Below are 57,671 nucleotides of genomic sequence, written 5' to 3'. Positions count from 1 at the left end.
ATATAGCGCACGAGCCCGCTGCTCAACTGGTCGCGCACTTCGCCGACGGTTTTGCCGGCGGCCTTGATGCGGCCCACGAACGGGAAATAGATGGTGCCGTCGTGAGCGATGGTCTGGCCGTAGGGATCGGCCTGGCCCGGCAGCGCGGCCGTGTACGGCTGCTGCAAGGCGCCGCCGACCGACTGCGTGGTGTTGCCGCCCGACGACAGCGTGCTGCCCTGCGGCGTGGTCAGTTCAGGGTGATCCCACACCGTGATGCCGAGAATGTCCTGCGGCGCCAGCTTGTACACGTACTGCGACGGGTCGCTCACGGCCGAGGTCGGCAGCACCTGGGTCTGCGCGGCGGCGGCTTGCGCCGGCGCGGTCACGACGCTCGCGTCGATCAGATGGACCGGATAGGTTTCAACCGGCTGATTCTGGTGCTGGCCGTCGTCTTTCAGACGGGATGTGTCGAGATAGTTGCCAGGTGCTGTGGCGCAGGCCGACAAAAAGGACGTCAGCATAAGCGTAGCGGCGAATTTCGTTTTGAAGTTCGCGAACGAAGTTGCGGTGATTTGTTTCATCAGCATATTTTCTTCAGCCATCCCATGACCAGATGTTCGATGAGCACGAGACTCTCCCTGTAAGCGGTTTCCGTGCAGCCGTGTGGATCGGCGACGTCGGAATCGGCCTCCCACTTGCCGAGCGGATAGACCTTGCCGCGCGAGGCCGGATCGAGCGCCTCGACGCCGCTCACCTGCGCGCGTTCGGTGACCAGCACCAGATCGGCTGCGCGTATGAGCCGCTTGTCGAGGCGCCGCGAGTGATGGGCGTCGGAGGCGACGCCCCGCTCGTCGAGCAGGCGCCGCATGACCGGATCCATCGCGTGGCCGTTGACGGCACGCAGGCCCGCCGAATGGAACGCAATCGGTGCGGCGGACGCGCGCGACGCTACACGGTGCCGCGCCTTGAACAGCATCTCGGCGGCAGGCGAACGGCATACGTTGGCATGGCAGACGATCAGAACGTTGGCGAACATGGCGGGCTCCGTGTGTCGAGGCGTGGGGCGGACTCAGGCGAGCTGGCGGCCGGTTTCGGCTTCAGACTCGTCCGCGGTGTCATGCGGTTGCGCGAGACCGTGCGCGCCGACTTTCGCCGGCGCATTGCGCAGCGCGTGCTGACGGCCGATCGCGTGATACTCGATACCGAGTTCGAGCAACGCGTCCGGCTCGTACAGGTTGCGGCCGTCGAAAATCAGCGGCGTCTTGAGAAGCTTTTTGAGCGAATCGAAGTCCGGGCTCTTGAAGACCTTCCACTCGGTGAGGATCACCAGCGCGTCGGCGTCTTCGGCCGCCTGCATCTCTTCCTTCACGAACGAGAGGCGCGCGTGCTGCTGCGGCACGTCCTGCAGATCCAGCGCGAAGACGCGCTTCGATTCGTCGATCGCGACCGGGTCGTAGGCTTTCACCCGCGCGCCGCGGCGCAGCAGTTCGGCGATCAGCGGCCGGCTCGGCGCTTCGCGCATGTCGTCGGTGTTCGGCTTGAAGGCGAGGCCCCACACGGCGAACGTGCGGTCCGACAGGTCTTCGCCAAGGCGCGCGACGATCTTGTTCGCGAGCACTTTCTTCTGCGTATCGTTGACGGCTTCCACCGCTTCGAGAATGCGCAGGTTCGCCTTGTGATCGGCGGCCGTGCGGATCAGCGCCTGCACGTCCTTCGGGAAGCACGAGCCGCCATAGCCGCAGCCGGCGTACAGGAAGTCGTAGCCGATGCGCGGATCGGAGCCGATGCCGCGGCGCACGGCTTCGATGTCGGCGCCCACGCGGTCGGCCAGATTCGCGAGCTCGTTCATGTACGAAATACGGGTGGCCAGCATCGCGTTGGCCGCGTACTTGGTGAACTCGGCCGAGCGCACGTCCATGTACAGCGTGCGTTCGCGATTGCGGTTGAACGGCGCGTAGAGGCGCTTCATCAGTTCGCGCGCTTTCTCGCCAGGCACGTCCTCGTCGCAACCGAGCACGATGCGGTCGGGGCGCGTGAAGTCTTCCACGGCGGCGCCCTCTTTCAGGAACTCCGGATTCGACACCACCGAGAACATATGCGCGGCGTTGCGCGCGGCCAGTTCCTCCGCGATCACTTCGCGCACGCGCGCGGCCGTGCCGACCGGCACCGTCGATTTGTCGACGATCACCTTGAAGCCCGTCATATGGCGGCCGATATTGCGCGCCGCGGCCAGCACGTATTGCAGGTCGGCGGAACCGTCTTCGTCGGACGGCGTGCCGACCGCGATGAACTGGATGTCGCCGTGTGCGACCGCGGCTTCCACGTCGGTCGAAAACGTCAGGCGGCCGGCCTTGCGATTGCGCGCGATGATTTCCTGCAGACCCGGTTCATGGATCGGCACGCCGCCGTTGTTGAGCACGTCGATCTTGCGCTGATCGACGTCGAGACAGAACACGTCGTGACCGATGTCGGCCAGACATGCGCCCGTCACGAGGCCTACGTAGCCACTACCGATGATCGTCAGGTTCATGTATTACACCTCGGGAAATGGAGTTGATTCAGGAGTGCGGTTGCGCGGCACGCCGCGTGACCGGAGCTCAGTAGGCGTTGCTGCCTACGAAGCCCTTCCACAGCGTCAGCCCGACGATCTTGATGTCGAGCCAGAAGGTCCAGTGCTGCATGTAGTACAGATCGAGCTTGACGCGGCCCATCATCTTTTCGATGCGATCCGTTTCGCCGCGATAGCCGTTGATCTGCGCCCACCCGGTGATGCCCGGCTTGATCCGGTAGCGGTGCATATAGCCCTTCACCAGATCCTTGTAGATGTCGTCGTGTTCGAGCGCATGCGGACGCGGACCGACCACCGACATCTCGCCGCGCAGCACGTTGATGAACTGCGGCAGCTCGTCGAGGCTGGTGCGCCGCAGGAACGCGCCGACCGCGGTAATGCGCGGATCGCGCCGCGTGGCCTGGGTGATCCGGCCGGCCTCTTCCTTGTGCAGCTTCATCGAGCGGAACTTGTAGATCTCGAACTGATTGCCGTCGATCCCCTTGCGCTTCTGGCGGAAGAACACCGGGCCGGGCGAGTTCAGCTTCACCGCCGCCGCGATCACCAGCATCACCGGCGCGAGCGCGGTCAGCGCGGCGAGCGCGAACAGGCGATCGAACACGCGCTTGGGCAGCACGCGCAGATCGGTGATCGGCGAAGCGGCCAGGTTGATCGCCGGCACGCCCAGCAGATCGACCATCGGCTGATTGAAGAGCGTCAGGCTGCGCACATCCGGAATGAAGCGGATGTTCACGAAGTCGTTGCGCAGATCCGTGACGAAGCGATTGATCGCCTTCTCCTTGGAAATCGGCAGCGCCAGCCACAGCTCGCGGATCGCGCGCTGGCGCACGAGGCGCAGCATGTGCTGGTAGTCGCGCTCGACCGGCACGCCCTCGATCGCCTCGCCCGCGTCCGGGTCTTCATACGGATTGATCGTGCCGTCTTCATCGAACACCACGACCGGATTGAAGCCCGCTTCCGGACGGCTGCGCATCTGCTCGATCAGGAAGCGCCCATACGGCGCGCCGCCGACGATCGCCACCGCGCGCTGGTTAAAGCCTTCGCGGCGCAATCCCCGCAAGATCGAATAAACGATCACCTTGGTGACGATCAGCAGCACGATCGTGGCAACGGCCCAATAGACCAGCCACAGCCGCGACAGGCTGTCCGAGCGGTGCAGGCTGAAACTGATCAGCACGCCGGTGATTTCCACCATCAGCCAGCCGCCCGCCACACGCGAGAGCAGGTCGTACAGCGGCTTGCCGCGCCACGACTGATAAATGCCCAGCGCCGGAAAGAACACCACCACCAGCAGACAATCGAACGCGAGCGTGACGCTCTGCACATCGTCCAGCCACACGAATTTCCCGCTGTGCACGGCCGACGCGATGGCAGCGCCGAGCGCGACCATGGCTATGTCGATGATTCTCGATAGAACGCTCAGCATGCGCTGCCCCTCAGTTCGTCAGTCAAGTGCCATCCGTTGGTTGATTTAAATCCACGCCGGCGCCGCAATGCGCAACGCCGGCAAGCGCGTCGGGCAAATCAATGCGCAACGCGAAACTGATTGAAGCCGTGCTAATTGCATTTCTGCTTTCCACTCTCAAACCGCCTGAACAACCGGAATGGAAATCGTGAGCCAGAATGAGTGAATACCCTTGTACAGGTATAGATAAAGCGATATTAAAATTCGCGCTGCAACACCACAAAAATCTCAAATTGTATCGGTCAAACTTTCATCATTTTTTCCGACTTTTTCTCGGTAACAGTTACCGGATTGAGCGTTTGAATGATGCTCCATGAGCCTTTCTGCAGAACGCCCTGACGCTTTGTCAGTGTTTCCCTACGAAGCTTTCGGCGGGCCCTGCGTCAGCATTCTGCGGCATGATCAGACGAAAAAAAATGGTTCGCGAATTTTTCCGGTAATTTTTATTTTTTTAAAAAAATAGACGGACATTTTTTCTTCATGAAATGGGGAATTTTATTATTCGTTTTATATAGTTTCTATTTAACGCGCTTTTATTGATTTCTGGGTTCGTGATAAAACTCGATGCATTCACCCAGCCTCGAGGAGTTCCATCATGACAGCTCCGGTTACGGCCACCCCCGCCGACACCCGGTCCACGCAAGTCAAGTCCCTGAACGTGAAGCTCAAGGTTCATCCCGTGATTCTGGCGGGCGGCTCCGGCACGCGGCTGTGGCCGATGTCGCGAGAGCAGCATCCGAAACAGCTGATCGGCCTGCTCGGCGAAGATTCGCTGCTGCAATCCACCACGCGCCGTCTCGACGGACTCGAAGCCGGCTATCCGCTCACCGGCCAACTCGTCGTGGTCGCCAACGAAGAACAGCGCTTTACCACCGCCGAGCAATTACGCACGAGCGGCAAACCGACCCGGCTGATTCTCGAACCGGTCGGCCGCGACACCGCACCGGCACTCACGGTGGCCGCCCTCTCGGTCGCCGCGCAGGACGAAGACGGCATCATGGTCGTGATGCCCGCCGATCACGCGGTCACGGACATCGACGGATTTCACGCGGCAGTGGCTGCCGGCGTGCAGCATGCCGTGGCCGGGCATATTGTCACGATGGGTATCGTGCCGACCCGCGCGGAAACCGGCTACGGCTACATTCGCATTGGCGAGGCGCTTGGTACGCCTAACGACACACACGGCGCCGGTTCTGAAACCGACGCGGAGTCCGCCGGCAAGATCGGCGCGCACAAACTCGACCGCTTCGTCGAGAAACCGCATCTGGAACTCGCGCAGCGCTATATCGAATCACAGGAGTACTGGTGGAATAGCGGCATCTTCATCATGCGCGCGTCGACCTGGCTGAAGGCGATCCGCCACTTCCAGCCGGCTATCTACGAAGCCTGCCAGGCGGCCTTCGCGGGCGGCAAGGCGGACGGCGACTTCTTCCGTCTGCAGCGCGACGCATTCAGCGCATCGCCATCGAACTCGATCGACTACGCGGTGATGGAGCAGCTCGGCAACGATCAGAGCCCCGCCTCCGGCGTGGTCGTGCCCTTGCAGGCAGGCTGGTCGGACGTAGGTTCGTGGGACGCGATCTGGGACATTTCGGACAAGGACGCCGATCAGAACGTGGGCCGCGGCCGCGTGATGTTCGAAGGCGCGGCCTCGACCTTCGCCCATTCAGAAGGACGCCTGATTGCCTGCGTGGGCACGCAGGATCTGGTGGTGGTCGAAACCGCCGACGCCATTCTGGTCGCCGACAAGTCGCGTGTGCAGGACGTCAAGAAGATCGTGGGCCGGATTCGCAACGACGGCGGGCTCGAAGCGGCCAACCACCGAAAGGTGCATCGGCCGTGGGGCAACTACGATTCCGTCGATACGGGTGAGCGCTTCCAGGTCAAACGCATTGTGGTGAAACCGGGTGCGCGGCTCTCGCTGCAAATGCATCATCACCGCGCGGAACACTGGATCGTTGTGCGCGGCACGGCGCTCGTCACGCGCGGTGAAGAGCGCTTTATCGTCTCTGAAAACGAATCGGCCTATATTCCGCTGGGCGTCACCCACCGCCTCGAGAATCCGGGCAAGATGCCGCTCGAAATGATCGAGGTGCAGTCCGGTTCGTATCTCGGCGAAGACGATATCGTGCGCTTCGACGACACCTACGGACGCCAGTAACGCGCGTCGATGGGGGGCGTCGTCGAACGACGTCCTTCAGTCAACTTCAGGCAACACCAGTGAATCACCACGAACCACGAATGAAGCGGGAACCTGCGGCGGTTGCTCCTGACCGGCCGCGGGGAACTGCTGCGCTAGCCGCCCCGCTCACCCCGCATGGGAGATGAGTTCTGTGTACGACGGAAAGCGCTCTGATGCACTGCTTTCGGAGCTGGCCGCGGGTGCTGGCGGCTCGCCCGGATAACGGCGCAACGGACCACGGAAACCATTGAGCGGTCCATGTATCGGCGCGCCGTGATGCGCCGAGGCCGGCTCAGGCACATGGCGCAAGGCGGGCAACGGACGCGCCACGGCAGGCGCAGGCACCGCAACTGCGCGGTTCACGGTGGCGTGAGTGGACGCATGAACCGCCACCTGCGCTGCCGCCTGCGCCGCCACGGAATCGGCAGCCGCCTGCGTCGCGCATTCGCGGTCGATCCACTGCCGCGCCCATTCGAGCGCGTAGTGCTCCGCCGCGTCCGCTTCCGCGAAGCGCGGGCCAACGAGGCCGGAACGCTCGACGCGTTTGCCGTCTTTCATGATCTCCGCCCATGCGCGATACATGGCGTTGGGCACCCGCTCGGCCGCGACATAGATCAGATAGCCACGACGGTCGGCGATCTCCGTGCCGCGCGGAGCGAGACTCATCGACAGCGGACTGCGCTGTTCCGGGTGGCGCCGTTCAGGCACGGGTGTGCCGCGCGCCGACGCGATGGCGGATTCCAGATCATGCATGGCCGCGCCGACCGCGCGTGCTTCGTCCGCGCGAGGCAAACCCGCACGCACGACGGTCCGCGCCACGGGCGCCGCCTGCGCGGCCGCCGGTTGAGAACGCACACCCGGCACGCCCGGCATGGCCGGCTGCGCATGCGTCATGCCCGACAGCTGACGTGTAATGTCGGCGATCGGATCGGCGGGATGCCAGCGGCTCAGGCTGCTGGACGCACCTGGCGCCTGCCACGACTCGGGGCTCTTCCAGGACACGCCACGCAGACTTTCGTCACGCACGCTGGGCGTTTCGGCAACCGGTGCCACGGGTTTGGCCGCGACGGGCGGCGCCGGTTCGGGGACGTACGCGAAGGTGCGCCCGGTTTGCGACAACAGCCGAACCATCTCGAGGAGGGTGCCGTTCAATTGCCATTCTTCAAACCGGCGCCGGCATGTCGGACCCGACGGATAGCGGCCTGGCAGTTTCGACCAGGGCTCGCCGGTTGTCAGAATCCACAGGACGGCATTCGCCACGATACGTGGTTCGGCGCGGGGCCGGCCGCGTCGGTTCAGACGGACGGCCGGCTCGTCAGAGACAAGCGCTGCCAGCAGCGCCCATTCGTCATTGCTTAGCTCATCGAAAAACATTGGATTTTTCTCCACGCGGCCTGGCCGGGCCGCGGCGTTGGGCCTGCCACGGATTCATTTTTTCGACCCGTGTGCGACCCTCGGTTGCACAAATATGTTTTGTACGTTCTGTTGCCTGGTCAATACCGCCCTGAGATAGTGCGGTTTGTCCCTATTGCGAAGCACAAAACGTGGTCTCACTCGTGCATGGGAGAATTTGTGCACGAAGCATACCATCCCCAGGGTTTGCGTGAATATCGTTGAGACAAGTGTTACGGAAAGAAACAATCTTGTCCTTTTTGCTGCGTCTTTTCACGCATTGCTGTAACAGAGATCGTGCCGGTTCCAACGCCGGAATGTGGTATTGCAAAGCACAACATGCTGGCATGACAGGCAAATGGCATTTATTAATCCTGCATGCCCGCGACGCGATATTTTTATGCATTTTTTATAGCGTCACGCGGGTCGCCTCCGGAGTGACGGACGGCGTCGGTCTCAGCGCACCGGCTTCGCCGCGCCGTCGCCCACCACGGTCATCCATTCGCGCACGCGCCAGCGCGTGACGAGCCCGGCGAGCGCATACGGGTCGGCTTTGGCAAAAGCCTCGGCGGCGGCCGGCGAGACGCCCTCGAAAAGCAGCATGGCGGCGTCGGTCGGCTCGGTCAAGGCGCCGGCCAGCAGCAGCTCGCCGCGCTCCGCGGCCGCCCAGGCCAGCTTCAGATGGTCGTCGCGATACGCGCCGCGACGCTCGAGGTAGTCGGATACGAGGTCATACATCAACAGGTAGTGCATGGCGAGCCTCCTATGGCCTGCTTGCGGCAACGGACTGGCGGCGCAGCGGCACGCCATGCATTTCCGCCGATATTGCGCATACGATCTCCAGTATGCTTTTCCTTGCTATTTATTATTCATTTGCGTGTGCAGCAATGCGAAATGGGTGTTTGCAATTTTTCGCCAATTTCGTCGAATGGCGGGAAGCTAAAGTCGTTTGAATTTACTTCATCCATTTGATCGGGATTGCATAACATTGCATAACAATACCCGGCATCGGCGCGACTCGGTATTTCATACCGCCCACGCACCTTCAGACCGCTCTCCATAAGGGAAAACCTGCGTGAGCATGTGTCAACCGGAACGCCCTTCTGTCCGTTCTGGCAGACAGCAGTTGCCACAATGGACGTGCCCGAGGGTCCCGGATGCCGTTGACACCCGCGCGCATGAACAATCAAAAACGTTTTCACCCACCGATGGAGTGTCACATGAAAATCCAATCCGCAATCGCTACGCTGGTTCTGAGCTCGGTCTTCGTTTCCCCGGTGTTCGCACAAACCGCGGCTAGCGCGCCGGCCATGGCGAACAGCCAGCAATCGAAAATGACCGACTGTAACAAGCAGGCCGGCGACAAGAAGGGCGACGACCGCAAGGCATTCATGAAGACCTGCCTGTCGAACAAACCGGCCGCTGCTGCGCCGATGAGCCAGCAGGACAAGATGAAGGCCTGCAACACGCAAGCCGCCGACAAGAAGGGTGATGACCGCAAGGCGTTCATGAAGACCTGCCTGTCGAACAAACCGGCGAACTAAACAGTCGGGATCCGCGCCGCGCGGCAAGCGCGGCGCCCGGCGGCTTCCGCTTCATGCCAGAACAGAGCGGCGCGTCGATTTTCCGCGCCGTCACCCTCCTCGCCGCTCGCCTCTCCTCGCTGCGCTCGTCACACTGCCCGACCTTCGCAGGCCAGCCGCGCGAACGCGCCGTTTTTCTTCTATGATGGCTGCGGAGACGGCCCACCCCACACACAACATTAGACGGGCCGCCATCTTGTCGTTGGTGCTGCAGAGCACCCATCGGAGGCAAGGATGGTATCGAAGCATAAAAACCGCTGGTTGAGGCGGTGGCTGGTCGTCATCGTATTCTGGGCCGTGCCCGTGGCGATCGTTGCGGTCAACGAGATTCGCGAGGAAATGGCCTACAACAAGGTCGACCTCGAGCGCGCGCTGACCACGTGGACCTTCACCGACGCCCAACGCGCCGCGGGCGCACCCGCGCGCTGCCACGGCAACCCCGATGAAGCGCAAGCCGCCGGCTGCCCGGCCGACGTGCTGGCCGCCAATGCGCCGCGTCAGCAGGAGGCCCGCAATGAATACAGCGTGCGCCGCGCCACGCTAATGGGCTATCTCTGGCATGCGTTCGTCGGTTACTGGGTCGTGCCGGCCGTGACCCTGTTCCTGATCGGCGTGTTGATCGGCATGGTGCGCCGCGCGCTGCGGCGCCCGCCTCCGGTCAAAAGTCCGGCGAATCACGGATGATGCTGCGCCACGCGCCGCGGTCGCCTGCACACCGCCGCAAAAGCCCAGGACCCGCACCGCAACGCTCCCGGTTCACTCGCGTCAAACCGACTTCGACAGAAAAACCCGATTTGCGGCGTCAAGGCAACACTTTCAGTTTGTTTTCATGAGCCGGCACCGAGCTCTCGAACCGGTTACAACGCGCGTCCGGGACCGTAGCCTCCAAGCGTCCGTCCAGGGTTTCGCCGAACCCCGGACACGCGTGCCGGCGTCCCTTCGAACACGCTGCGCGCGTCGCCGCCGGACCTCCTGCACCACCGCCAAAAATGTCGGCGCGATGCGCTACGAATTGCCGGAAACGCCCGCCACACAAGGCTTTTCGCGTAACCAGGAAGCGCGCCTTTTGCGCTTGCGTGTGATATAACGCAAAGGCAACCCGAAAACATCAAACGAGGTTGCGCCCCGGAACCATCACGGAGAAAAACGATGCAAAGACGCAACTTCATGTTGAAGACTACCGCTGCGCTCGCTTTCGGAGGCCTTACGCTGGCTGGTTGCACGACCAACGGCCCCAGCAAAGACACCCCTTCCACCGATGCATCCAAACGCCAGTCGATCGACGCCAGCGTCGACGGCACCATGTCGCGGCTCTTCACCACGGTGAAGGGTTCGCGCGAACTGGTCTCGAAGGCGCGCGGCGTCCTCGTGTTCCCGTCAGTCCTGCAAGTGGGCTTCATCGTCGGCGGCCAGTATGGCGAAGGCGCGCTGCGCGTGGGCGGCTCGTCGGTCGGCTACTACAGCACGATTTCCGGTTCGGTCGGCCTGCAGGCAGGCGCGCAGTCGAAGGCAATCATCTTCCTGTTCATGACGCAGGACTCGCTGGACTCGTTCCGCAATGCCGACGGCTGGTCGGTCGGCGGCGACGCCTCCGTCGCGCTGGTGAAAGTCGGCGCCAATGGCGCAATCGACACGAACACGGCGACCGCGCCGGTCGAAGTCTTCGTGCTGACGAACACCGGCCTGATGGGCGATCTGTCGCTCCAGGGCACCAAGGTCTCGCGCCTGAAAATCTAGTTGCGCGATTCACCTGCCGGTTTGCGGGGAGGCGCCTGATCCGCCGGTTTCCGTCAGCAGCGGTGTCCGGGTCGGGTGCTGTGCCGTGCAGTCGGCTTTTTGCATCGTGGCAGGCGCCACATGCGAGAGCTTTTGTGGGCCGCAAACTCTCCTGTGCGGCCTTTGCCTGATGCAACTACCTCAGCCACCGCGAGCCATGCGGCCCCCCCAAAAAAACGGCGATGAGCTTGAAGCGCATCGCCGTTTTTTTATCCTACCCGGTCAGCCGGTTGTTTCCTGCTCAACTCGCCGCTCAGCTTCCCGAGCTGTCGATGACCTTGAAGCGCGAGCGCTTCTGCGCGCGAATCACCGACTGATACGCGTCCACATACTGCTGCGCCATGCGGTGCGACGTGAAACGCTCCTCGAAGCGTTGCCGCACGCCCGCGCGCGGCACCTTGTGCAGACGGTTGACCGCCGCCACCGCGCCGATCTCGTCCTCGACGATAAAGCCCGTCACGCCGTCGTCCAGCACTTCCGGCACCGAGCCGCGGTTGAACGCGATCACCGGTGTGCCACACGCCATGGCTTCGATCATCACGAGGCCGAACGGCTCCGGCCAGTCGATCGGAAACAGCAGCGCGTGCGCGCCGGAGAGAAATTCGGCCTTCTGATGATCCGCGATTTCACCGATGAACTCGACATGGGGCAAATCGAGCAACGGCCGGATCTCGCGCTCGAAGTACTCGTGGTCCGCGGCGTCCACTTTCGCGGCGATGCGTATCGGCATCCCGCAGCGGCCGGCGATCCGGATGGCGGTATCCACTCGCTTTTCCGGCGAGATGCGGCCGAGGAACGCAAGGTACTTCTGCTCGACCGGCTGCGGCGTATAGAGCTGCTCAGGCAAGCCGTGATAGACGGTGGTGAGCCACTTGGCCTGCGGCAGCGGATGACGCTGCGAGTTCGAAATCGACACCACCGGCACGTTGCCGAAAGTGTCGAACACCGGCTGCTGTTCGGGCAAGTCGAGGCGGCCGTGCATGGTCGTGATGAACGGCGTCTCCTGGCGCTTGAAGACCGAAAACGAGTAGTAGTCGAGATGGAAATGCAGGACGTCGAAATTCTCGGCCTGGCGGCGCACCAGTTCCATCAGCAGCATATGGGGCGCCACGCGGTCGCGAATGCCGGGATCGAGCCGCAACGCGCTCGGCCAGACGGGTTCGAGCTTCGCACTGGTGACGGAGTCACCACTCGCGAACAGCGTCACGTCATGGCCGAGTTCAACCAGCGCCTCGGTGATATACGACACGACGCGCTCCGTGCCGCCATACAGCTTCGGCGGCACCGATTCGGTCAAGGGGGCGATCTGCGCAATCTTCATCTTGTGTCTCCGTGAACTGACGGCTTGCGCCTGCGGCGGTACGCGTCAGCGGCGCCAGGCATCCTGACGCCAGTACGTGCGATCCATGCGATGGCCGCGCGCTCACGCGTGCACCACCGGCATCGGATCATTATTCACCACCGTGCCGCAAAAAACCCTTCGTCTTGCATTTAATCGGCGCTGTTACAGTCATCTTACATCCACCGTCATAAGCGGCCGGCCTCGCCGCTAGCGCGCGGGCCATTTCCAGGCCGGCAGATCGCGCTCGTCGGCATCGGCAATGCGCGTCGCGCCGAAGTGCTTCTCCAGCACGATCGACTCGCTCGCCTCCTCGCGCTCGAGCGACGCAATCAGGCGCGCCGCGTGCGACACCACCAGCACCTGCGAATGCATCGCCGCTCGCGCAATCAGGCGTGCGAGAGCCGGCAGCAAGTCGGGATGGAGGCTCGTCTCCGGCTCGTTCAGCACGAGCAGCGCTGGCGGGCGCGGCGTCAGCAGCGCGGCAACCAGCAGCAGATAGCGCAAGGTGCCGTCCGACAGCTCGGCACCCTTGAGCGGGCGCAACAGGCCGTGCTGATGCATCACGACTTCGAAGCGGCCATCCTGCGTCGTCACGTCGAGGCGCGAACCAGGGAAGGCATCGTCGATGGCGGCGTCGAGCGCGGCCGGGTCGCCGATCTCGCGGATGGTCTGCAACGCCGCGGCGAGATCGGCGCCGTCGTTTGCCAGCACCGGCGTGTGCGTGCCGATCTGCGGCAGACGCGCGGCCGCTTCGGCGTCGGTGCGGAAATGGTCGTAGAAGCGCCACGAGCGGATCTGCTCGCGCACGGTGATCATCTCCGGTGCGGTGCGCGGGTCGGAGAACTCCGTCATCATGCTGTCGAAGCTGGCGATGGGCTGCGCAATCGTCTGCCAGTCGCCGCGCTCGTCCCGTGTGCGCAAGGCCGGGCCGTGCCGGTCGACCAGCAACGCGGACGGCCGCAGCACCGGCCCGCTCCAGATGCACTCGCGCTTGATGGTGGGATCGAGCGGAAACCGCGTGGCTTCATTGACGACCGGCAGCCCCAGATCGATCGCATAGCCGAACTGATCGCCGGAAAACCCGAGCCGCAGACTCACGGGCTCGTTGCGGCGCGTGCCCTCGACAGGCGACTCCCCGGCCAGCATGGCCCGCGAAAAACGTTCGGGGCCGGCCCATAAGGTCGACGGCAAGCCGCCCTCGCGCGCGAGCGAGGTAATCACGCCGCCGCGCGCGGTCTCGGCCAGCAGCCGCAGCGAGCGATACACGCTCGACTTGCCGCTGCCATTCGCCCCCGTGATCACGTTCAGGCGGCCAAGCGGCACGATCAGCTCGCGCAGCGACCGATAACCGGCGACGGCCAGGGTGGTCAGCATGCGGCCACCGTCCGCGGCGTGGCGCGCCGCAATACGCGTCGCAATAAGCGCGGCAATGCAATTCCGTCCACACGCCTCATCACTAGCGACCGCCGCCTGTGCCAGTTTGCTGAACCGGCACGCTGCGCAAATCGCTCAGGAAGCTGTCACGCCATACGCCAAGATCGTTCTTACGCAGCGCCGCCATGTTGATCTCATGACGCCGCTGCCGCGCATCGAGCGGCATCTGCAACGCGCGCTGCAACGCGTCACACATGCCGATCGCATCATGCGGATTGACCAGCAGCGCGCCGGACAGCTCGGCCGCCGCGCCAGCGAAAATCGACAGCACCAGCACGCCGGGGTCGTCGGGATTCTGCGCGGCGACGTACTCCTTGGCGACCAGATTCATGCCGTCGTGCAGCGGCGTCACAAAGCCGATCTGAGATTCACGAAACAGCGACATTAGTTTCCAGCGGTCGTACTGCTGATTCAGATAACGGATCGGCGTGTAGTCGAGGCCCGAGTAGCGGCCGTTGATCCGCCCTGCTTCGTACTCCAGATCCTGGCGAATCTTCTGATAGGTGGCGACGTCCGAGCGGGTCGGCGGCGCGATCTGCACCAGCGTGACATTGCCGCGCCATTCCGGGGAGCGCTCCAGCAGTTGCTCGAAGGCCCGGAATCGCTCGACGAGGCCCTTCGAATAATCGAGCCGGTCGACGCTCATGATGAGCTTGCGGCCTTCCAGGCTCTGCTTCAGTTCGAGCACGTGCTGGCGGCTTTCGTAACGCTTGGCCTGCTCGGCGATTTCATCGGGAAACACGCCGATCCGGTAGACGCCGGTGCGCAGCTTGCGGCCGAACGCTTCGACGAGCCCGTCCGCGCTCACCGTGCCGCGTGCGTGGCGGGTCACGTAGTCGTGAAAAGCCAGCTGGTCGGTGGCGGTCTGGAAGCCCAGCAGGTCGTAGCACGAGAGCGACTTCACCAACTCTTCGTGCGGCGGAATGTTAAGCAGAATCTGCGGCGCAGGAAACGGAATGTGCAGGAAAAAGCCGATGCGATTCGTGATCCCTTCGTTGCGCAGCGCTTCGGCAAACGGGATCAGATGGTAGTCGTGAATCCAGATCACGTCGTCGGGCTCGAGCAGCCTGATCAGCTTATGCGCGAGCCACGCGTTGACGCGCCGGTAGCCCGCGTACTCCTCGCGCTCGTAGCGTGCGAGGTCATTGCGATAGTGGAACACCGGCCACAGTGTCGCGTTCGAAAAGCCGCGATAGTACTGGTCGTAATCCTTACGCGTCAGCCCGACCGTCGCGAACGTCACGGCGCCGTCCTGCTCCAGCGTCGGACCCGCGTTGGCGACAGTCTCGCTGACCACGTCGCCGCTCCAGCCGAACCATACGCCGCCCGCATCCTTCAGCGCGCCGAATACGCCGACTGCGAGTCCGCCGGCAGATCCTTTGGTTTCCGTCGGCGTCGCGACGCGATTCGACACGACGATCAGTCGGCCCATCTTGCATGTCCTCCCGGGTGGGTCAGCGCGCTTCGGACACTTTACCGGCATCTGCCAGCAAGGTCCCGTGCCGGGAAACGGCTGCGCGCATCGCCTCAAGTCACGCAATATGCGGGCCCGCCAGATCCGGGCCGCGCCAGGCGGCGCTTCAGATCCGTATTCAGATCCGCATTCGGATCAATTGCCGCTCTTGCAAGGAAACGCCTTGCCGAGCCCGAGCGAAATCGCCGTGCTGGCGTTGTAGCCCGCGACGATCGGATTCTCGGCAATGTACTTGCGCACCGCGTCGGTGAGTTGCGCCGAGCGCGCGTCCTGCGGCAGGCAGAAGTACTGGCCGACCCGCGGCCCGGTCGTACCGCCGATTGCGTCGATGGTGTTGAAGATGCCGTCGGCGGCGCCTTCGATATATGCGGCGCATGCGCTACGCGATGCCACATCCGTCTTCGTGCACAGCTTGTTGAGGTCGCCTCCCGTAAACGCGGCTGCCGATAGCGGTACGGCAAACGCGCTGGCGAAAATCAAAGCCCGCAGCATGGTGTTCCTTTTCAGGGTCGTTTATCAGGCGATGGTTCGCCGTGTTCTGGCGGCGCGCCCACGCGGCGCGCCAAAGTCGTCATTCTGCACTGTTTTGCGAAGCTCAAGCATGCCCGCGGCCGCTATCTTCAGGCACTTTTTTGCGGCCGGCGCTGCAGCGGCCTCGCCGCGTTGGCGGGCGGCCGCGAACTCACGAGCCGCCGCGCCGCGCGCTTTACTTCTGCTGCATCTGCTGCAGACGCGCGGTCAGCCCTTCGACCACGTCCGGTTCCTTGTAGGTCTTGGCGAAATCGAGCGCCGTCATGCCGATCTGGTTCTTCACCGTGAGGTCCGCGCCGTTGTCGAGCAACAGCTTCACGGTCGAGACGTGACCGCCGCGCGCGGCCATCATCAGCGGCGTGGTGCCGTTCGGCGAACCGGCGTCGACGTAGGCCGAATGATCGAGCAGCACCTTGACGATGTCGTCATGGCCGTTCGCGGCCGCGTAGTGCAGCGGCGCCCAGCCCTTCTTGTTGACCTCGGCGTCCTTGGCGATCAGCTGGTTCACGAAGTCCAGATCGCCGTTCAGCGCGGCCATCATCATCGCGTTCTCGCCGGCCTTGTCCTGGATCTCGATGTTGGTTTTCGGATTGGCGAGCAGCGCCGCGCCGACCTTGTCCGACTTCTCGCGCGCGGCCAGCACCAGCAGCGGAATGCCCTGGTTGTCCACGCTGTTCGGGTCCATGCCTTGGGCGAGCAGCTTGTTGACGCCATTGACGTCGTCGAACTTGACCGACTTGATCAGCGAATCGATCGGTGCCGCCTGGACCGGCGCGGCCAGCAGCGACACCAGCGCCGCACAGCTCAGCGTGGCCGCGAACGCCAGACGCGAGACGCCGCGCCGCGCGGCGACCAGCGCGCCGGTGTTGGAGGTTTCTTGAACTGCGACGGCCGACATCGAATTTTTCTTCATATTTAACTTTAGGAAACTTTCCTATCCATTTGATATTTATTGCCTTTATGCTTACACGCCCGTGTTACGCACCGGCGGGCGGCGACAGCTTGAAAAGGCGGAAAAAGTTTTGCGTGGTGGCGGCGGCCAGCGCCGCCTCCGGCATCTCGCGTTGCTGCGCGATGAACCGTCCGACATAACTGACGTACGCAGGTTCATTGGGCTTGCCGCGATACGGCACCGGCGCGAGGTACGGCGAGTCGGTTTCGATCAGCAGGCGCTCGAGCGGGACACGGCGCGCGACGTCCTGCACGTCGGTGGCGCTCTTGAATGTAACGATGCCCGAGAGCGAGATGTAAAAATTCTGCGCCAGCGCCTGCTCGGCGACGGCCCACGGCTCGGTGAAGCAATGCATCACGCCGCCCGGCACGCCCGCGCGCTCCTCGGCCATGATGCGCAACGTGTCTTCCGACGACGCGCGCGTATGAATGATCAGCGGCTTGGCCGTGGCGTGCGCCGCGCGGATATGCGTGCGAAAGCGCTCGCGCTGCCATTCCATGTCGGCGATCGTGCGGCCTTCCAGACGGTAATAGTCCAGACCCGTCTCGCCGATCGCCACCACCTTCGGATGCTCGGCCAGTTCGACCAGTTCGGCGAGGCTCGGCTCGCGCATGTCCTCGTGATCCGGGTGCACGCCCACCGACGCATAAACGTTCTCGTAGCGGGTGGCGATATCCAGCACGGACGGCAGCGTTTCCAGATCGACCGACACGCACAGCGCATGCGTGACCGAATGGCTGCGCATGTTCTCCAGCACCTGGGGCAGACGGTCGGCGAGTCCTTCGAAATTGATATGGCAGTGCGAATCGACAAACATGGTGATGTCCTGCGTTAACCGTATGAAAAAGCAGCCTGTGTGAGAAAGCAGCGGGCCGTCTCGGGTTTCTCCCTCTCGGGAGTCTTGCGCGAAGCGCGCAGGTTTGAGGGCCCGGCTTATGGAATAGTTCGAGGTGATTCAGGCCGTGGTGGTGGCTTCAGCCGCATCGAGCCGCTTGCCGAGAATCACCAGATCGCGCTCCACGCCGTCCAGCACGGCCACGCGCGGCAGCGAGCCCCACGTGTCGAATCCGAAGGCGCGGAACAGGCGCAGACTCGCCTCATTGTGGCCGAAGATGAATCCGAGCACGCTGTCGATGCCCAGCGCGGGCGCCGCGGCCAGCGACGCCGCCAGCAGTTGCTTTCCCAGCCCTTTGCCGCGCGCGCCGGCGTCGAGATAGATGCTGACTTCGGCGGTGCGCTGGTAAGCCGGGCGGCCGTAAAAGTCGGAAAAGCTCAGCCACGCGATCACGCGGCCTGGTTGCTCGGGATCGTCCACCACCCACAGCGGGCGCTTGTGCGGACCGTGCGCATGAAACCACGCCAGCCGGCTTTCGACGCTGACCGGCTCGAGATCGGCGGTTACTTGCCGCGACGGCACGGTCGAGTTGTAAATGTCGACGATGGCAGGCAGGTCATCCAGCGTGGCGTCGCGGTAGGAGAGGCTCATGGTGCGTTGAAATCAGGCAAACAGCTCGCGGTAGCCGATAAACAGCTCCTCGAACACCAGCCGCGCATTCAGCGGATGGTTCTCGACGGCACGCTGGCGCGTCACGGTGCGCATGAAGCGCGCGAACGCGCTGGCGTCAGCTTGCGACGCGCAGCGCGTCAACGCCGCCGAAGCGTTCGGAAAATAGCGCGGCGCTCCCGCCGTGCGCTGCGCCAGCAAATCGTACATCCAGCGTTGCAGCCAGCCTAGCACCAGCGGCACGGGCAGTTTCTGCAGCGCTTCGCCGCAGGCGAAGGCGTCGCAATCCGGACCGGCGGCGAGTTGTTTGAGGGTCCAGTCGCGCAGCGCGCGGTTCTCGTCGGCGGCGAGCGCGAGCGCCGCGAGAGGCGCGCCGCCGGCTTCGGCGAGCAGCGCGGGCGCGTCGGCCACGCCCTGGGCCGCGAGCCACTGCGCCGCCGCCTGCGGCGCGGGCACGCTCATCGGCCACTGGCGGCAGCGGCTGATGATGGTGGGCAACAGCCGGTCGATGCGCGCCGACACCATCAGGAACACGACGCCGGCCGGCGGCTCTTCGAGCGTTTTCAGGAGCGCGTTGGCCGCGGCGATGTTCAGCCCCTCGGCCGGATACAGCACCACCACGCGCGCGCCGCCGCGGTGCGAGCCCACGCCGACGAAGTCGAGCAAGCCGCGAATCTGCTCGATCTTGATTTCCTTGCTGGGCGCGCGGGTCTTCTTGCCTTCCTCGCCCTCGGCCTTGTCGGCTTTTTCGTCGGCGGCGTTGTCGAGGCCGGCTTCAGCGGCCAGTGCCTCGGGCACGACGATCCGGTAATCCGGATGATTGCCTTGCGCAAACCAGTTGCAGGCCACGCACGCGCCGCACGGCTCGCCATTGGCGTGCTGCGCCTCGCATAACAGGCCTTGCGCGAGATGCTGCGCGAAGCGCAGCTTGCCGATTCCGGCCTGTCCGTGCAGCAACAGGGCGTGCGGCCAGTGGCCGCGCAACTGCTGCAGGCGGTTCCAGTCGTCGGCCTGCCACGGATAAATCATCATTTCCCTTTTGAATCAATCGGTTGAAGCCGTTATGCGAGACATAACATTAGCTTTGCAACCGTTATAAAACAGGGTTATATTCTTTTAAATTCAAAGAATTGCAATCAATTCTTCAAGTTTTCTCTGAATCTGCGCGATGCTTTGCGAGGAGTCAATGATAGCGAATCGGTATGGCGCTTCTTCGGCGCGGCGCAGATATTCCGTGCGCGTGCGGTCGAAAAACGCCGCCGACTCGCTTTCGAAGCGGTCCGGATCGCGCGCCGCGCTGCGGCGCTGGTTGGCGATCTCGGGGGCGAGGTCGAACAGCACCGTCAGATCCGGCTGAAAACCGCCCTGCACCCAGCGCTCCAACGTTTCCAGCTTGTCGCGCGGCAGTCCGCGGCCACCGCCCTGATAGGCAAAGGTCGCGTCGGTGAAGCGGTCCGACAACACCCAGTCGCCGCGCGCGAGCGCCGGCTCGATCACGTCGGCCAGATGCTGGCGGCGCAACGCAAACATCAGCAGCGCCTCGGTTTCGAGGTCCATTTTCTGATGCAGCACGATCTCGCGGACCTGTTCGCCGAGCGGCGTGCCGCCCGGCTCGCGCGTCATGACGACCGCGTGGCCGGTCTTCGCGACTTTTGCTTCGAGGCGCTCCCGGAACCAGCCGAGATGGGTGGTCTTGCCCGCGCCATCGATGCCCTCAAACGTAATGAATTTGCCCCGCGCCATCATTGCCCTCGAATGTATTTGTCCACGGCCTTGTTGTGATCGCCGAGAGTGTCGGAAAAGATACTGCTGCCGTCGCCGCGCGACACGAAGTACAGCGCGGTGCTCTGCGCGGGGTTCAGCGCCGCCTGCAGCGACGCGACCCCGGGCAGCGAAATGGGCGTCGGCGGCAAGCCCATCCGGGTGTAGGTATTGTAGGGAGTGTCGGTCTGCAGGTCCTTTTTCCTGATTCGGCCGGTGTAGCTGTCGCCCATGCCGTAAATCACGGTCGGATCGGTCTGCAGCGGCATGCCCACGCGCAGACGGTTGGCGAACACCGCCGCCACCATCGGCCGGTCAGACGGCTTGCCGGTTTCCTTTTCGATGATCGACGCCATGGTCAGCGCGTCGTACGGCGTCTTGTACGGCAGGTTCGGCGCGCGCGGTCCACGCTTCGTTCAAACGCAATTGCATCAGCCGGTAGGCGCGGCGGTACACATCGAGGTCGCTGGTGTTCTTATCGAACAGATAGGTGTCGGGGAAAAACAGCCCCTCGCCGTTGCCGACCGGCGCCTCCGGCGCGCCGATCGCGATCATCAGATCGGTGTCGCTCATGCCGGCCGTATCGTGTTTGAGCGCCGGATTGGCATCCAGCTCGGCGCGCATGTGCTTGAAGGTCCACCCTTCGATGATGGTCGCCACGTATTCGTTGACGTCGCCGCGGGCGATTTTCTGCAGCACCTCGTAGGGCGTCACGCCGGTCTTGAATTCGTAATTGCCCGATTTGAGCTCGCTTTGCAGACCCAGCACCCGTGTCATGAGCACGAACAGTTCCGGCTCGACCGGCACGCCGCCGCGATTGAGCTGCAACGTGACGCTGCGCAGGCTGCTATGCGGCTTGACGGTGACATCGAGTTGCGCGGGGGTCAGGTCGAGCGGGCTATTGGCCCAGTGGTAGCCACCGGCGATCGCGGCGGCGGCCAGCACCACGACGAGTGAGCCGGCGATCAAACATTTCTTCAGAAGGGACATGCGGAACGTGGCAGGGTTGGACTGCATATAATACTTGTTTGCCTTAGCCAAAGTCAGAATTGACTGTTCCCGGAATCCATGAACACACCGCTCGCTACCGCTTCAGGCATCTCCTCAGGAATTCCCTCTGGCCCCGCCTCCACGGCAGCCTCCGCCCCTCCCGTCACCCTCGCCGGGCTTCCTACGCTGCCGCGCCCGTCGGCCGATGAATTCGACGCGGTGATTCAGCACGGCGCCTATATGCCGCTCACGCAGTTCGGCGTGATCGACGTCAACGGCGACGACGCCGCGAGCTTCCTGCACGGCCAGCTGACCAACGACACCCAGCACCTCGACGCAGCCAATGCGCGTCTGGCCGGCTACTGTTCGGCCAAGGGGCGCCTGCTGGCGTCGTTCCTGACGTGGCGCAGCGGCGAAACGATCCGTCTGCTGGTGTCGAAAGACGTGCAGGCCGCGGTGCAGAAGCGGCTGTCCATGTTCGTGCTGCGCGCCAAGGCCAAGCTCGTGGATGCGAGCGGCGAACTGGCGGTGGTGGGCTTTGCCGGCGACGTGCGCAAGGCACTCTCCACGGTGTTCGACGCGCTGCCGGACGGCGTGCACGTGCAGGTGGACGGCACGGCGGGTTCGCTGATCCGCGTGCCGGACGCGCTCGGGCGCCTGCGTTATCTGTGGATCGGCCCGAAGGCGCTGATCGAGGCGCAACTGCCCGCGCTCGACGGCAAGCTCAAACGCGTCTCGCCGGCCGTGTGGGACTGGCTCGACATTCGCGCGGGCGAGCCGCGTATCACCCAGCCGGTGGTCGAGCAGTTCGTGCCGCAAATGGTCAATTTCGACGTGCTCGGCGCGGTGAATTTCCGCAAAGGCTGCTACCCCGGCCAGGAAGTGGTGGCGCGCAGCCAGTATCGCGGCACGATCAAGCGGCGCACCTCGCTCGCCAACGTGGCCGGCGAACTGGACACGGTGCGCGCCGGCGCGGAACTGTTCCACTCGGACGATCCGGGCCAGCCGTGCGGCATGGTGGTGAACGCGGCATCGGCACCGGAAGGCGGCGTCGATCTGCTGGTCGAGATCAAACTGGCGGCGCTGGAGAACGGCTCGGTGCATCTGGGCGCGGCCAACGGTCCGCCGCTGCGGTTCCTCGCTCTGCCCTACGGCTTGCCCACCGAGGTCTGAACGCCTCATGCAATGGAAAGCGGCGCTATCAGGCGCCGTTTTTTACGGTTCTCTTCAACTGAAACGCTCCACCACCGGGAGATGCCCCCCGATGTGCCTGATCGTCTTCGACTGGCGACCCGACGCGGTCGACGGCCCGCTCTTCACGCTCACCGCGAATCGCGACGAATTCTTTCGCAGGACGGCTGAGCCGGTCAGCTGGTGGCATGACGCGCCTGCGGTGCTGGCGGGCCGCGATCTGCAGGGCGGCGGCACGTGGCTCGGCGTGTCGCGCGACGGCCGGTTCGCCGCGCTGACCAACTACCGCGCGCCGCACGAAATGCGCGCGGACGCGCCGACGCGCGGCACGCTCGTCAGCGACTGGCTGAGCGGATCCGCGCGCGACGCAAACGGCAACCCGCACGGCACGCCGCTCGCGTATCTGCAGCACGTCGCGCAAACCGGCGACATCTACAACGGTTTCAATCTGCTGGTGGGCGACTGGACGCGCCGCGAACTCGCCTGGTACTGCAACCGCTCGGAGCGCGCGCCGGAGCTGCTCGCGCCCGGCACGCACGGCATCTCGAACGCGGTGCTCGATACCGCGTGGCCGAAGCTGGTCAAAAAACGCGCCGAACTGGGCACCCTGCTCGCGCGCACGGCGACGCCGCCGCTCGAACACCTGATCGATCTGATGCGCGATCCGCGTCTAGCGCGCGACGACGAGCTGCCGGCCACCGGCATTCCGCTCGAACGCGAACGGGCGTTGTCGGCGGCATTCATCGAAACGCCGGAATACGGTACGCGCGGCACGACCGCGCTGCGGGTGGCCGCGCACGGCGATGTCATCAGCGTGGCGATCGCGGAGCGCAGCGATGACAATGGCTCGCACCGGATCGCGCGGCCCGGAGACTTCGAGCGCAGCTTCGCGTTCAATATCGAACCGGCGATGGCGTGACGAAGGCCGGGGTTTGGTTAGCCATACTGACCGCCTCAGTCACTCACCGGCCGCGCCCGTGTCAATCCTTTGGGATATTCGCCCGGTGTGAGATCAGCGGGCCGCGTCACCGGTGAGAACATATGCGCCCCAAAAATACGGGTGGCGATAGAGCTCCCCGTCCTTGCCGCTGGCCATGTCGCGCTCTGTGCGCGCGAGCGCCTCGGCCTTTGACAGCGATGGATTGTCAGCGTAGATCCGGAATACGCCGGTCGTGATCTCAGTTGCCGAGCGCGATTCAACTGCCCACTGGGTGACGAGCATCGAACGCGCGCCCGCCGCGAAAAACGCACGGGACAGTTCTGAGATCGCATCTCCCGCAGTGCCGGTGACGAGTCCCGTATTGCAGGCGGACAGAACAACCCAGTCGGCGTTCAGCCGCAACGTCACGATGTCGTCGGCGGTAAGAATGGAATCGGGCAGTCCGCTTCCCTCGTAGGCCAGCGCTAGACCAGCCTTGCGCCATCCTGGTACTTCGCCCGCCACGATGCCGTGTGTAGCAAACAGCACGACGCGATCGTTCGACAGGTCTCTCTTCATGACTTCGCTGCGCGAAGCCCGCATCCCCCGAATCACGCTTTGGTCAGAGGCGCCAAGCGCCCCGGCAATCGAGCGCGCTTCCGCCGTCGTCTCAGGTAGCGGCGCCACGCGATGATAGTCGAACGCAGGTGCGCCAGTGTCGACGGGAAAGGCGCGCGCGGCAACGTTGCCGGCTGGAACACTGACGGCCCCCGTCTCGCGGCCGTCAAAACCAGGATCGGCGAAAGCGATCAGCGGCTCGCTCGCGCGCGTCGCCGGATGACTACGTGCGAGCGCGAGTGCAGAGGCGCTCGGTATGCGCACAGGCGTTGCCGTGCCGATCCACCAACGGGCGTCCGCGAGGCTCGACGCTGAACTCGTAGCCAGCACGTCGAAGGGGATGCTCGCGAGAACCCCGCTCGTCCCGATGTACACCGTCGACGCCCCACGAATGTCGTCCTGCACCGGTGCGATCAGCGCCTGGTACAGGCTTGCCGCTGCGCCCAGATTGAACCCCGCCAGGTCTCCCGGGTGCTGCGGCGGCACCCCTGCATCGAAGCCGGCTCGCAATGCCACCACCTGCTTTGTGGGCGCGGCGCGAGTCGCCGCCAGGCGAACTGCGCGAAAGGCTCCACCCGGACGCACCACGAACGCGTAGCTGGCGTCGCGCCCAGCGTAGAAATCCACGTAGACCTCGCCCTCGTGCAGCACCTTGCCGAGGGCGTCGGGTGTCGGGATGTCCGGCGACACGAGTTGGCGATAGAGGGGAAATTGCGAGTCGATCTGCTGGCGCAGGCTGGCCAGCTTCCCGTTGACGGCCTTGATGGCCTTCTCTTCCTGCTCGACATCCTTACTGGCGAGATTCTGCTGCAGCTGGTTTTTGTCGTCCTTTTGCGACTGCTCGAGCCGGTTCGTCGCGCGTGCGAGTGCTACGTGCGCGGTGTTGCGCTCGTAGCGCAGCGACTGCTCCTGTTCGATCAGCGCGCGCAACCCTGGCGTCGTGGCCGCGAGGCGCGCGGCGCCATCGACCATCGCGCCTTGGGTTGCGTTCATATGGAACAGCTCGGCGATCTGAAACGCGAGGACTTGCCCTTCGCCACCCTCGTTCATCGCTCGGCTCATCGAAAGGGCCAGCGCGCCGTCTTCGTCGTAGGCACCCCGTGTACCCGAGTCGCCCCAATCGTCCTGCGAGCTAACGAGCGGCTTGACATAGCTGGCGATCTCCGACTCGCTAACCTGCGTGGCAGGATCTTCCAGCCGGTACAGCATCTGCATTGCGGCCTTGTACTTGTAAAACGGGCTATCTGGCCCGTAGTTGCGCAGGTCCCCCGCCATCGCGGCCGCGATCCGCGTTTGGGCATCCTTCCAGCGTCCGCGCGCGGCAAGAATCAGCGAATCACGTTCGCTGGCAGGCAAGGTATGTGCCACGACGGGGTTAATACTGGCCGCATATTCGAAGCCATCGGCGTCCGCCTGGTAGTCGCCGATGCGCCCTAGCGCGAGCGCAATCATCAAACGCTGGCGCAGCGCCTCGGCGAATATGCCCGAGTACGGTGCGACGTTCGCGCGCCGGAGGCCGTCAATGGTGGCGTTGATTGCCGCGAGCGCGCCGTCGTAGTCGTCGTTCGACGACAACGCGATCGCCCGCCCAAGATCAACTTCCGCACGCTGGGTGGGACTCAGCTTCATGTCGGACCGATTGTCGACGTCCCAACGTATCTCGTTCGCGTAGCTCAACGCCTCGGTCCGGTGATTGGTCTGCACCATCTCGCGGATCAATTCGGGGGAGTTGTCGAGCAACTCGTTGACCGCGGCCTGATGCCGCCTGACGCTAAGCGCCGGGTCATTGAGGTTGCGCCAGGCAAGCGCCTCGCTCTCCCGGCGCTTGAGCAGCGCGAGATCATGCCGGCTCCGATGCCGGCGGTCGAGTTCCGCTTCGGCCCCGAAGTATGCATAGGATGGCTCGCGCGGCAACGTCTCGAGTTCCGCCGGCGTCGCGTCGCGCGCGAGCGCCTTCGCGCGTTCAAGCAGGCGCTCGCTGTGCGCGTAGTCGTTGGAGACGGCGTAGCCTCCGGCTAGATACGAGGCCGTGAGTGAGCGCCGGCCTGCCGGAATGCGCGAGTCATTGACGATCTCCTCGCGCACCCGCATCGAATCGGCCACCATCCCCACACGGAAATAATCAGACGACAGACCATCGAGCAACGCAAAACGCGCATCGCCATCGGTCGTGTCGTTCAGTTGATTGCGCACCACCTGTTCGTGGTCCAGCACCGCCTGTTGTTCGGGAGACCGGCCAGCCGCTGGCGTGGCCGCCGACGAAACCGGGGAATCACCGGGTTGGGCCGTCGGCGACGCCCCGCCCGATGCACACGGCAGCCCCGCCAGCATCAGGGGGATCAGCGAACTCAAAACGGCCAGCCAACGGCAGCGCATATCCATGCCCCTGTTTTCATAGGACTGGTTCGGCTTCGTGATGTAAGCGATCGTCGGCCGCTTTACTCAAGCTTTTATTGAAGCAGCAAGATAGTACGGATTCAAGCCACAAAGGCCGCAAGGCAATTGGGATTGCCGGGTCGCCGCCGCTGTCGCCTGTCGAGACCTTACTTGGATTGGTCAACGGCTCCGGATCGCGGCCAGGGCTGCGTAGGATCGACGCTGGGACGTGGGCTATCCGGAACGAGGCTGCGTGTACCGGCCGGTGCATCCCCCTTGTCCGGGTTCGAGGCGGCGCTCGACGGGATCGGTGCGCTCGCCTTCGGCGTCGCCGTCGCGCGGCCTGATGCAGGTGTGGCCGTTTCGGGCGTTGCAGCCGCGGTTAGAGACGACGAGCAAGACAGCGCAGTCAGCAATACGAGCATGCCTGTGCTGTGTTTCTTGACTATCATTGTTTTGCTCCGCACGTGTACGGGGGGACTATGAAACGCGAGAACCATCCAGTCTGGGCGGTGTATGACAAGCTTCGCACTGCTCGGCTTAATGTTCGATACTACAGCGAACGACTGCGCCGTCTCGAACATTTGGATATGGCTATGGACCTGGCGCTCGTCATCGCGGCCCCCACATCGGCGGTCGCCGGCCTGTGGTTCTTCAAAACGGACATCGGCAAACACGTCTGGCAAGGTCTCGGGACGTTTGCCGCCTTCGTTGCAGCGATCCGGCCGGCGACCCAGTTCAGAAAAACGCTTAAAGCATACGAAACGACGATCGCTGCTTATCAGGCACTCGAGTACGACCTTGAAGCGATACGCCACAAAGTCGAACAGCGCGGGGCTTACGACGAGGAGTTGAAGGCGGATTTTTTGCGCGCCCTTGAACGACAGCGCCACATCGACATATCCAGTCCCGACAAGATCGCCAATTCGCGGCTGCTGAAAACGTGTACGACCGCAGTTCTGTCAGAAATGCCGTCCAATGCGTTTTTTGTTCCGGAAACCTAGTGGCGTCGGGGCGAAACGACACACCTAGTCCGTGCCGAACGCCGCGCGCAGCGCCGCGGCGGCATCCGCATGCGCCTCGGCAACCTCGGGTACGAAGCCGCCCAGCTTGAAAAACTCATGGATCATGCCAGGGTAGCGCCTGAGCGTCACGGCGTTGCCCTGCGCGCGCAATTTCTCCGCGTAGGCTTCGCCTTCATCGCTCAACGGATCGTATTCCGCAGTCGCGATCCATGCCCGCGCCACGCCGCGGAAACCGGGCTCGCCGCGGCGTCCGTCGAGCGGCGCGAAACGCCAGTCGTCGCGATCGCTTGCATCGCGCACGTAGTGCTCGAAAAACCATTGAATCGTATCGCCCGCGAGCAGAAAGCCGTCGGCGAGACGCGTGTGCGAATCGGTCTGCTGGTAGCCGGTCGTGCCAGGATAAATCAGCAATTGCAACGCCAGCGCAATGCCGGCATCCCGCGCGAGCACCGCGCAGACCGTGGCCAGCGTGCCGCCCGCGCTATCGCCGCCTACCGCGAGCCGTGCCGGGTCCACGCCGTATTCCGCGGCGTGCTGGTGCAGCCAGCTCAAGGCGTCGAATGCATCTTCGACGGCGGTGGGGAATTTGTACTCCGGCGCGAGCCGGTAATCGACCGACAGCACCATGCAGCGGCCGTCGCGCGCGAACATCCGGCACAGCGCATCGTGCGTGTCGACGCTGCCCACCGTGAATCCGCCGCCGTGGTAATACACCAGCGCCGGTGCGGGTTCCGCCCAGCTCGGCTCGACCGGCTGATAAAGACGCGCGCGTAGCGTCGCGCCATCGCGGATCGGAATGCGCAGATCGTCGGCGGCGAACATCGGCGCGCTTGCGATCTCCAGAATCGGCGCGCTTTTTTCGTAGGAGACGCGCGCGTCTTGCGCGGTCAATTCATGAAGCTGCGGGCGCTTCGCCCGCGCGATCATGTCGAGCATCTGCTCGATCTTCGGATTCAGCGGCATGGTGCGTCGGCTGGCGCCTGGGCGCCAAAGGTTGGACAGCGCGCGAGCGGATCCGCGCGTGCTTAACTTGCGTTCAGTTCGCGTTCTTCACTTCCGGCTTCAGCGACATGGGATCGACGGGATTGCGCAACTGCTCGATGTCTTCGTGACGCAGCTTGACGCTCTCCATGATGCCCGGATGCGTGACGATGTAAAACCGCCGCGCGGCGATCGCTTCGAAGGTGATCTCGGCGACATCGTCGGCGCTCAGCTTGCCTGCTTGCACCGCGCGCTGCAGTTGCTTGCCCGCCGCAATCTGCGAGCGCGTCGGCGCGCGGTCGTTGCGCAGCTCCGCGGGACGCGAGCGTTCCGCATCGGCGATGCCGGTCGGCACGAAGGCCGGGCACAGCAGCGAGCAGCCGACGAGGCCGCCCTGCGTGCCCGACTGAGCAGCCTGCGCCAGTTGCAGGTCGTGATAAAGCGTCTCGGTGAGCGACACCACGGCGTGCTTCGACGCGTTGTACACGCCCATCGCGGGCGGCGACAGCAAGCCCGCGACCGACGCCGTGTTGACGATATGCGCCGGTTCGTTCTGCGCCAGCATGATCGGCGTGAACGCGCGCACGCCGTGCGCGACGCCCATCACGTTCACGCCGAACACCCACGACCAGTCGTTCGCCGAGCTTTCCCACAGGAAGCCGCTCGAACCCACGCCCGCGTTGTTGAACAGCAGATGCACGCGGCCATACGCATCGAGCGCCGCCTGGGCGAGCGCGTCGACCTGGGCCGCGCTGGACACGTCGGTCGGCACGCCGATCGCCTCGGCACCGGCGGCGCGCAACGCATCGACGGTTTGCGCGAGCACCTCGGGATTGACGTCGGCCAGCACGAGCTTCATGCCGAGCGACGCACCCTTCTGCGCGAACGCGCGGCCGAAGCCACTTGCCGCGCCGGTGATCACCGCTACCTTGCCTGCGAATTCGAACATCGTGCGACTCCTGAAGGGACCGCTTATTTGCGTTTTATTTGCGCTTTATTTACCCGCGCGTTTCTTGAAGACTGCCCGCTCAGATCAGCTTGACGAGCTGCTTGCCGAAGTTCTTGCCCTTGAGCAGTCCGATGAATGCCTCGGGCGCCGCGTCGAGCCCCTGCGCGATGGTCTCGCGATATTGCAGCTTCTTCTGCGCGACCAGCGTGCCGAGCTGCTTGAGCGCTTCGGGCCACACTTCCATATGTTCGCTGACGATAAAGCCCTGCACGAGCAGGCGCTGCGTCAGCATCAGCGATGGATGTTTGAGCGGCATCGGCTGGCCGTCGTAGCCCGCGATAAACCCGCACAGCGCGATCCGGCCGAACGCGTTCATGCGCGCGAGCGTGACGTCGAGCACTTCGCCGCCGACGTTTTCGAAGTAGCCGTCCACGCCGTTCGGCGTCACGGCCTTGAGGTCCTGGTAGAGATTGCCGGCCTTGTAGTCGACACAGGCATCGAAGCCGAGTGTCTCGGTCACGTAGCGGCACTTGTCGGCGCCGCCCGCAATCCCGACCGCGCGCGCACCGGCCAGCTTCGCCAACTGACCGACCACGCTGCCCACCGCTCCGCTCGCCGCGCTCACCACCACCGTCTCACCCGCCTTCGGTGCGATGATGCGGTTCAGCCCGTACCACGCCGTAACGCCCGGCATGCCGACCGGACCGAGATAGGCCGACAGCGGCACATGCGTATCGTCGACTTTCTGCACGCCCGCGCCGTTCGAGGTGCCGTATTCCTGCCAGCCGAACATCGCGACGACCTTGTCGCCAACCGCGAACTTCGGATTCTTTGACTCCACCACTTCGCCGACCGTGCCGCCGATCATCACTTCGTCGAGAGGCTGCGGCGCGGCGTACGACTTGCTGTCGTTCATGCGGCCGCGCATGTACGGATCGAGCGACAGGAAGTGATTACGCACGCGCAGTTCGCCGTCCGCGAGCGGGGCCAGCGGTGTTTCGACGAGCCGGAAATTATCTGGTGTCACCGCGCCTTGCGGACGCGAAGCCAGCACGAGTTGACGGTTGATCTGGGGCATGACGGTCGTCTCCATGAGTGGCCGATTGAATCGGCGAATAATTTGACTGATGCGCCTGATGCGACTGGCGTGCGCTTAAGCAGAAAGCGCCGCGCGCGGCTCTCCTCCGCGCGCACCGCTGATGTGACGGTCAGCCGTCGCTAGGACCCGGCTTCGCCGACGGATCGCTGCGCAAGCGCTGCTGCGTCACCTCGCGGCCCACGGCAAGGCGCCGCATGTATTTGAACGTGCCGAGCGCCTTGGCGACGAAGTGGCCTTCGCTGTCGCGGATCTCGCCTTCGCAATAGGCCATGGTGGTCGAGCGGTGCAGCACGCGGCCGGTCGCGCGCAATTCGCCGCGGCCCGGCTGCATGAAATTGACCTTCATTTCCACGGTCACCACGCCCACGCCGTCACCGGCCAGACTGCGCGCGGCCATCGCGAGCGCGACGTCGGCGAGCGTCATGGTGACGCCGCCGTGAGCGACGGCCCATGTGTTCATATGATCCGGCTGCAAGGGCAGCGAGACTTCGCTGACGCCGTCTGCGGCGGACAGCAATTGCGCGCCGAGCCGGTCGACAAACGGGCTCTCGGGCAAGGACGCATTGCCCGCTTTGGATGAAGGTGAATCGGTCATGGCTGGTTTCAGATTGGGTGGTCGATACATGCGCGCACTGTACGTGCCGCACACCGTGCCGGTGCCGTGCAAGTGCGCCCGCGCCGCTTACTCGCCGCTTACTTGCCAAATACTCGCCGCTTACCTGCCGATCACTGCCTGACGACGCCCGCTTGCATTATGCTCACCCGGCGGCCAATCAGCGTGAACGGTTTTTCGACCCAGTTGAACGCCAACAACGCGAGCGGCACCGCCAACGCGATGGAAATCAGGCAGCCGGCGACCATCACCGCGAGCGGCCAGCGAATCACGATCTCGCTGGGGAGAAGATGCAGCAGCACGGTGCCGGTCGCGTAGAGCGCGATAAAGTGCAGCAGGTAGAAGCTATAGGAAATCCGCCCGAGAAAACGGGCCCAGCCCGTGCCGAGGATAGCCAGCGCCTTGGCCTGACTGCCGCGGCTAAGCGCGCAGATGATCCCCGCGCTGCCGGCCACCACCATGACGTCGGCGTACAACGGATGAATGAGCGGATAACACGCGCTGGCTAGAACAACCAGCATTACGCAGCCCACCACAAAGACGTTGCTTTCGAGCAGGCCTTGACGCACGGCGCCGCCGTGCCTCGCGACCAGCGCGCCGACCACGAACATATATACGTAATGGGCCAGATCGGACGGCGCGTCCCGATAGAACCAGGCGAGCGCCGCGGTTCCCACCAGCACCAGCGTGCTGCGTGCCGCGCTGCCTTGCATGCCCTTGGCACCGATGCACCATACGATCAACGGCAGCAGGAGCGACGCGAGGATTTCCACCTTGAGCGTCCAGGCGTTCGGATTCAGCCACGGCGACACGAAGGTCGCGTTCTCCAGGACCGCCTTGACCGACAGCGGATCCGCGTACCAGTGGTTGAACCACTCGGACGCGCCGGGCATCACCGCGTGGCCTGGATAGAGCACGGTGAGATACAACAACACCACCAGCAGCGAAAACCAGAATGCCGGAATGATACGAAACAGCCGCCTGACGACGAACTGCACGTAGCTAGCCGGGTTCAGCACCGCACCGGCAAGCGACCTGGCGAGCACGAATCCGCTCAGCACGAAGAAGATATCGACCGCGGCTGCGCCGCTGAAAAACGTAATGAGCGCACGGGCCAGATTGGCCTGAACGCCGTGCACTTCCCACACCCGCTTTGACCAGATTGCCGTCTCTGATCCGATCACCAGCCAGATCATCGAGTGGCCAACCGCCACCCACAGCGCCGCGACGCCGCGCAGCGACTCGAGTCGCTCGATAAATCCGTTTGAACTGCCTTCTTTTACTGACATCTATTAGCTCCGCCAAGAGGCGAAATGGTATCAGAACGGGCCTACAACAAGGCTTCAAGGCCTGGGCGCCGGTATGGCGACAAGCGGCATTCCCGTCTGCACCGCGCCGAACCCTGGCCCGGCCAGACCCATGCCGCTCTCACTCTGTTTACATAGCGATCCGCCCAGCCAGCCGCCCTAACTTGCGCACCGCTTCATCGGCCAGATCCATATCCGTACTCGGACAACTCAGCCGGATGAAGTGATCGAAACGTCCGCTATTCGAAAACACCGTCCCCGGCATGATGCGAATGCCTTCCTTCAGCGCGGCCTCGAAGAGCGCCGCCGACGACGTCCCACGCGGCAACCCGATCCAGAAAAACATCCCGCCGCCCGGCGGCGTGAAGCGCGTGCCGTCAGGAAACGAGGTGGCAATCGCTGCCGCCATCCGTTCGCGTTGAATCCGCAGCCGGTCGCGCAAACGCCGCAAGTGTCGCTCATAGGCGTTGGTGGCGAGGAACTCGCCCAGCACGACCTGCGACAGTTGCTCGTTATGCCGCGACTGCGCGAACTTCAGCATGCCGATGCGCGGATGCCAGCGGCCGCCGTTGATCCAGCCCACCCGCATGCCCGGCGCCAGCGTCTTGTTGAACGACGTGCAATGGATCACCGTGCCGTCGGTGTCCCAGGCCTTCAGCGATTTGGGCGGCTGTGCGGCGTCGGCGAGTTCGCGGTACGGATCGTCCTCGATCAGCGCTACGCCGGCTTGCGCGCACAGCTCGACAAGCCGCGCCTTGTGGGCGTCGGGCATCACAGTGCCCAGCGGGTTCTGCAGATTCGGCACCGCCACCACGGCCTTGATGTCGGGATGCGTTTGCAGCGCGAACGCCAGCGCGTCGATGGCGAGGCCGGTACTCGGACTGGCGGGAATCTCGAGCGCGCGCAGACCGAGGCTTTCGAGCGCCTGCAGCAGGCCGAAAAAGCACGGTGACTCGACCGCGACGGTGTCGCCGGGCTGCGTCACCGCGCGCAGCGCCAGATTCACGGCTTCGATACCGCCGTGGGTCATGATGAGGTCGTCGGCGCCGATATGAATGCCGGCGTCGAGCGCACGGCGCGCAATGACTGCGCGCAACTCCGGATCGCCCTGGTCGTGACCGGCGGCGGTCAGCAACGTGGGACGCCTGCGCAACGCGCGCAGCGCGGCTTTCTGCAACGCCTCCGTGGGATAGAGATCAGGCGAGGCGGTCGCGCCGCCCAGATTCAACGCATCGGGATAGCGCTGGAAGGTCGACACGATCGACGAAATCACCGAGTGAATGCCGACGAACTGCGCAGCGCCCGGCGGCACCGCCAGATCGGGCTCGGCCGCGGCGGGCAAGCCGGCCGCCGGCGGCACCCGCACGAAGTAGCCGGCGCGTGGGCGGGCGTCGATCAGCGCGTCGCGCTCGAGCACGCGATAGCTCTCCGTCGCCGTTGCCAGACTCACGCCGTGCCGCTGCATGAAAGCGCGCATGGACGGCATGCGGTCGCCGGGGCGCAGCACGCCGCTGCCAATCGCGCGGCGGTAGTGATCGGCCAGTTGCCGGTACAGCGGCTGGCTGTCCGGCAGCCGCTCCGCGGGCGGCGCCTCGCCGTTCGGATGGAGTTGGGTGATAGGAGTCATGGTCCGATGGTGCGGACAGTTCGCCTCGCGCGACAGATACACATCGGCGAGATTCCAACCGATACAGCGCACGAAAATGCCTCACTGCACCGGTTCAGATTGTCGAGCACTGCGGCTGTTTTCACGTGAGCGGACTCAATAAGCTGGACGACATGTAAACGGTTGAAAGGAATCGGTCATGTCTGCGTTTCAGTCTGAGTGTCAAACCCGCGCCGGTGAATCCCGTCATGCCGCCGCGCGCCTGCCCGCCGGTCAGGTGACCATGCGGGACTTGCGCGCCCACACCGCGATCGTGGCCGTCGAAGGCGATCTGCAACTCGACTTTCGCGATCACTCGCTTGCCTGGCTGGGCGAGGCCGTACCCGCGACGTCGGTCACGCTGCTCGAAGGCGAGCGTTTCGTGATGCCGCAACGCGGCATTGTGACGATCACCGCCACGCACGCGTGCGCTGCCGCGTTCGTCGTGCAACCATGCCGCGTTGGACCGGTCGGTCACCATCTGCTCCATCAAGCCGCGCACTATCTGCACCACCTGGCCGGCCTCGTCAAAACGCGGTTGCGAGGCCCTGTTTAAAACCGCTCTCTTCCCACTACGCTCGCCGGTACAATGCGTGAACCAACCCTTTTTTCGAGGTGCCGGTCATGTCCTTGTTCCGCGCGCTGCTCTCCCGCCGTTCCGCAGGCCTCGCCGTCATCGTTGCCATTGTCGCGCTGACGCTCAACGGTTGCGCGCTGTTTGGCAGCGATCCGTTGCGCGTGAACGTGGCGGGCATCGAGCCGATCGACAGCCAGGGCCTCGAAATGCGCTTCAACGTCAAACTGCGCGTGCAGAATCCCAATGATTCCGCGGTCAGCTTCAACGGCGTCTCGCTCGATCTCGAACTGAACGGCAAGCCGTTCGCGAGCGGGGTGAGCGACCAGAGCGGCAACGTGCCGCGCTTCGGCGAAACCGTGGTGAACGTGCCGCTGACGGTGCCCGCCTTCGCCGCGGTTCGCCAGGCCTTCGCTTTCGCGGGTGCCGCGCAGTCAGGACAGATTCCGTACATTCTGCGCGGCAAGCTCGCGGGCGGCCTGACCGGCACGACGCGCTTCGTCGATCAGGGCACCTTGAGCCTGCCGTCGCCCGGCCTGGTGTCGCAGTAATACCCGGCAGTAATACCAGGCAGTAGCGCCCGCGGCGCTCAGACCACTTCGAACAGACCCGCCGCGCCCTGGCCGCCGCCGATACACATCGTCACGACAACCAGCTTCGCGCCGCGCCGCTTGCCTTCGATCAGCGCATGGCCGGTCAGGCGCGCGCCCGATACGCCATACGGATGGCCGACCGCGATCGCGCCGCCGTTCACGTTCAGGCGGTCATGCGGAATGCCGAGCGTGTCGGCGCAATACAGCACCTGCACGGCGAACGCTTCGTTCAGTTCCCACAGGTCGATATCCTCGACCTTCAACCCGGCCTGCTTGAGCAGCTTCGGCACCGCGAACACCGGGCCGATGCCCATCTCGTCCGGCTCGCAACCGGCCACCGCGAACCCGCGGAAAATGCCGAGCGGTTGCAGGCCTTCGCGCTCCGCCACCTTGGCGTTCATCACCACGCAGGCCGACGCGCCGTCCGAAAACTGGCTCGCATTGCCGGCGGTGATCACGCCGCCCGGCATCGCGGTGCGGATCTTCGACACGCCTTCGAGCGTCGTATCGGCGCGAATGCCTTCGTCGCTACTGACGGTCACTTCTTTCGTGAACAAGCGGCCGGTCGCTTTGTCGGCGACGCCGGCGAGCACCGTCAACGGCACGATCTCGTTCTTGAACCGGCCGGCTTCGAGCGCGGCCGCGGCGCGCTGCTGCGAGCGCACGCCGTATTCGTCCTGGCGCTCCTTCGAGATCGAATAGCGCTTTGCCACGTTCTCCGCGGTCTGCAGCATCGACCAGTAAATTTCCGGCTTGTGCTGCATGAGCCAGCCTTCGGTCATCATGTGGCGGTTCATCTCGTTCTGCACGCACGAGATCGACTCCACCCCACCCGCTACGAACACGTCGCCTTCACCGGCGATCACGCGTTGCGCGGCCAGCGCAATAGTTTGCAATCCCGACGAACAGAAGCGGTTCACCGTCATGCCCGGCACGCTGACCGGCAGCCCGGCGCGCAACGCGATCTGGCGCGCGATGTTCGCGCCCGTTGCCCCTTCCGGATTGGCGCAGCCCATGATCACGTCTTCGACGCGCGCCGGGTCGAGCTTCGCGCGCTCGACGGCGGCCTGCGTCACGTGGCCGCCGAGCGTCGCGCCGTGCGTCATGTTGAAACCGCCGCGCCATGATTTGGCGAGGCCCGTACGGGCGGTCGATACGATTACGGCGTCAGTCATGTAAGTCTCCAGTCGACGGGAGTTGGCGCTTTTAAGCTCGCTCCCGTCCCACGCAAATTGGTTGCTGCTTGCAGATGTCGATAGCGGCGCGCCGGCGAAACGCCTGGCCGCGCCACCCTGGTCATGTCACTCAGGCGCTCAGCCGTTAAACCCCTGGCCCTTGGCCGCGAGCTCGGCAATACTGGTCGCCAGTTGCCATGCGTCGCCGTTGGTGCGCGCCGCGTAGCGGCGGATCGCACGCTCCACGTTGTAGAGCCCGACCGTGTCCGCGTACAGCATCGGACCGCCGCGATGGAGCGGGAACCCGTAGCCGGTCAGATAGACCATGTCGATGTCCGACGCTTTCGACGCAATGCCTTCCTCGAGAATCTTCGCGCCTTCGTTCACCAGCGCGAACACGAGACGCTCGACGATTTCCTCGTCGCCGATCTTGCGGCGCTCGACGTTGGCTTCCTTCGAGAACGCGCCGATCATGTCGTCGACCACCTTCGACGGATACGCGGTACGGTCGCCCGCCTTGTAGTCGTACCAGCCGCCGCCGGTCTTCTGACCGAAGCGCCCCGTCTCGCATAGACGGTCGGCGATCTTCGAATAATGCATGTCGGGGTGCTCGAGATAGCGGCGCTTGCGGATCGCCCAGCCGATATCGTTGCCGGCGAGGTCGCTCATGCGGAACGGACCCATGGCGAAACCGAACTTCTCGATCGCGCGATCGACCTGCGCGGGCAGCGCGCCTTCTTCGAGCATGAAGAGGGCCTGGCGGATGTACTGCTCGATCATGCGATTGCCGATGAAGCCGTCGCACACGCCCGACACCACGGCGGTCTTCTTGATCTTCTTGGCGAGCTGCATGACGGTGGCGAGCACGTCTTTCGCCGTCTCCTTGCCGCGCACCACTTCGAGCAGCTTCATCACGTTGGCCGGGCTGAAGAAGTGCATGCCGACCACGTCCTGCGGACGCTTCGTGAAGGCCGCGATCTTGTCGACATCGAGCGTGGAGGTGTTCGACGCGAGAATCGCGCCGGCTTTGGCCACCTCGTCGAGACGCTTGAATACCTGCTCTTTCACGCCGAGTTCTTCGAACACGGCTTCGACGATCAGATCGGCGTTTTTCAGGTCGTCATAGGAGAGCGTGGGCGTGATGAGCGCCATGCGCTGTTCGAGTGCCTCGGGCTTGAGCTTGCCCTTCTTGACGGTTGCTTCGTAGTTCTTGCGGATCGTGGCGAGGCCGCGGTCGAGCGCTTCCTGTTTGGTTTCCAGCAGCGTGACCGGAATGCCCGCGTTGATGAAGTTCATCGCGATGCCGCCGCCCATCGTGCCGGCGCCGATCACGGCCACCTGCCTGATGTCGCGAACAACAGTGTCCGACGGCACGTCGGGAATCTTGCTCGCCGCGCGTTCGCCGAAGAACGCATGACGCAGCGCGCGGCTTTCCGGCGTCTGCACGAGGGCGATAAAGCATTCGCGCTCGAATGCGAGACCCTTGTCGAAACCGTTCTGTACGCCGGCTTCCACGGCATCGATACACTTGCCCGGCGCGGGGAAATTCTTGGCCATCGCGGCAACGGTGTTACGCGCGAACTGGATGAAACCGGCTGCATTCGGATGCTCGATCTTGCGGTCGCGCACCTTCGGATGCGGACCTGCCTGCGCGCCTACCTTGCGGGCAAACGCGAGCGCGGCTTCGGCCAGATCGCCTTGCACGACTTCGTCGAACAGACCCGAGTCGGCGAGTTTCTCGGACATCACCGGCGCGCCCGACACGATCATGTTGAGCGCGGCTTCGAGGCCTATCGCGCGCGGCAGGCGCTGCGTGCCGCCCGCGCCAGGCAGGATGCCGAGCTTCACTTCCGGCAGCGCGATCTGCGCGCCGGGCGCCGCGATGCGGTAGTGCGCGCCGAGCGCCAGTTCCAGGCCGCCGCCCATCGCCACGCTGTGAATGGCCGCGACCACCGGCTTCGCGCTGCCTTCCACGGCCTTGATGACCGTGGCGAGCGTCGGCTCCTGAGTGGCTTTCGGTGTATTGAATTCGGTGATGTCGGCGCCGCCCGAGAAGGCCTTGCCCGCTCCAGTCAGCACGATGGCCTTGATGGCCGGATCGTTCTGCGCGCGCTCGATCCCTTCGACGATTCCGGCTCGCGTCGACAGGCCGAGGCCGTTGACGGGAGGATTGTTCAGCGTGATGACGGCCACGCCGTCATGTGTCGTGTAGTCCACTGCCATCTGCCTGCCTCCATGCGATCCATGCGGTAGGACGGCGCATTGGCGCGCCGCCCGCCCGGTTCACCGGGGGAACCGTGGTCCGGTTCATTGTCCGGCTGTTCCGGGGTCAGCAGGCAGAATACACTAGAAAAGCACGATCGTTCAATTTTTCATTAGACAGGGTTTCCCCTGACATCCGGTGTGACGTCGGGTGTCAACGGGCACTCCCTTTCGTCTTCGAGCGCGGACGGCAGCACGTGATCGCGGAACTGGTCGCGCAGTTTGAGCTTCTGCAGCTTGCCGGTGGCCGCGTGCGGCAGTTCGTCGACAAAGGCGACGTCGTCGGGAATCCACCATTTGGCGACCTTGCCGTCGTAGAAGGCCAGCAGCTCCTCGCGCGTGACCTCGCAGCCCGCCCGCTTGACCACCACCAGCAGCGGCCGCTCGGTCCATTTCGGATGCGCGCAGGCAATGCACGCCGCCTCGGCCACTGCCGGATGCGCGACCGCCACGTTCTCGACGTCGATCGAGCTGATCCATTCGCCGCCGGACTTGATCACGTCTTTCGAGCGATCGGTGATGTGCAGGAAGCTGTCCGGGTCGATCGTGGCGACGTCGCCGGTCGGGAACCAGCCGTCCACCAGCGGCGAATCGTCCTTGCGGAAATAGCGGTCGATCACCCATGGTCCGCGCACGTACAGATCGCCGAACGCCACGCCGTCCCACGGCAGCTCCCGCCCATCGTCGCCGACAATTTTCATGTCGACGCCATAGAGCGCGTGCCCCTGCTTCTCGAGCAGCTTGCGCTGCTCGGCGAGCGGCCGCTGACTCTGCTCCCAGTTCAGCTTCGACAAGGTGCCGAGCGGCGACATCTCCGTCATGCCCCACGCGTGGATCACCTGCACGCCGTAGTCGTCCGCGAAGGTGCGCAGCATGGCCGGCGGACAGGCCGAGCCGCCGATCACCGTGCGATTGAGCGTCGAGAAGCGCACGCCCGCTGCGCGCATATAGGCAAGCAGGCCGAGCCACACCGTCGGCACGCCGGCCGAATACGTGACGCCTTCGCTTTCCATCAGTTCATACAGCGACTTGCCGTCGAGATCCTTGCCGGGCAGCACGAGCTTCGCGCCCGTCAGCGGCGCGGCGTGCGGAATGCCCCACGCATTCACATGAAACATCGGCACGACCGGCAGCACGGCGTCGCGCGCGGACAGGCTCATCGCATCGGGCAAGGAGGCGCCGAACGCATGCAGCACCGTCGAGCGATGCGAATACAGCGCGCCCTTCGGATTGCCGGTGGTGCCGGACGTGTAGCACAGGTACGAGGCCTGGCGCTCGTCGATCGGCGGCCATTCGAAATTACCGTCCTGCGCGGCCAGCAGCGTCTCGTAGCAAAGCACCGGCGTTTGCATGGCCGGCAGATGCGCCGCGTCGGTCAGTGCGATCCAGCCGCGCACTTTCGGGCACTGCGGCGCGATGACGTCGACGAGCGCTGCGAAGGTGATGTCGAACAGCACGTAGGCATCGTCGGCGTGATTGACGATGTAGGTGATCTGATCGGGAAAGAGGCGCGGATTGATGGTGTGGCAGACGGCGCCGAAACCGGTCGTGCCGTAATACGTTTCCAGATGCCGGTAACCGTTCCAGGCGAGCGTCGCGACCCGCTCGCCGGCTTCTACGCCGAGCCCGAGCAGCGCCTGCGCGAGCTGCTTCGCGCGCTTCTCGCAGTCCCGGTAGGTGTAGCGATGCAGATCGCCCTCGATACGCCGCGACACGATTTCAGTGCTGCCGAAATGCCGCGCGGCATGCGCGAGCAGCGAGGATACGGTAAGCGGCACATCCATCATCTGACCGGCCAGCGGCGTCGTCATAAAGCGTGCTCTCCTCGGCTTGAGTGGTTCAATCGGCTTGCAGCCCGGGCCGGTACGCGAAAGGCATGATGCCGGCCGGCCAGCAGCGCCGCGGGCGCGGACTTACAATATCGGCTAAACCAGAGGCGCTCAATATGTCGTTTTCCCCAAGCATTGCAGGGTTATCCGAGCCGTTATCGGCTCTTTCCAACGCGCTGACCACCTTGCCGGAAAGCGCGTTTGCGCGTCTGGGCAGTGTCTTCATGACGCGGCTTCCGGCGGCGCCGTTGAGCGCCCCGTATGTGGTCGGCTTCTCCACGGAGACCGCCGCCCTGCTCGGTTTGCCCGCCGGCCTGCAGAACGATCCGGGCTTCGCCGAACTGTTCTCCGGCAACGCCACCCGTGAATGGCCCGCCGAAGCGTTGCCTTATGCGTCGGTGTACTCGGGGCATCAGTTCGGCGTCTGGGCCGGCCAGCTCGGCGACGGCCGCGCACTGGGCCTAGGCGAAGTCGAACACGCGGGCCAGCGCTTCGAGTTGCAGCTCAAGGGCGCGGGGCGCACGCCCTATTCGCGCATGGGCGACGGCCGCGCGGTGCTGCGTTCGTCGATCCGCGAGTATCTGTGTTCGGAGGCGATGCATCATCTCGGCATTCCCACCACGCGCGCGTTGTGCGTGATCGGCTCCGATCAGCCGGTGCGGCGCGAGGAAATCGAAACCGCCGCCGTGGTCACGCGCGTCTCGCCGAGCTTCGTGCGCTTCGGCCACTTCGAGCACTTCTATTCAAACGACCGTATCGACGCGCTGCGCACGCTCGCCGATCATGTGATCGAGCGGTTCTATCCGCATTGCCGCGAAGCCGACGATCCGTATCTCGCCCTGCTCAACGAAGCGGTGCTGTCCACCGCCGATCTGATGGTCGAGTGGCAGGCGGTCGGCTTCTGCCACGGCGTGATGAATACCGACAACATGTCGATCCTCGGCCTCACGATCGACTACGGTCCGTTTGGATTCATGGACGGCTTCGACGCCGGCTACATCTGCAATCACTCCGACTCTCAAGGCCGTTACGCGTACCGGATGCAACCGCAAATTGCGTACTGGAATCTCTTCTGCCTCGCCCAGGGGCTGCTGCCGCTGCTGGGCGAACAGCACGAGGAGAGCGTGCGCAGCGAGAAGGCGATCGAAGATGCGCAGCGCGTGCTGGGCGGTTTCAAGGACCGTTTCGCGCCGGCGCTGGAGCGGCGCATGCGCGCCAAGCTCGGCCTCGACACCGAGCGCGAAGGCGACGACGCTCTGGTGAATCGCCTGTTCGAGGTCATGCACGCCAATCGCGCGGACTTTACCCTGACCTTCCGCAATCTGGCGCGCATGTCGAAGCACGACGCAAGCGGCGACGCGCCGGTGCGCGACCTGTTTCTCGACCGCGCCGCCTTCGACGCATGGGCGAACGACTACCGCGCGCGGCTGTCTCAGGAAACACGCGACGACGCGACCCGCGCCATTGCAATGAACCGGGTGAACCCCAAATTCGTTCTTCGCAATCACCTGGCGGAAACGGCAATCCGCCGTGCGAAAGAGAAGGATTTTTCCGAAGTGGAACGACTGGCTGCCGTGCTGCGCCACCCGTTCGACGACCAGCCCGAGCACGAAGCGTATGCCGGGCTGCCGCCGGACTGGGCGAGCTCGCTGGAAGTGAGCTGCTCGTCGTGACACGCTAAAGCCGGACAACGAGCCCTACGACAAGCCCTACTACAAGCCCGACAGGAAGCACGAGACAAGGAATCGACCATGAACAACCCCGACGACCTCAACACCGGCGCCCCCGCCGTGCAGAAAGACGACGCCGAATGGCGCAAGCAGCTCTCCGAGATCGAATATCAGGTGACGCGCCACGCGGCCACCGAGCGGCCGTTCACGGGCCGCTACCACGACCACTGGGACCGCGGCATCTATGACTGCGTGTGTTGCGGCACCCCGCTGTTCGAATCGGACACCAAGTTCGACGCCGGCTGCGGCTGGCCGAGCTACTTCAAGCCGATCAACGGCGAAGTGATCGCCGAGAAAACCGACCGCTCGCACGGCATGCTGCGCATCGAGGTGCAATGCAAGAACTGCGGCGCGCATCTGGGCCATGTGTTCGAAGACGGACCGGCGCCAACCGGTCTGCGCTACTGCATCAATTCGGCTGCGTTACAATTCGAGCCCAAGTAACGCAGCGCGGCGTCCGGCGCGTTGCCGGCCGGCGCCTCTCGAACAGTCAGGCGCACGCGCCGGCCGCGGCATACGTCACCGGCTGGTCAATCCGACTCCGGCGCGGCAGTCCCGTTACGCGCGGCTTACATGGCTTCGCACTTAGCGGAATGGCCGCGCCCAACTGCGTCCCTCATTGTTCAAGCCACTCTCCGAATTCCCGACCAGATAATGAAATTCCTGTTCGATCTGTTCCCGATCATCCTGTTCTTCGTCGCCTTCAAGCTGTGGGGTATTTTCACGGCGACGGCAGTGGCGATCGTCGCCACGCTGGTACAGATCGCGTGGGTGGCCTTCCGCCACCGCAAGGTCGATCCGATGCTGTGGGTGAGCCTCGGCGTCGTCACCGTGTTCGGCGGCGCGACGCTCGTGCTGCACAACGACACGTTCATCAAGTGGAAACCGACCGTGCTCTACTGGGCGTTTTCGGTCGCGCTGATCATCTCGCAGCTGGCCTTCAACAAGAATCTGATCGAAGCGATGATGGGCAAGCAGATCACGCTGCCGCATGCGATCTGGGGCAAGCTGAACGTCGTCTGGGCGGTGTTCTTCGTGCTGCTCGGGCTCGTCAATCTGTTCGTCGCGTACCACTACACGACCGACCAGTGGGTCAATTTCAAGCTGTTCGGCGCGACCGGGTTCCTGGTGGTGTTTATCGTCGGACAGAGTTTGTGGCTGTCGAAGTACATGAAGGAAGAATGACATGACGAGCGACGCTTTCATGCACGCCACCACCGCCGAGCGTGCCGCGCTGATCGAGGCCCGCCTCACCGCCGCGCTCGCGCCGGTCGCCTCGATCCAGATCACCGACGACAGCGCGCAGCACGCGGGCCACGCCGGCGCCTCGGCCGGCGGTCATTTCAGTGTCACGATCGTGGCGGCCGCATTCGCCGGCAAGGCCCGCGTGGCGCGGCATCGCATGGTGTATGATGCGCTGGCCGATGCCATGCAGCGCGGCATTCATGCCCTTGCCATCACGGCGTATACGCCCGAAGAATTCGCTTTGTTGCCCCGCTAGGAAAATTTTCGATGACCTTGAAGAAAACCCACCTCTGGGTATTGCTGGCTGCATTTGCGGCCGCACCTGCATTCGCACAGAACATCGCCGTGGTGAACGGCACGCCGATCCCGAAGGCACGTGCCGATGCGCTGATCGACCAACTGGTTCATCAAGGCCAGCAAAATACGCCGCAACTGCAAATGGCCGTGCGTGAAGAACTGGTCAACCGCGAAATCCTGATGCAGGAAGCGCTGCGCCGCGGCCTGCCGAATCGTCCGGACATCAAGGCGCAAATCGCCGTCGCCCAGCAAACCGTCGTGCTGCGCGCGCTGATCGAAGACTTCGTGAAGAACAATCAGCCGACCGACGCCGAAGTCACCGCGCGTTACAACGCGCTGATCAAGGACGCGGGCGGCAAGGAATATCACCTGCACCACATCCTGGTCGACAACGAGCAACAGGCCAAAGACCTGATCGCGAAGATCAAGGCCGGCGCAAGCTTCGAAGATCTGGCCAAGCAATTCTCGAAGGACCCGGGATCGGGCAAGAACGGCGGCGACCTGGACTGGTCGGACCCGAAGGCTTACGTGCCTGAATTCGCGGACGCGGCCACGCATCTGCAGAAAGGCCAGATGACCGACACGCCGGTGCATACGCAGTTCGGCTGGCACATCATCCGCGTCGACGATGTGCGCAACATCACGCCGCCGCCGCTGGAGCAGGTGCGCCCGCAGATCGTGCAGCAGATCCAGCAGGAGAAGCTGCAGGCGTTCGAAGAAGGTCTGCGTAAAAACGCGAAGATTCAGTAAGCGGGTTTTTGCCGCTGGGAATCGGGCGAGCGCTTTAAACGGGCACGCTAATTCCAATTCGTTAGCGGCGTTCGAATCTGCACACAGCCCCGTTCAGTTCATGACTGAGCGGGGCTTTTTCATGTGGGCTTGAGATAGCGCGATGAAACCGCCGCGCTTCACTTGCGCAAGGCCGCGCGCATCTCCGTCAGCGGCATGGCGGCGATCGAATCGAGCAGCCGGATCTCGCCGGCATTCGGCCGGGCGATTTCGTCGACGGCGCGGCGGGTCTCCGACACGCGGGCGTCGAGCGTGGCCAGCATCTCATCCAGCAATTTTTCCGCGCCTTTGGGCGGCAGACTCAGCGCTTCGCCGAAGACCAGCATGTTCTTTCTGGAGATGTCCGCGAACTGCGTGGCGTCTCCTACGGGCATGGTCAGGTCGCAGCGCGGCCAACGGTCCTGCTGCTGCGGCTGGTAAGTCGGCGTGTGGTAGACGACCGTGCTGACCAGATCGTAGAACGGCGCGAGCATGTAGCCGCGTGGGCTGACGAAGAATGAGAGGTTCTTTAAATGCGAGTCCGCGTTGCCGATCAGCACGTTGAAGATCGCCCAGCGGAATACGTCGAGACGCGCCACGGCCCGCGTGCCGGTTTTTTCGATGGCCTCTCTGAGCACCTGCGCCGTTGCATTCCGATATTTGAAGCTGCGGTCGTAATTCAACAACTGCATGGCGTCGACGGTATGCAGGCGCCGAGCCGGCTCAGTGGACGTGTCACGGTCGAAGCGGTCGATCACGTAGCAGGCGGAGGGCACGCGCAAGAAGTGTGTCGGCGGTACGCGCACACCCATCGCTCGTGCCAGCCGCATGCAGAAAAATTCGTTGATCGCCGAGTGGGGATAGCCGGTGGTTCGCATGTCGGGCTTGAGCAGATGCATGGACGGCTCGCTGCCCACAGGCTCCAGCAATTCATAAGCCGGCGCCTCGCCTCGCAAGGTCAGCAGCAGTTTCTGCTGGGCACCGGCCGCGGACATGCGCTTGGGCGCCGAGGCCGAAAGCGCGTGCTGCGGCATGGCCTGAATGCGCGCTTCGAGCTTCGCGCACGACAAAGGTTGCAGGCCGCCGGGCACCTCCTGTTCATTCTCGGCGAGAAGCGTCAAGGCGCCGGCCGACTCCCGGCCATAGTAAGCAAGCAGGCCCCACGCGTCGCTGGCATTGACCTGGGCCGCGCGCGCCAGCGCCGTGCGCATCTCCTCTTCGGGCAAGAGGTTGTCGAAGAACCATTGCACCGGCCGCTGGCTCGAACCGTCGATGTACGGCTCGGCATTCAGCGGAAAAGCGGGTGACAGCGCAAACGCGTCCTCGCGACCCAGCCAGTCCTTGTCGTAGGTAAATGACCAGATGCCGTTTTCATCGCTTACGGTGCCCACGCGCCGGCCGTTCGCGTAGGCCACCAGCGTTCTAGCGGCCATGAGTTGTCCGCCGGCGTTGCGCCGCCTTGGTGGCCACGTCGGAAGGGATGTCGACGGAGACCTGCGCCCTGAGGGTAATGCCCAGCTCACTGAGGAGGTGCAGCACCTTGCCGATCTGGGCCGTCGACTTGCCTGCCTCGATATGCGTGATGAACTTGGGCGACAGGCCCGTGGCGATCGCGAGTTCGTCGCGCGTCAGCCCTTGTGCGAGCCGAGATGCCCGCACCAGATCGCCCAACTCCGTCATGTTTTCGATGAAAACGTTGGATGCCTGCACGCCCGCTCCTCGTCCCGTTCGTACCCGATCGGGAACATTATGCCACGGGAGATACGTGCGAACCTGTTTTCGTACCCGTCCGGGTACGAAACAACTCACTTGATGTTCATTCAGCCCACTTCGTACCCGCTCAGGTACGAAGTGGGCTCGAAGTGAGCCAATTGCAGTGTGCCGGCGTATTACGTACCCGAGCGGATACGGATGACGCGTTACGGCCTCAGCCCAGCCAGCGGCGGGCGTTCTGGAACACGCGCATCCACGGGCTCGCGTCCGTGGCGCCCTCGCCCCAGCCTTCCGGATGCCAGCTCATCTGGACCGCACGATGCACGCGCTCGGTGTGCGGCATCAGCACGGTGAAACGGCCGTCGGGTGTCGTGACCGACGTGATGCCGTTCGGCGAGCCATTCGGGTTGAACGGATACTGCTCGGTCGCCGCGCCACGGTGATCGACATAACGCATCGCCACCGCCACCTTCGACATATCGCCTTGCTGTGAGAAGTCCGCGTAGCCTTCGCCGTGCGCGACCGCCACCGGAATGCGCGAGCCTTCCATGCCGTTGAAGAAGATCGACGGCGAGGCCTGCACTTCGACCAGCGAGAAACGCGCCTCGAATTTCTCCGACTTGTTGCGCGTGAACTTCGGCCAGGCTTCGGCGCCCGGAATCATCGAGGCGAGGCTGCTCATCATCTGGCAGCCGTTGCAGATGCCGAGCGCGAACGTGTCGTCACGGCCGAAGAACGCGGCGAACATGTCAGCCAGTTGCGAGTTGAAGCGAATCGCCTTCGCCCACCCTTCGCCGGCGCCCAGCGTGTCGCCGTACGAGAAACCGCCGCACGCCACCGCACCGGCGAAGTCCGCCAGATTGGCGCGGCCTGCCAGCAGGTCGCTCATGTGCACGTCGTGCGCGTCGAAACCGGCGCGGTCGAACGCGTAAGCCGTTTCGAGGTGCGAGTTCACGCCCTGCTCGCGCAAGACCGCCACGCGCGGACGCGCGCCCTTCGCCACGAACGGCGCGGCGATGTCTTCAGCCGGATCGAAGCTCAGCACCGGCGTGATGCCCGGGTCCGCGGCGTCGGACAGCGCCTCGTATTCAGCGTCGGCGCAAGCGGGGTTGTCGCGCAGACGCGAAATGCGCCAACTCACTTCGCTCCACGTGCGATGCAGTTCGGCACGCGGCGCTTCGTAAATCTTCTTGGCGTCGCGATAGATTTCGATCGTGTCGCGCTCGTTGAGCTTGCCGATCACGTGTGAGCACGCCGACAGGCCATGCTCACGCAACGCGCCCAGCACCGCGTCGCGGTCCGCGGCGCGCACCTGCACCACCGCGCCGAGTTCCTCGGTAAAGAGCGCGCGGATCGTGCGGTCTTCGCGGCGGCCGCTGGTCTGCTTGGCCCAGTCTTTGGCGTCGCCGTAATCGGATTCGTGATTCGGATCGAGCACCAGCATGTCGACGTTCAGCGACACGCCGACGTGACCGGCAAACGCCATTTCGCACACCGTCGCCCACAGGCCGCCGTCGGAGCGGTCGTGGTACGCGAGCAGCTTGCCGTCATGGTTCAGCGCCTGGATCGCGGCGAAGAAGCGCTTCAGATCTTCCGGATCGTCCACGTCCGGCACCGTGTCGCCAACCTGCTGAGTCACCTGCGCGAGAATGCTGCCGCCGAGGCGATGCTTGCCACGGCCGAGGTCGATTGCGATCAGCACGGACTCGCCCGCGCTGCGCAGTTGCGGCGTGAGGTGGCGGCGCACGTCTTCCACCGGCGCGAACGCCGAAATGATCAGCGAGACCGGCGCGACCACTTCCTTCGCCACGCCGCGGTCTTCCCACTTGGTGCGCATGGACAGCGAATCCTTGCCGACCGGAATGCTGATGCCGAGCGCCGGGCACAGCTCCATGCCGATCGCCTTGACCGTGTCGTACAGCGCGGCGTCTTCACCCGCTGCGCCGCACGCGGCCATCCAGTTCGCCGACAGCTTGAGCTTGTCGAGCGACGCGATCGGCGCGGCCGCGATGTTCGTGACCGCCTCGCCGACGGCCATGCGGCCCGAGGCCGGCGCGTCGATCACGGCAAGCGGCGTGCGCTCGGCCATGGTCATGGCTTCGCCGCGGAAGCCCGCGTAGTCCATGGTGGTGATGGCGACGTCCGCCACCGGCACCTGCCACGGGCCGACCATCTGGTCGCGCGCGGTCGTGCCGCCCACCGAGCGGTCGCCGATGGTGATCAGGAACGACTTGCTCGCCACCGTCGGGTGACGCAGCACGCTCGCCGCGACGTCCGCCAACGCGATGCCCGTGACATCCACCGGCTCGAGCTTGCGCTCGACGCGCTGCACGTCGCGATGCATGCGCGGCGCCTTGCCAAGCAGCACTTCCATCGGCATGTCGACCGGTTCGTGCGCGGTGTCGTCGTTGCGTTCGGAATCGATCAGCTTGAGCTGACGCTCGGCGGTGGCCGTGCCGATCACCGCGAACGGGCAGCGCTCGCGCTCGCACATGGCCTGGAAGGCCGGCAGATCGGCCGGCGCGATTGCCAGCACGTAGCGCTCCTGCGCTTCATTCGACCAGATTTCACGCGGCGACAGCCCGCTTTCTTCGAGCTGGATCTTGCGCAGATCGAACAGCGCACCCTTGCCCGCGCCGTCGACCACTTCGGGGAACGCGTTCGACAGGCCGCCCGCACCGACGTCGTGAATGCTCAGAATCGGGTTCTTCTCGCCCAGCTGCCAGCACGCGTTGATGACTTCCTGCGCACGGCGCTCGATTTCCGGGTTGCCGCGCTGGACCGAGTCGAAGTCGAGTTCAGCGGTGTTGGTGCCGGTGGCCATGGAGCTCGCCGCGCCGCCGCCCATGCCGATGCGCATGCCCGGCCCGCCGATCTGGATCAGCAGCGACCCTTCCGGCAGGTCGTGCTTATGCGTGTGCTGGTCCGAAATATTGCCGATGCCGCCGGCGATCATGATCGGCTTGTGATAGCCGCGCACCAGACCCGCCACGTTCTGCTCGTAAGCGCGGAAATAGCCGCCCAGATTCGGCCGGCCGAATTCGTTGTTGAACGCGGCGCCGCCGAGCGGGCCGTCGATCATGATCTGCAGCGACGACGCGATGCGGTCGGGGCGGCCGTACGCTTCGTGCTTGTCATCCGGATTGCGGTGCGCGAGCGGCTGCGCGGCGTCGCGCGCGTTTTCCCAGGCCTCGACACCGTCCGGCAACTCCAGATTCGACACCGTGAAGCCAGCCAGACCGGCCTTCGGACGCGCGCCGCGGCCCGTCGCGCCTTCGTCGCGGATTTCGCCGCCGGCGCCGGTCGAGGCACCTGGGAACGGCGAGATCGCGGTCGGGTGGTTGTGCGTTTCCACCTTCATCAAGGTGTGGGTGAGCTCGGTGCTGCGGCGGTAGTGTTCCGCCGGCTCGCCGGCGCCCTGCTCGGCCGCCGCGCGCGGGAACCAGCGCTCGGCCATGCCGCCCGCCATGATCGCCGAGTTGTCCGAGTAAGCGACGATCGTTCCTTGCGGGTTCAGCTTCTCGGTATTGCGGATCATGTTGAACAGCGAGATGTCCTGCTTCTCGCCGTCGATGGTCCATTCCGCGTTGAAAATCTTGTGGCGGCAGTGCTCGCTGTTGGCCTGCGCGAACATCATCAGCTCGACGTCGGTCGGGTTGCGGCCGAGCTTCGTGAAAGCGTCGACCAGGTAGTCGATTTCGTCGTCGGCGAGCGCGAGGCCGAGTTCGGTGTTGGCGGTTTCCAGCGCGCCGCGGCCGTGGCCGAGCACGTCGACGGTTTGCAGCGGCTTGGCCGGCAGTTCGTCGAACAGGTGCATGGCGTGGTCGCGCGAACTCGACACGCTTTCGGTCATGCGATCGTGCAGCGCCGCCGCGACGGCCACGCGGGCTTCGTCGGAGAGCGCCTTCTTGCCGCCCAGCAGGCCGCTTTTCAGCGTGACCGTGTACTCGACGCCCCGCTCGATGCGGCGCACCTGCGTGAGCCCGCACAGATGCGCGATATCCGTTGCCTTGCTGGCCCACGGCGACACCGTGCCAAAGCGCGGCACCACGAGGAAGGTTTCGACCGTACCGCGCTCCTTGACTTCTTCGAACGGATCGCCGTAGTGCATCAGCGCCTCGATCTTCGCGTTGTCTTCAGCGGACAGCGGCGTCTGGGCGTTGACGAAGTGCAGGTACTGTCCGCGCACGCCGGTGATGTTCGGGTCGATGCGCGTAAGCGTTTCGAGCAGGCGGGTTTGACGGAAATCGGAGAGGGCCGAAGCGCCGGGGAAACACGAGAAGTGGGCCATGGACTTGACGTTGCGTCGCGATGAGTGATGCCGATGAGTCGCGCGTGCAGGCGACGTGAGGCGGAAAATAAGTCCGGGATTATACCCCGGGAACAGCCTTCCAACGGCCTTCGCCGTGCGCTTCGGGCAAGGTTTCGGTGGGACTCAGGCCAGGCGCGGGTCCGGCTTCGGCATTGACGCGAAGCGCACCGGGGAGCGCCGTCCGCATGGCCGAGCCACCGGTTTGACTGCTATCATTCGCCCTTTCACCAGATCGGCGCGCGCGGCCTGGCCTTGCCGGGCCTTGTCCCGGCAGCACGCCGCATGTCACGCCCAATGGGAACGCGCCGGTTCGGCGCCCCGTCGGCAAATCGAATCAGAACATGGATGTCATCGTCATCGGCGGCGGGATTGCGGGCGTCGCCACCGCTTATCAACTGCGCGCGGCCGGCCACCGGGTATGCGTCGTCGAGCGCCACGCCACGGTTGCGCAAGGCGCGACCTATGGCCACGGCGGCACCGTCCTGCCGACCCCGCTGGACGTCTGGTTCGGCCCGACTTTCATGGCGAGCCGCCAGAACGCCAAAAATGGCGTCATCAATAAAGCCGGCTTTAACGGGCCCGCGCGCCAGTTCGTCAAACAGCTCGCGGCACTGCAGGACCCGAACGAGTTCGGCCACCAATACGGACTGCTGCGCCCGCTCATCGAGCTGTCGCGCGAAACGATGGCCGACGTGGAATCACGCTTCGGGCTGGAATTCGAACAGACGAGCGGCCTGCTCTACCTGGTCCGCTCCCCTCAGGAATGGGAGCTGCTGCGGCCCGCCATCGGTCTGTTGCGCCTGCATGAAGTGCCGCACCACGAACTCACGCCCGCCGAATGCGCGGCGTTCGAGCATTCCGTGCGCACCGAGCCTGAATTCGCCGGCGGCGTGCTGTTCGACCAGGAGCGCACGGCCAATGCGCCGCTGTTCGCCAAACTGATCAAGCAGGCTCTCGATACGCAGGGCGGCGTGCAATTCATGCAGGGCTGCGAGGTCTCCGCGATCCGTCTCGACGGGCAGCGCGCGTCGGTGGAGCTGGCGCCGCGTCCGGGCGCCGGTTCCACGACGGCGCGCTCGCGCGAAGTCGATGTGGTTCACGCCGACGCGGTGGTCGTGGCCGCCGGCCATGGCAGCCTGCCCCTGCTCGAGCGTCTCGGCTTGCGGCTGCCGCTGCACCCGCTGCGCCTGCATACGCTGGTCGCGCCGATCGCGCATGAGGAATGCGCGCCGCATGTGGCGATCGTGGATGCGGTCAAGCGGATCGCGATCAGCCGCATGAATCACCGGCTGCGGATTGCGGGCGGCGCGGTCCTGCAAAGCGCCGGCCAAGTCGACAAACCACTGGGCGAAGCGGTAACGAAGGAAGCGCTCGCGCTGCTCGGCCAGGCCACGCACGACTGGATTCCGGGCGCCGCGCGTATTTCGGCGGCACTGTCGTGGGAAGGCGTCAAGCTGCTTTCGCCGGACGGCTTGCCGGTGGTCGGCAACGCGCTGCATCCGCGCCTGTTCGTCAACGCCGGCCACGGCCCGGCGGGCTGGGGCCTTGCCTGCGGGTCGGCCAAACTGATCGCCGATCTGGTGTCGGGCGCGACGCCGGATGTCCCCGCGGACACGCTGGCCGCGCTGCGCCCGGAGCGCTTCCGGTAAACGGCAGACCCGGGCAGACCCGGGCAGGCCCGCGCGCGAGCGGGCCGCAACAGACCTTAACAGGCGCCCGCCCGGCGCCTATCGGCACTAACATAGCGATTCCAGAAGCCATCTCACCTGGCCATCGACGAACACCGGACGAATACCCGGCGAACGCCCGATGACCCGCCAGGTCTCGCCATGACCGACGCCGACCACACGCTGCCGACCCTCATCAGCCCGCACAACCGGGCACTGCCGTTACTCACGCTCACCGACCTGCGCATCGCGGAATCGCAGGCGGCAGCCGCCTTGCCGAAGCACACGCTGATGGGCCGCGCCGGAAAGTCCGCGGCGAGCTTCCTGCTGGAGCAGATCACCCGCGACACCTCGATCGAAAGAAAACGGCAGAAGGTGTGGCTCATCGCCGGCCCGGGCAACAACGGCGGCGACGCGCTGATCCTCGCAACAGAACTGCACCAGGCCGGCATTGCCCTCGAACTGTGCATGCCGCTCGACGTGAAGCCGGACGACGCGCGCTGGGCTCTGGAGACGGCCCGCGCCGCGGGCGTGCCCATCACCGCGGCACTGCCCGCCTCGCTCGACGCCTACACCTGGCTGGTGGACGGCATGTTCGGCATCGGCCTCACGCGTCCGCTCGAAGGCGTCTTCGCGGCCATCGCCCGGCGGCTCTCGCAACGCGCGATGGCCCGGCCGCGCCAGGGCGGCGTGCTGGCGCTCGACATCCCCAGCGGTCTCGACAGCGACACCGGCACGATCGTCGGCAACGGCGAGGGTGGCGCGGTCCATGCCACCCACACGATCACTTTTATCGGCGCCAAGCCGGGCCTTTTCACCGCGCAAGGCCGCGACCTCGCCGGTGCCGTCACCGTCGCGCCCATCGGCGTCGACACGGCCAGCCGGACGGCGGTGCAGCTCAACGCGCCCGAACTCTTTGCCGACTTCCTGCCGCCGCGCGATTTCGCGACCAACAAGGGCAGTTTCGGCAGCCTTGCCGTGGTCGGCGGCGACACCGGCATGTGCGGCGCGCCGATCCTCGCCGCGCGCGCGGCGCTCTTTAGCGGCGCTGGCAAGGTGCACGTCGCGCTGCTGGGCGCGGGCGCCCCGCCCTACGATCCGCCGCATCCCGAACTGATGCTGCATGACATCGGCGAACTGCCGCTCGACAGGATGGACGCGCTTGCGATCGGCTGCGGCATGGGGCAGCGCGAGCGCGCGAGCCATGTCATGCGCGACGTGCTGCAACTCGACGTGCCCAAGCTGTTCGACGCAGATGCGCTCAACCTGATCGCCACCGACCCCGCGCTCGCCACCGCCGTCACCGCGCGCGGCGTGCAAGGCGACCCGTGCATCCTCACACCGCATCCGCTCGAAGCCGCGCGCCTTGCCGGCACCGACGCGCCGGGCGTGCAGCGCGACCGGCTCACCGCGGCGCGCGCGCTGGCCGCGCGCTTTGCCAGCGTGGTGGTGCTCAAAGGCAGCGGCACGATCATCGCGGCCCCGGACGGCCGCCTCGCGGTCAATCCGACCGGCAACGCCGCGCTCGCCACGGGCGGCACCGGCGATGTGCTCGGCGGCATCATCGGGGCCCTGCTCGCGCAGCGTCTGCCGCGCTACGAAGCGGCGCTGGCGGGCGTGTATCTGCATGGCCTCGCCGCCGATACGCTGAGCGCCCAAGGCCACGGTCTGGCCGGGCTGACGGCGGGCGAACTGGCGCCGATGGTGCGAACCTTGCTCAACCGCCTGTTCTATCCGGCCTAGCCGGCGGCCCGCGCCAGATGCGCTCCATCTCAAGCCGCGGCAGGGAGCGGCCAGGAAGCGGCCAGGCGCTGTTACCTGTCACCTAAGGCCGCTATACTGGCTAACCGCGCTCACTGATCGAGTTGACTGATCGTGTTATCCGGGTGAGCGCATAAACCGGGCGCGCTAACCGAACGCGCCGCGCATCGGGTCTATCGCGGGTTGCGGCGCAGTGGCGCCGCGCCCCGAGGCGAACCCGGACGCGCGGCAACGCGCCAACCGTATCGCTGCATCATCCCCGGCCGCGTGTCACGCGCGCGCCTTTCTTCGTGCCCCCTGGTTAGACGGACGCTATGACCCAGAACTCGCTCCCCTCCTGGTCCTCGCTGCAAACGCATTACGAGCAGATTCGCGATGCGCACCTGCGCGACTGGTTCGCCCCCGAGAACGATCCCGCCCCTACCCGTGCCGAGCGCTTTGCATTCGCGGGCGGCGGTCTCGCGGCCGACTTCTCGAAGAACCGCATCACCGACGAAACCCTCAAGCTGCTCGTGCAACTCGCCCGTGAAGCCGGCGTCGAGAAGCGCCGCGACGCGATGTTCGCGGGCCAAGTCGTCAACCCGACCGAAGGCCGCGCCGCGCTGCACACCGCCCTGCGCGCCACCGATCCGAAAGCGCCGTTCCACGCCGAGGTGCAGGCGGAGCGCGCGAAAATGGCTGCGTTCGCCGACCAGGTCCGCAGCGGCGCATGGACCGGCTACACCGGCAAGCGGATCCGCCATATCGTGAACATCGGCATCGGCGGCTCGGACCTCGGGCCGAAGATGGTCGTGCACGCGCTGCACCACCTGGCCACGCCGGAGATCGCCACGCACTTCGTGTCGAACGTCGACGGCGCCGATCTGTACAACGTGATGCAGCAGATCGATCCCGAAGAGACGCTCGCGATCATCGTCTCCAAGACCTTCACCACGCTCGAAACCATGACCAACGCGCGCTCGCTGCGCGACTGGTTCGTCGCGAAGGGTTGCCCGGAAAGCGCGCTGGCGAAGCACTTCGTCGGCGTGTCAGCCAATCCCGCGGAAGTGGTCAAGTTCGGCATCGCCAAAGAGAACGTGTTCGAGATGTGGGACTGGGTCGGCGGACGCTACTCGCTGTGGTCGGCGGTGGGGCTGTCGATCATGATCGCGGTCGGCCCGCATAATTTCGACGAGCTGCTGGCCGGTGCCAACGAGATGGACCAGCATTTCCGCGACGCGCCGCTCGAGAAGAACCTGCTCGTGCTGCTCGGCATGCTCGGCATCTGGTATCGCAACTTCTTCGGCTCGCAAAGCTATCTGGTCGCGCCGTATTCGGAAGCGCTGCATTTCCTGCCCTCGTATCTGCAACAGCTCGAGATGGAGAGCAATGGCAAATCCGCGCGTCTGGACGGCGCCACGGTCGACTACCCGACCTCCGCGGTCACGTGGGGCGAGCCGGGCACCAACGGCCAGCACGCGTTCTTCCAGATGCTGCACCAGGGCCCGACGATCGTGCCGATCGATTTCGTTGCGGTGCTCACGCCGGAGCATCCGCTCGCGAGCCATCATCCGAAACTGCTCGCCAACTGCTTCGCGCAGAGCGAGGCGCTGATGCTCGGCCGCACGCTGGAAGAGGCAAAAAAAGTGGCCGGCGCGGACAAGCCGGAACTGGCGCCGCACCTCGTGTTTCCGGGCAATCGCCCGACCACCACGCTGCTGGTCGACGCGCTCACCGCGCGCACGCTCGGCGCGTTGATCGCGATGTACGAGCACAAGGTGCTGGTGCAGGCGTCGGTGTGGAACATCAATCCGTTCGATCAGTGGGGCGTCGAGCTGGGCAAGATTCTCGGCAAGGTGGTCGAGGCCGACCTGACGGCACCGAGCGTCGATGAGAAGAAGCACGATTCGTCGACGTCGGCTTTGATCGCGCGGGCGCGGGCGGCGTTGAAGAAGTAAGGGAACGTGGCGGCGCAGTAGTTCGCGCCGCCAGTGGACTGTTGCCGGAACGACGAAGCGGGCCCTTGCGGCCCGCTTTGTTTTTTAATCCATCTCCTTTCCGTGCTAAAGACTCGTTCAGGCGAGCCGCCCCGCCTCGATCGTCACGGTCGTATCGCAGCGGCGCGCGAGTTCGACGTCATGCGTGACGAGCACCAGCGTGGCGCCGTTCGCACGGTTCATCTCGAACATCAGATCGATCACCGCATGGCCGGTAGCGGCATCGAGACTGCCGGTCGGCTCGTCGGCGAAGAGAATGGCCGGGTGCGTGACGAAGGCGCGTGCCAGCGCCACACGCTGCTGTTCGCCGCCCGACAGCAGCTTGGGATAGTGGCCGGTGCGCTTGCCGAGCCCCACCTGTTCGAGCAGACGCCGCGCACGCGCCGCGGCCTCGCGCGTGCCGATGCCGCCTTGCAGTTCCAGCGGCAGAGTGACGTTTTCGAGCGCGGTCAGGTGCGGCATCAGTTGAAACGACTGGAACACGAAACCGACCGCGCCGCTGCGTAACGCGGCCCGCTCGTCTTCGCTCAGTTCCGTGAGTTCGCGGCCCAGCAGCCGAACCGAGCCCGCGCTGGCACTGTCCAATCCTGCGAGCAAGCCAAGCAGCGTAGACTTGCCCGACCCGGATGCACCGACGATCGCCACACTGCTGCCGGCATCGATAGCAAGATCGATCTCGTCGAGAATCGTCAGTTCGCCCGTTGCATCCTTAACCTTCTTGCACAAACCCCGCACTTCGATGACTGGATCAGTTTTGTTTAGCATGGTGAAGCGTAGGTTGAAAGTGCGTGCCATGACGCCCCGGGTTACGGCACTGAAAACGGCGCTCGGCGTTGCCGTGGTGGCCGCCGCCCTGCTTTCGGCGAGCGTCACGGCGCGCGCCGCTAATGCCCCCGGACCCGCCCAGGAACCCGCCAGGCCGGTGATCGTCGTGCTCGGCGACAGCATCTCCGCCGAATACGGCCTGCCCCGCGACACCGGCTGGGTTGCCTTGATGCGCCAGCGCCTCACCGACGAGCGAATCGATTATAGCGTCGCCAACGCAAGCATCAGCGGCGACACCACGAGCGGCGGACGCGCTCGCCTGCCGGCGCTCATGCAGCGCTTAAAGCCCAGCATCGTGATCGTCGAGCTCGGCGCCAACGATGCTCTACGGGGCGTGCCGCTCTCCACCACCGAAGACAACCTGCGCACGATCATCGAGCAGGCGCAACAGGGTCACGCGAAGGTCGTGCTGGTCGGCATGTACGTGCCGCCTAATTACGGCCCGGACTACACGCAAAAGTTCCACGGCCTGTACGGCGAGCTGTCGAAGGAACTGCGCGTGCCGCTCGTGCCGTTTCTGCTCGCCGGCATCGCCGACAAACCCGACATGTTCCAGGCCGATCAGATTCATCCGACCCAGCAGGCACAGCCCGTGCTCCTCAACAACGTGTGGCCCGCCGTCAAGCCACTCCTTCGCACAAGTTCGCCGCGCTGATAAAGGCTGCTAACAACTTGTTTCAGAACTGCGGGAACGTGGGTCGGAGAGTGTTATCTGACACTTTCGCAATCCGCGTAACTCGGCTCGATTTTGAGCGACTTTTGAGGAGATGACGTGAAATATCTACCGTTAATCGCATTGACCGTGGCAATTTCCGCCTATGCCGCTCAACCACCCGCTGGCGTTCAATCCGTCGGCCAAAGCCAGCAAGCGCCCAAGGCCGTTGCCACCTGCATTGCGCAGAAATGGGCAGACGGCACGCAGCAACAGGTCGTGTCCCAGGACATCATGGCCAACGATCAGGCTATGGATGTCTACGTCCCCGGTCAACAGCCGCCTAACGGTGCTGCCGCCGTGGTGCGGCCCTCACCCAGCGGCAAGGGTACGTGGGTCGGCTTTCGCGCCGGTGGCGGCGCGGGCAGCGACGCCACCAGTGCAATCAGCGCCTGCCTGTAACGCGCCGCAGGCCATGGTTTGACGAGCTGGACTCGTCGAATGAAAAATCTATGGTCAGCCCGATTTTTGCAAGCGAGGCGGTGTTGGCATAAAGTGGACTTGCTCGAATCTATCCGGGGTCGTGGATGGGAAAGATCCCGCCCCATGATGAGAGCTGCGCCGGGCAAACC

General features: G+C 64.6%; 48 protein-coding genes and 1 pseudogene (1 of these 49 running past the window's edge). 19 read left to right on the top strand and 30 right to left on the bottom strand.

Annotated elements, in window-relative coordinates; translation table 11 throughout:
• From A6V37_RS32880 to A6V37_RS32865, 4 genes are all read right to left on the bottom strand, one after another.
• Positions 1–563, bottom strand: the start of a protein-coding gene (locus tag A6V37_RS32880; RefSeq protein ID WP_425262291.1) for a polysaccharide biosynthesis/export family protein. It extends 646 nt beyond the left edge of the window; the window shows 563 of its 1,209 coding nt (coding positions 1–563); its start codon is at positions 561–563; its stop codon lies off the left edge, out of view.
• On the bottom strand, positions 563–1,018 hold the full coding sequence (locus tag A6V37_RS32875) for an arsenate reductase/protein-tyrosine-phosphatase family protein (RefSeq protein WP_064268015.1): 456 nt from the start codon (positions 1,016–1,018) through the stop codon (positions 563–565). Before A6V37_RS32875 ends, A6V37_RS32880 begins: the two co-directional genes overlap by 1 nt.
• A gap of 33 nt (positions 1,019–1,051) precedes the next feature.
• Positions 1,052–2,512: a UDP-glucose dehydrogenase family protein gene (locus A6V37_RS32870; RefSeq protein WP_064268014.1), complete on the bottom strand. Its 1,461-nt coding sequence runs from the start codon at positions 2,510–2,512 to the stop codon at positions 1,052–1,054.
• Between the two features lie 67 nt (positions 2,513–2,579).
• Positions 2,580–3,977 (bottom strand): undecaprenyl-phosphate glucose phosphotransferase, encoded by a 1,398-nt coding sequence (locus tag A6V37_RS32865; RefSeq protein ID WP_064286759.1) that lies wholly within the window; start codon positions 3,975–3,977, stop codon positions 2,580–2,582.
• A gap of 634 nt (positions 3,978–4,611) precedes the next feature.
• Here A6V37_RS32865 and A6V37_RS32860 point away from each other — a divergent pair.
• On the top strand, positions 4,612–6,177 hold the full coding sequence (locus tag A6V37_RS32860; protein ID WP_064268012.1) for a mannose-1-phosphate guanylyltransferase/mannose-6-phosphate isomerase: 1,566 nt from the start codon (positions 4,612–4,614) through the stop codon (positions 6,175–6,177).
• 147 nt (positions 6,178–6,324) lie between these two features.
• On the opposite strand, the gene A6V37_RS32855 is transcribed toward A6V37_RS32860, so the two are convergent.
• A complete protein-coding gene (locus A6V37_RS32855; RefSeq protein ID WP_064268011.1) occupies positions 6,325–7,572 on the bottom strand; it encodes a transposase in 1,248 nt (415 codons plus the stop codon).
• Between the two features lie 474 nt (positions 7,573–8,046).
• A complete protein-coding gene (locus tag A6V37_RS32850; RefSeq protein WP_064286758.1) occupies positions 8,047–8,343 on the bottom strand; it encodes a YciI-like protein in 297 nt (98 codons plus the stop codon).
• 467 nt (positions 8,344–8,810) lie between these two features.
• Between A6V37_RS32850 and A6V37_RS32845 the strand changes: the two genes are divergently transcribed.
• From A6V37_RS32845 to A6V37_RS32835, 3 genes are all read left to right on the top strand, one after another.
• The gene (locus tag A6V37_RS32845; RefSeq protein ID WP_064268009.1) at positions 8,811–9,134 is read left to right on the top strand and encodes a PsiF family protein; all 324 of its coding nucleotides are present in this window, start codon (positions 8,811–8,813) and stop codon (positions 9,132–9,134) included.
• Between the two features lie 273 nt (positions 9,135–9,407).
• Positions 9,408–9,857, top strand: coding sequence for a hypothetical protein (locus tag A6V37_RS32840; RefSeq protein ID WP_064268008.1), 450 nt, complete (start codon positions 9,408–9,410; stop codon positions 9,855–9,857).
• Positions 9,858–10,322: 465 nt separating this feature from the next.
• The gene (locus A6V37_RS32835; protein ID WP_064286757.1) at positions 10,323–10,910 is read left to right on the top strand and encodes a BPSL1445 family SYLF domain-containing lipoprotein; all 588 of its coding nucleotides are present in this window, start codon (positions 10,323–10,325) and stop codon (positions 10,908–10,910) included.
• 292 nt (positions 10,911–11,202) lie between these two features.
• On the opposite strand, the gene A6V37_RS32830 is transcribed toward A6V37_RS32835, so the two are convergent.
• The 10 genes and pseudogenes from A6V37_RS32830 to mltG form a co-directional block, all read right to left on the bottom strand.
• Positions 11,203–12,270, bottom strand: a complete 1,068-nt coding sequence (locus tag A6V37_RS32830) for a glycosyltransferase family 4 protein (RefSeq protein WP_064268006.1) — start codon at positions 12,268–12,270, stop codon at positions 11,203–11,205.
• A gap of 228 nt (positions 12,271–12,498) precedes the next feature.
• Positions 12,499–13,665 carry an AAA family ATPase gene (locus tag A6V37_RS32825; protein WP_064268005.1) on the bottom strand — a complete coding sequence of 389 codons (1,167 nt, stop codon included), beginning with the start codon at positions 13,663–13,665 and terminating at the stop codon, positions 12,499–12,501.
• 82 nt (positions 13,666–13,747) lie between these two features.
• Positions 13,748–15,157: an alpha,alpha-trehalose-phosphate synthase (UDP-forming) gene (gene otsA / locus A6V37_RS32820; RefSeq protein ID WP_064286756.1), complete on the bottom strand. Its 1,410-nt coding sequence runs from the start codon at positions 15,155–15,157 to the stop codon at positions 13,748–13,750.
• A gap of 177 nt (positions 15,158–15,334) precedes the next feature.
• The gene (locus tag A6V37_RS32815) at positions 15,335–15,691 is read right to left on the bottom strand and encodes a Rap1a/Tai family immunity protein (RefSeq protein ID WP_013588335.1); all 357 of its coding nucleotides are present in this window, start codon (positions 15,689–15,691) and stop codon (positions 15,335–15,337) included.
• A gap of 214 nt (positions 15,692–15,905) precedes the next feature.
• Entirely contained in the window at positions 15,906–16,643 is a 738-nt protein-coding gene (locus tag A6V37_RS32810) for an ankyrin repeat domain-containing protein (RefSeq protein ID WP_100249390.1), read from the bottom strand.
• Positions 16,644–16,707: 64 nt separating this feature from the next.
• Positions 16,708–17,499: a TatD family hydrolase gene (locus tag A6V37_RS32805; RefSeq protein ID WP_064268003.1), complete on the bottom strand. Its 792-nt coding sequence runs from the start codon at positions 17,497–17,499 to the stop codon at positions 16,708–16,710.
• Between the two features lie 138 nt (positions 17,500–17,637).
• Complete coding sequence (locus A6V37_RS32800; RefSeq protein ID WP_064268002.1) at positions 17,638–18,168, bottom strand: GNAT family N-acetyltransferase; 531 nt, start codon at positions 18,166–18,168, stop codon at positions 17,638–17,640.
• A gap of 12 nt (positions 18,169–18,180) precedes the next feature.
• On the bottom strand, positions 18,181–19,215 hold the full coding sequence (locus A6V37_RS32795; RefSeq protein WP_064286797.1) for a DNA polymerase III subunit delta': 1,035 nt from the start codon (positions 19,213–19,215) through the stop codon (positions 18,181–18,183).
• A gap of 93 nt (positions 19,216–19,308) precedes the next feature.
• Entirely contained in the window at positions 19,309–19,929 is a 621-nt protein-coding gene (gene tmk, locus A6V37_RS32790; protein WP_064270210.1) for a dTMP kinase, read from the bottom strand.
• Positions 19,929–20,937 (bottom strand): annotated as a pseudogene (gene mltG / locus A6V37_RS32785) (endolytic transglycosylase MltG). The gene tmk and the pseudogene mltG overlap by 1 nt, the downstream one beginning before the upstream one ends.
• Positions 20,938–21,015: 78 nt before the next feature.
• Between mltG and ygfZ the strand changes: the two are divergent.
• Entirely contained in the window at positions 21,016–22,110 is a 1,095-nt protein-coding gene (gene ygfZ, locus A6V37_RS32780) for a CAF17-like 4Fe-4S cluster assembly/insertion protein YgfZ (protein WP_064270209.1), read from the top strand.
• A 91-nt stretch (positions 22,111–22,201) separates the two neighbouring features.
• Positions 22,202–23,047: an NRDE family protein gene (locus tag A6V37_RS32775; RefSeq protein WP_064286755.1), complete on the top strand. Its 846-nt coding sequence runs from the start codon at positions 22,202–22,204 to the stop codon at positions 23,045–23,047.
• Positions 23,048–23,140: 93 nt separating this feature from the next.
• On the opposite strand, the gene A6V37_RS32770 is transcribed toward A6V37_RS32775, so the two are convergent.
• A complete protein-coding gene (locus A6V37_RS32770; protein WP_064286754.1) occupies positions 23,141–26,047 on the bottom strand; it encodes a CHAT domain-containing protein in 2,907 nt (968 codons plus the stop codon).
• A gap of 476 nt (positions 26,048–26,523) precedes the next feature.
• Between A6V37_RS32770 and A6V37_RS32760 the strand changes: the two genes are divergently transcribed.
• Positions 26,524–27,045 carry a hypothetical protein gene (locus tag A6V37_RS32760; RefSeq protein WP_131799909.1) on the top strand — a complete coding sequence of 174 codons (522 nt, stop codon included), beginning with the start codon at positions 26,524–26,526 and terminating at the stop codon, positions 27,043–27,045.
• A gap of 24 nt (positions 27,046–27,069) precedes the next feature.
• On the opposite strand, the gene A6V37_RS32755 is transcribed toward A6V37_RS32760, so the two are convergent.
• The 6 genes from A6V37_RS32755 to A6V37_RS32730 all read right to left on the bottom strand — a co-directional run bounded on the left by A6V37_RS32755 (position 27,070) and on the right by A6V37_RS32730 (position 33,642).
• Positions 27,070–28,029 (bottom strand): alpha/beta hydrolase, encoded by a 960-nt coding sequence (locus A6V37_RS32755; protein WP_064270204.1) that lies wholly within the window; start codon positions 28,027–28,029, stop codon positions 27,070–27,072.
• A 73-nt stretch (positions 28,030–28,102) separates the two neighbouring features.
• On the bottom strand, positions 28,103–28,996 hold the full coding sequence (locus tag A6V37_RS32750; RefSeq protein WP_064270203.1) for an SDR family oxidoreductase: 894 nt from the start codon (positions 28,994–28,996) through the stop codon (positions 28,103–28,105).
• A 79-nt stretch (positions 28,997–29,075) separates the two neighbouring features.
• Entirely contained in the window at positions 29,076–30,074 is a 999-nt protein-coding gene (locus tag A6V37_RS32745) for an NADP-dependent oxidoreductase (RefSeq protein ID WP_064286753.1), read from the bottom strand.
• Positions 30,075–30,204: 130 nt separating this feature from the next.
• Positions 30,205–30,690 carry a PaaI family thioesterase gene (locus A6V37_RS32740; protein WP_064270201.1) on the bottom strand — a complete coding sequence of 162 codons (486 nt, stop codon included), beginning with the start codon at positions 30,688–30,690 and terminating at the stop codon, positions 30,205–30,207.
• A 131-nt stretch (positions 30,691–30,821) separates the two neighbouring features.
• On the bottom strand, positions 30,822–31,997 hold the full coding sequence (locus tag A6V37_RS32735; protein ID WP_064270200.1) for an acyltransferase family protein: 1,176 nt from the start codon (positions 31,995–31,997) through the stop codon (positions 30,822–30,824).
• Between the two features lie 148 nt (positions 31,998–32,145).
• Positions 32,146–33,642: an aminotransferase-like domain-containing protein gene (locus tag A6V37_RS32730; RefSeq protein ID WP_064270212.1), complete on the bottom strand. Its 1,497-nt coding sequence runs from the start codon at positions 33,640–33,642 to the stop codon at positions 32,146–32,148.
• 178 nt (positions 33,643–33,820) lie between these two features.
• On the opposite strand from A6V37_RS32730, the gene A6V37_RS32725 reads away from it, so the two are divergent.
• Together A6V37_RS32725 and A6V37_RS32720 are read left to right on the top strand one after the other, a co-directional pair.
• Positions 33,821–34,216 (top strand): hypothetical protein, encoded by a 396-nt coding sequence (locus A6V37_RS32725; protein WP_064270199.1) that lies wholly within the window; start codon positions 33,821–33,823, stop codon positions 34,214–34,216.
• A gap of 68 nt (positions 34,217–34,284) precedes the next feature.
• Positions 34,285–34,785: an LEA/WHy family protein gene (locus A6V37_RS32720; protein WP_064270198.1), complete on the top strand. Its 501-nt coding sequence runs from the start codon at positions 34,285–34,287 to the stop codon at positions 34,783–34,785.
• Between the two features lie 38 nt (positions 34,786–34,823).
• Here the strand turns inward: A6V37_RS32720 and A6V37_RS32715 are convergent, their stop codons facing one another.
• The 3 genes from A6V37_RS32715 to A6V37_RS32705 form a co-directional block, all read right to left on the bottom strand.
• Positions 34,824–36,002, bottom strand: a complete 1,179-nt coding sequence (locus tag A6V37_RS32715) for an acetyl-CoA C-acyltransferase (RefSeq protein ID WP_064270197.1) — start codon at positions 36,000–36,002, stop codon at positions 34,824–34,826.
• A 138-nt stretch (positions 36,003–36,140) separates the two neighbouring features.
• Complete coding sequence (locus A6V37_RS32710) at positions 36,141–38,225, bottom strand: 3-hydroxyacyl-CoA dehydrogenase NAD-binding domain-containing protein (RefSeq protein ID WP_064286752.1); 2,085 nt, start codon at positions 38,223–38,225, stop codon at positions 36,141–36,143.
• Positions 38,226–38,377: 152 nt separating this feature from the next.
• Entirely contained in the window at positions 38,378–40,075 is a 1,698-nt protein-coding gene (locus A6V37_RS32705) for a 3-(methylthio)propionyl-CoA ligase (protein ID WP_064286751.1), read from the bottom strand.
• A gap of 134 nt (positions 40,076–40,209) precedes the next feature.
• On the opposite strand from A6V37_RS32705, the gene A6V37_RS32700 reads away from it, so the two are divergent.
• The 5 genes from A6V37_RS32700 (at position 40,210) to A6V37_RS32680 (ending at position 44,115) form a co-directional block, all read left to right on the top strand.
• Positions 40,210–41,766, top strand: a complete 1,557-nt coding sequence (locus A6V37_RS32700; RefSeq protein WP_064270194.1) for a protein adenylyltransferase SelO — start codon at positions 40,210–40,212, stop codon at positions 41,764–41,766.
• A 78-nt stretch (positions 41,767–41,844) separates the two neighbouring features.
• Positions 41,845–42,267 (top strand): peptide-methionine (R)-S-oxide reductase MsrB, encoded by a 423-nt coding sequence (gene msrB, locus A6V37_RS32695; protein WP_064270193.1) that lies wholly within the window; start codon positions 41,845–41,847, stop codon positions 42,265–42,267.
• Between the two features lie 210 nt (positions 42,268–42,477).
• The gene (locus A6V37_RS32690) at positions 42,478–43,008 is read left to right on the top strand and encodes a septation protein A (RefSeq protein ID WP_064270192.1); all 531 of its coding nucleotides are present in this window, start codon (positions 42,478–42,480) and stop codon (positions 43,006–43,008) included.
• A 1-nt stretch (position 43,009) separates the two neighbouring features.
• Entirely contained in the window at positions 43,010–43,324 is a 315-nt protein-coding gene (locus A6V37_RS32685; RefSeq protein ID WP_064270191.1) for a BolA family protein, read from the top strand.
• A gap of 11 nt (positions 43,325–43,335) precedes the next feature.
• Positions 43,336–44,115, top strand: a complete 780-nt coding sequence (locus A6V37_RS32680; RefSeq protein WP_064270190.1) for a peptidylprolyl isomerase — start codon at positions 43,336–43,338, stop codon at positions 44,113–44,115.
• 158 nt (positions 44,116–44,273) lie between these two features.
• Here the strand turns inward: A6V37_RS32680 and A6V37_RS32675 are convergent, their stop codons facing one another.
• From A6V37_RS32675 to purL, 3 genes are all read right to left on the bottom strand, one after another.
• Positions 44,274–45,566 (bottom strand): HipA domain-containing protein, encoded by a 1,293-nt coding sequence (locus A6V37_RS32675; protein ID WP_064286750.1) that lies wholly within the window; start codon positions 45,564–45,566, stop codon positions 44,274–44,276.
• The gene (locus tag A6V37_RS32670; protein ID WP_064270211.1) at positions 45,556–45,813 is read right to left on the bottom strand and encodes a helix-turn-helix domain-containing protein; all 258 of its coding nucleotides are present in this window, start codon (positions 45,811–45,813) and stop codon (positions 45,556–45,558) included. The genes A6V37_RS32675 and A6V37_RS32670 overlap by 11 nt, the downstream gene beginning before the upstream one ends.
• A gap of 247 nt (positions 45,814–46,060) precedes the next feature.
• Positions 46,061–50,137 (bottom strand): phosphoribosylformylglycinamidine synthase, encoded by a 4,077-nt coding sequence (purL, locus tag A6V37_RS32665; protein WP_064286749.1) that lies wholly within the window; start codon positions 50,135–50,137, stop codon positions 46,061–46,063.
• Between the two features lie 362 nt (positions 50,138–50,499).
• On the opposite strand from purL, the gene A6V37_RS32660 reads away from it, so the two are divergent.
• The 3 genes from A6V37_RS32660 to pgi all read left to right on the top strand — a co-directional run bounded on the left by A6V37_RS32660 (position 50,500) and on the right by pgi (position 55,523).
• The gene (locus A6V37_RS32660) at positions 50,500–51,807 is read left to right on the top strand and encodes an FAD-dependent oxidoreductase (RefSeq protein WP_064270187.1); all 1,308 of its coding nucleotides are present in this window, start codon (positions 50,500–50,502) and stop codon (positions 51,805–51,807) included.
• Positions 51,808–51,987: 180 nt separating this feature from the next.
• Complete coding sequence (locus A6V37_RS32655; protein ID WP_064286748.1) at positions 51,988–53,568, top strand: bifunctional ADP-dependent NAD(P)H-hydrate dehydratase/NAD(P)H-hydrate epimerase; 1,581 nt, start codon at positions 51,988–51,990, stop codon at positions 53,566–53,568.
• Positions 53,569–53,900: 332 nt separating this feature from the next.
• Complete coding sequence (pgi, locus tag A6V37_RS32650; RefSeq protein ID WP_064270185.1) at positions 53,901–55,523, top strand: glucose-6-phosphate isomerase; 1,623 nt, start codon at positions 53,901–53,903, stop codon at positions 55,521–55,523.
• A 117-nt stretch (positions 55,524–55,640) separates the two neighbouring features.
• Here the strand turns inward: pgi and A6V37_RS32645 are convergent, their stop codons facing one another.
• On the bottom strand, positions 55,641–56,327 hold the full coding sequence (locus tag A6V37_RS32645; RefSeq protein WP_064270184.1) for an ABC transporter ATP-binding protein: 687 nt from the start codon (positions 56,325–56,327) through the stop codon (positions 55,641–55,643).
• A 28-nt stretch (positions 56,328–56,355) separates the two neighbouring features.
• On the opposite strand from A6V37_RS32645, the gene A6V37_RS32640 reads away from it, so the two are divergent.
• Together A6V37_RS32640 and A6V37_RS32635 are read left to right on the top strand one after the other, a co-directional pair.
• The gene (locus tag A6V37_RS32640; protein ID WP_208607905.1) at positions 56,356–57,042 is read left to right on the top strand and encodes an arylesterase; all 687 of its coding nucleotides are present in this window, start codon (positions 56,356–56,358) and stop codon (positions 57,040–57,042) included.
• Between the two features lie 117 nt (positions 57,043–57,159).
• Positions 57,160–57,501: a hypothetical protein gene (locus tag A6V37_RS32635; protein ID WP_064286746.1), complete on the top strand. Its 342-nt coding sequence runs from the start codon at positions 57,160–57,162 to the stop codon at positions 57,499–57,501.
• Positions 57,502–57,671: the final 170 nt, after the last annotated feature.

It is taken from the genome of Paraburkholderia ginsengiterrae (assembly GCF_001645125.1).
Lineage (GTDB): Bacteria > Pseudomonadota > Gammaproteobacteria > Burkholderiales > Burkholderiaceae > Paraburkholderia > Paraburkholderia ginsengiterrae.
This window is presented reverse-complemented; position numbering and strand designations above follow the sequence as displayed.

Bases quoted from the DNA above. Each gene is read 5' to 3' on its own strand.
- A6V37_RS32875 (WP_064268015.1), bottom strand. From the start codon at position 1,018: ATGTTCGCCAACGTTCTGATCGTCTGCCATGCCAACGTATGCCGTTCG.
- A6V37_RS32870 (WP_064268014.1), bottom strand. From the start codon at position 2,512: ATGAACCTGACGATCATCGGTAGTGGCTACGTAGGCCTCGTGACGGGC.
- A6V37_RS32865 (WP_064286759.1), bottom strand. From the start codon at position 3,977: ATGCTGAGCGTTCTATCGAGAATCATCGACATAGCCATGGTCGCGCTC.
- A6V37_RS32860 (WP_064268012.1), top strand. From the start codon at position 4,612: ATGACAGCTCCGGTTACGGCCACCCCCGCCGACACCCGGTCCACGCAA.
- A6V37_RS32855 (WP_064268011.1), bottom strand. From the start codon at position 7,572: ATGTTTTTCGATGAGCTAAGCAATGACGAATGGGCGCTGCTGGCAGCG.
- A6V37_RS32850 (WP_064286758.1), bottom strand. From the start codon at position 8,343: ATGCACTACCTGTTGATGTATGACCTCGTATCCGACTACCTCGAGCGT.
- A6V37_RS32845 (WP_064268009.1), top strand. From the start codon at position 8,811: ATGAAAATCCAATCCGCAATCGCTACGCTGGTTCTGAGCTCGGTCTTC.
- A6V37_RS32840 (WP_064268008.1), top strand. From the start codon at position 9,408: ATGGTATCGAAGCATAAAAACCGCTGGTTGAGGCGGTGGCTGGTCGTC.
- A6V37_RS32835 (WP_064286757.1), top strand. From the start codon at position 10,323: ATGCAAAGACGCAACTTCATGTTGAAGACTACCGCTGCGCTCGCTTTC.
- A6V37_RS32830 (WP_064268006.1), bottom strand. From the start codon at position 12,270: ATGAAGATTGCGCAGATCGCCCCCTTGACCGAATCGGTGCCGCCGAAG.
- A6V37_RS32825 (WP_064268005.1), bottom strand. From the start codon at position 13,665: ATGCTGACCACCCTGGCCGTCGCCGGTTATCGGTCGCTGCGCGAGCTG.
- otsA (WP_064286756.1), bottom strand. From the start codon at position 15,157: ATGGGCCGACTGATCGTCGTGTCGAATCGCGTCGCGACGCCGACGGAA.
- A6V37_RS32815 (WP_013588335.1), bottom strand. From the start codon at position 15,691: ATGCTGCGGGCTTTGATTTTCGCCAGCGCGTTTGCCGTACCGCTATCG.
- A6V37_RS32810 (WP_100249390.1), bottom strand. From the start codon at position 16,643: ATGAAGAAAAATTCGATGTCGGCCGTCGCAGTTCAAGAAACCTCCAAC.
- A6V37_RS32805 (WP_064268003.1), bottom strand. From the start codon at position 17,499: ATGTTTGTCGATTCGCACTGCCATATCAATTTCGAAGGACTCGCCGAC.
- A6V37_RS32800 (WP_064268002.1), bottom strand. From the start codon at position 18,168: ATGAGCCTCTCCTACCGCGACGCCACGCTGGATGACCTGCCTGCCATC.
- A6V37_RS32795 (WP_064286797.1), bottom strand. From the start codon at position 19,215: ATGATTTATCCGTGGCAGGCCGACGACTGGAACCGCCTGCAGCAGTTG.
- tmk (WP_064270210.1), bottom strand. From the start codon at position 19,929: ATGGCGCGGGGCAAATTCATTACGTTTGAGGGCATCGATGGCGCGGGC.
- ygfZ (WP_064270209.1), top strand. From the start codon at position 21,016: ATGAACACACCGCTCGCTACCGCTTCAGGCATCTCCTCAGGAATTCCC.
- A6V37_RS32775 (WP_064286755.1), top strand. From the start codon at position 22,202: ATGTGCCTGATCGTCTTCGACTGGCGACCCGACGCGGTCGACGGCCCG.
- A6V37_RS32770 (WP_064286754.1), bottom strand. From the start codon at position 26,047: ATGGATATGCGCTGCCGTTGGCTGGCCGTTTTGAGTTCGCTGATCCCC.
- A6V37_RS32760 (WP_131799909.1), top strand. From the start codon at position 26,524: ATGAAACGCGAGAACCATCCAGTCTGGGCGGTGTATGACAAGCTTCGC.
- A6V37_RS32755 (WP_064270204.1), bottom strand. From the start codon at position 28,029: ATGCCGCTGAATCCGAAGATCGAGCAGATGCTCGACATGATCGCGCGG.
- A6V37_RS32750 (WP_064270203.1), bottom strand. From the start codon at position 28,996: ATGTTCGAATTCGCAGGCAAGGTAGCGGTGATCACCGGCGCGGCAAGT.
- A6V37_RS32745 (WP_064286753.1), bottom strand. From the start codon at position 30,074: ATGCCCCAGATCAACCGTCAACTCGTGCTGGCTTCGCGTCCGCAAGGC.
- A6V37_RS32740 (WP_064270201.1), bottom strand. From the start codon at position 30,690: ATGACCGATTCACCTTCATCCAAAGCGGGCAATGCGTCCTTGCCCGAG.
- A6V37_RS32735 (WP_064270200.1), bottom strand. From the start codon at position 31,997: ATGTCAGTAAAAGAAGGCAGTTCAAACGGATTTATCGAGCGACTCGAG.
- A6V37_RS32730 (WP_064270212.1), bottom strand. From the start codon at position 33,642: ATGACTCCTATCACCCAACTCCATCCGAACGGCGAGGCGCCGCCCGCG.
- A6V37_RS32725 (WP_064270199.1), top strand. From the start codon at position 33,821: ATGTCTGCGTTTCAGTCTGAGTGTCAAACCCGCGCCGGTGAATCCCGT.
- A6V37_RS32720 (WP_064270198.1), top strand. From the start codon at position 34,285: ATGTCCTTGTTCCGCGCGCTGCTCTCCCGCCGTTCCGCAGGCCTCGCC.
- A6V37_RS32715 (WP_064270197.1), bottom strand. From the start codon at position 36,002: ATGACTGACGCCGTAATCGTATCGACCGCCCGTACGGGCCTCGCCAAA.
- A6V37_RS32710 (WP_064286752.1), bottom strand. From the start codon at position 38,225: ATGGCAGTGGACTACACGACACATGACGGCGTGGCCGTCATCACGCTG.
- A6V37_RS32705 (WP_064286751.1), bottom strand. From the start codon at position 40,075: ATGACGACGCCGCTGGCCGGTCAGATGATGGATGTGCCGCTTACCGTA.
- A6V37_RS32700 (WP_064270194.1), top strand. From the start codon at position 40,210: ATGTCGTTTTCCCCAAGCATTGCAGGGTTATCCGAGCCGTTATCGGCT.
- msrB (WP_064270193.1), top strand. From the start codon at position 41,845: ATGAACAACCCCGACGACCTCAACACCGGCGCCCCCGCCGTGCAGAAA.
- A6V37_RS32690 (WP_064270192.1), top strand. From the start codon at position 42,478: ATGAAATTCCTGTTCGATCTGTTCCCGATCATCCTGTTCTTCGTCGCC.
- A6V37_RS32685 (WP_064270191.1), top strand. From the start codon at position 43,010: ATGACGAGCGACGCTTTCATGCACGCCACCACCGCCGAGCGTGCCGCG.
- A6V37_RS32680 (WP_064270190.1), top strand. From the start codon at position 43,336: ATGACCTTGAAGAAAACCCACCTCTGGGTATTGCTGGCTGCATTTGCG.
- A6V37_RS32675 (WP_064286750.1), bottom strand. From the start codon at position 45,566: ATGGCCGCTAGAACGCTGGTGGCCTACGCGAACGGCCGGCGCGTGGGC.
- A6V37_RS32670 (WP_064270211.1), bottom strand. From the start codon at position 45,813: ATGACGGAGTTGGGCGATCTGGTGCGGGCATCTCGGCTCGCACAAGGG.
- purL (WP_064286749.1), bottom strand. From the start codon at position 50,137: ATGGCCCACTTCTCGTGTTTCCCCGGCGCTTCGGCCCTCTCCGATTTC.
- A6V37_RS32660 (WP_064270187.1), top strand. From the start codon at position 50,500: ATGGATGTCATCGTCATCGGCGGCGGGATTGCGGGCGTCGCCACCGCT.
- A6V37_RS32655 (WP_064286748.1), top strand. From the start codon at position 51,988: ATGACCGACGCCGACCACACGCTGCCGACCCTCATCAGCCCGCACAAC.
- pgi (WP_064270185.1), top strand. From the start codon at position 53,901: ATGACCCAGAACTCGCTCCCCTCCTGGTCCTCGCTGCAAACGCATTAC.
- A6V37_RS32645 (WP_064270184.1), bottom strand. From the start codon at position 56,327: ATGCTAAACAAAACTGATCCAGTCATCGAAGTGCGGGGTTTGTGCAAG.
- A6V37_RS32640 (WP_208607905.1), top strand. From the start codon at position 56,356: ATGACGCCCCGGGTTACGGCACTGAAAACGGCGCTCGGCGTTGCCGTG.